The organism is Paraniabella aurantiaca (assembly GCF_050309965.1).
GTDB lineage: Bacteria > Bacteroidota > Bacteroidia > Chitinophagales > Chitinophagaceae > Niabella.
The window spans coordinates 807,400-865,070 of the sequence record NZ_JBLOSY010000001.1 but is presented as its reverse complement, the minus strand read 5'-3'; the positions used below and the strand labels follow the sequence as shown (position 1 = coordinate 865,070).

The following is a 57,671-nucleotide window of genomic DNA, read 5'->3' as shown; positions in this document are numbered from 1 at the left end:
TGCGGGTTACTTTTTGATAACCTATGAGAACTACTTCCTCCATGTTACTTTGGTCGGCATCCAATGTGATGTCCAGTTCCTTTTTCCCTTCTGTAGGAAAGATTTTTTTAGTGTAACCAACAGCAGAAATTTCCAGTGTGGGGTTGGCGCCCGTGACGTTCATTGAAAAAAAACCGTTGTCGTCGGTGGGTACCCCCTTGCTGGTACCCTGTTGCATAATTGTAGCGCCGGGAATAGGAGTTCCTTTGCCATCATGTACCTTACCGGTAATGGGCGTGGTTTGCGCTAACACCGCGTGTATGCCTGTAAAAAAACATAGCACACACAGAAAAAATTGCTTTTTTTTCATTCGCAGCTTTTTTTTGTGTTTAGTAAATAAATGTTACAGTGTGGGAGATTTCTCTTTGTAAAACTTTTTCTCTTCCTACCAAAATATTAACATTACTTTAATAAAAGAGCAATCATTTTAATTATTTTAAAAAGTGGGTAAGATCGTACCAGTGGCGGTTAAAATGCGGTTATCAATTTTCTCATGGTGGGTAATGGGAGGAAAACCTGGCATAAAACGCCCGTCACAGGAAGCTAAAGCAAGATTAGTTGGAGGTATCTGATTTTCGAAAAGATTTTGGAGTCAGTTATTGCGGCGGCAATCATGGCCTATTTTCAAAAATCAGTCAAAAGGAATTTTAACTAGGCCAGCCGGGTCATGAAAGTGTTTTTCAGGAAACATTTGTAAGGGGATCAACAATTGCAAAGGATAACGATTGGCTTAAAGCAATCAGGCCTTATGCAAGTAACTAACTGCATAAAGCCTGAACAGTAATATTCTTAATATTGTGCTGGATGCCGGCAAACCGGCGTATCAATTGCTACATTTTTACCTCTACTGATCCGCCCGAAGTAGAAGCTTCCACTAACAGGTTACCGCTACCTAAGGAACCTTTTACGCGATCTTTTTTAACCGTACCGTTAAAGTTGCGGAGTTCCGAAATACGAACTTTGTCGCCTTTCAGATCAAGTTGAGCATTTTTCGTTTCCGGCATTTTCAAGCGAATGCTACCGCCAGAAGTGCGAAGCTTAACAAAGTCGTGAGTTGCTTTTAAATCTGCCGTAATTTGCCCGCCACTGGTTCTCGCATCCAGGTTACCGTCGATCTCTTTAAGATGAATGCTGCCTCCCGATGTTTCTGTATTAAAGTCGCCATTAATGTTGGTGGCAGAAATGGAGCCGCCGCTGGTGCGGGCGCTTACCGTACCTGAAAGATTCAATAAACTTAATGAACCGCCCGATGTATTGAGCTTCACCATGCCATCCAGGTCTTCTGCCTTGATCTGGCCGCCACTGGTAGTTAGGTCAATATTTTTTGAAAGATTTTTGACGGTGATGCTACCACCGCTGGTTCTGCCCGTCACCGTCCCGGCTATATCCTGCAGGTTGAGACTGCCACCACTTGTTCGAACATCGGCATCTACCTGGCTGCTGCTATAAATAATAAATGAAATATTCAGTGATGTTTTATTCGACCATTTTATATTTTTTCTCTTTGCCGTAGCGGTTAACGTACCTCCCTGCGAACGGATATCTACATCATAATATTCATTCAGTATCTGCTGAATTTCAGACGGGGACTTCCTGTCGCTCCAATTGTTAGAAGTAACATACATTTCTAACAGTCCGCTGGACTGACCACCTTTAACCTGTATGGCGCCTCCGCTGGTTTCAACTTTCAGATTTTTAATAGCGTTACTACTGAAAGATTCGGTACGATAGGGCGATTCGCCATTACGTTTCTGGGCTATAACCACAATCCCTAAACAGAGCAATACGGTAAGAAGGAGGCTTCTCTTCATAAAACAAGTTTTTTGAGTTTATAAGATGATAAATCGATCACCTGGCCGATGACCGATACCTATTAATCGTGGAAACCCTCAAAATGTTACAGTTGCTTTAGCTGACCAGGAATTATTCGTCTTCATCTTCAGAAATCTCATCGAGTTTCACGTATAAATAATTGTCTTTTACAAAATTACACCAGTGACAATCAGCTTTTCCGCAACCCTTGTAGAAGTCTTTTGCCTGTATTTTATCCCAAACGGTTTTGATCTGGTTTTTCACCGTAGTTACGTCGTTCGGTTCAATAACCACCTTCAGCTTCTGGAAATTATTATTACTGTCCGGCTCAATAAAATCAAATTCAGTGCTCACCACCCGCCAGTCTTTTAATTCATAATTGTCCAGCAATATTTTATAAAACACCGCCTGTCTCCAGTAGTCACCGCCATCCGGGTTTTTCTCTCCCGGTGCTTTTAGCTTAGGCAGTGCATTGTCTACATTGCCGGTTTTATAATCCACCACATTTACTTCCTTCCCGTTAAATTCTAATTTATCCAGCTTACCTTTTAGCGGTACGCCTTCTACTACAACGCCTTTTATATTGGTTTCTACTGAAACAACCTTATTCCAGCTATTGATATATTTTTTATAGTAAGCCGGAATGATAATAGAACCCTGCTCCATGCGTCGCGCATAGGCTTCCCGGGTAAAGTTCTGGCGATGACGCATCATATACCAGCTAAAATCATCGATCATGGTTTCAACCGGTGGAAAGCTTTCTGTTTCTCTCAGTTTACGGAACAATCTTTCGAGCGCGAAGTGGATAGCGCTTCCGAACTCCGTTGCTTCATTTTTACCGGAAGGAATACGCAACAGGTTCTGGTAATAAAACCTTAAAGGGCAGTTGAGGTAGGCACTTAATGCGGTAACGTTCATTACAAACCTGGATAACAGTCCGTCAATAAAATCATCTTCAAGACTATCAATAACCGGCTGTTGCCCGGTGAACAGCAGGTGTTGAAACTCGATCATCTGTTCGGTGCTGATCTGTGGTTTTTGCACGGTTAAGGCATGCTGTTCCATGATCTCGGCAATAAACATGGAGGGTTCTAATTCCTTGCCATCTGCATTTAACTTCGCATAAGATATGTACAGGTATTTTTCTGCGCGCGTAAGCGCCACATAGAATACCCGGCGCAACTCTTCTTCGTCGCTCGATTTAGCCTGCGAAGAGAAGATCGTTGAAGGCAGCTTGTAACCCCGGTTCATTTTTCTTTTCTTCTCCCAGAAAGAAGCATTAGAGCCGGCCAGGAAAACATATTCAAATTCCAGTCCTTTACTGCCGTGTGCGGTAAGCAGGTTAACGCCTTTGTCATTCCCGGTTGTTTTAACTAACGGAAGGGGAATGTTTTCGTGCTCCATCAGCTGTAATAACTGCACCAGGCTTGCGAGATTCATGGCAGGCTTACGACGATGTTCCTCTTTGATGAAATTATAAAAGGCAGACAGGGATTGCATCAGTTCTACCTTCAAAGGACTGTTCATGACATACGTAAGTACGCCGCCATTGCGGATAATATTATCCAGCAACTGTTGAATAGTTAAGTTAGGAACATCTGCTATCAGCTGCTCGATTACAGCTGAACTACGTTTCAGACTGGCGTGTAGCCCTTCATCGAACAGGTCTTTTGCCGGCGCATTGGCCTTCTCAGATAGCAATTGCCTGAGTGATGTACTTTCACCTTTAAATCTTTTCTGGTTGACTTCTACATTAATTTTTGCAATCTCTATGGGTGGATTTTTATAAAAATCAAAATGCAATATTTCAAACAACAGCTCATCTCCTCCAAAAGGAATATCGTGTTCTGCCTCCAGGTAATACAATAACGTGATGATCTTTTTTATGAACGGGCTTTGTAATAAGTTCGTACTACGTTTGCTGTAAAAGGGAATGCCTTTTTGCCTCAGGTAGTCGGAAAGCTCTTCCCCATATTTATTTTCTTTATAGATGATAGCAATGCGGCCCGGTTGAGTGCCTTGTGCAATCAAAGCCTCTATTTTGAATACAATGCCCGCCATTTCATCAGCCATGGTGTTGTACTCAAAAATTTCAGGCGTGTGTTGCAATTCATTAATGGCAACATTAGCAGCGATCAGCTCTTTGCTGAGTCCTGGTATTTGTTTGATGAGCCGTTCTTCGTTCCGATTGATCAGTGTTTTCGAAATATCCAGGATGGGCTGGATACTACGGTAATTGCTGGTCAATACAATCTTTTTAATATCGTTTTCATACTGTTTTGCAAAGTCCAGCATGTTCTGCACATTCGCCCCCTGGAAGCGGTAGATACTTTGATCGTCATCACCCACCACAAATACATTGGGTTGTTGCCAGTAATTGATCAGCAACTGTACAATCTTGTTTTGGGTGCCGCTGGTGTCCTGGAACTCATCGACCAATATATATTGATATTTTTCCTGGTAATCCAGCAACAGATTTTCATTTTCTTCAAATGCTTTGATCACCCAGTTGATCATGTCATCAAAATCATATCGTTTATTTACCCGCATGATCTCCTGGTAGTTCTCGTATTCGCCAATGGCTGCACGTAATTTATCCATGCGCTTTAGCTCATCAAAGTAGGCCGGCTTACGATCTCCTTTTTGCCATTTTCCTGCACGGGATGTTTTATATACGTAGGCTTCATCCTCTGCCAGTTCCTGTATATAAGCATCGATGCGGTCGCTGATATACTCGGGCGTCCAACCCTCCCGTTTCATAGCGGAAAATAAATTGCTTAAAGGATTAGCTTCAAAATATACATCGCCCCGGTATCTTTTAAGCGGGTGTTCTTTGGTGAACTTGTCAATAAGCTGTTTAAAATATTCCACCTTTTCCAGATCGGATACGGGGTCAAGCGATGTTTTTTCAAACAGGGAAAGATTGTCCTGTATCACATCATTACAAAAAGCATGGAAAGTGTAGATATTAACTTTATAAGCATCGGCGCCTATAAACTGCTGCAGCCTTTTACGCATGGCAACCACACCTGCGTCGGTATATGTTAAGCAAAGTATGTTTTCGGGTAAGGCATCCGAATCCAGCAATATTTTCCCGATCCGTGCCGCCAGTATCTGTGTTTTACCGGTACCTGGACCGGCAATTACCATTACAGGGCCTTCGAGCGTATCCACTGCTGTTTTTTGTTCGGTATTCAGATTTTTGTAAACTTCGTTAAACTGCTTTTCCAGTCTTTCTTTAATGATAGGCATGCGGCAATTTAGTGGAAAAGCCGGAGAATTGAAGCGGGGGTAACCCCAATCCGGTAAATGCAGGTCTGTTAATGGTGGAATATATGTAGCATATAAATATAAAAGCCTCTTGCCCGGTGGTCAGGATAAGAGGCTTTATAAAGTGAAGTGATATTAATACTGGGGCAGTTTATCCGTAAGCGTGTGAATAAATGCGATTAATAACTGTTTTTCCTTAGGTGTCAGGTTCAGTGGCTCGTCAGACAGTGTCTGGTTATCTACCTGTAAGCCAAGTCCAATGCCACCGCCCTTATCATAAAAATCAACCACTTCTTCCAGTGTTTTATAAACACCGTTATGCATGTAAGGTGCGGTCATGCCCGTATTCCTTACAGTAGTCGTTTTAAATGCATGCATGTAAGGTGCAACATTAATGATCTTGAATCTTCCGGTATCGGTGTCCATTTTTCTGCCATCAGCGGTTAATGGTACACCTAACACTTCACTTTCTGTTTTGGCAAATGCGGGAGGAACCACGCCATTAAATAAAGGGATAAAATGGCAGCTGGCACACTTAGCTTTACCGGCAAACAGATTGAAGCCTTCAATTTCCTCCTTATTCATTGCCTGGTTATTACCTCTCATGTACGCGTCAAACCGGCTGTTCAGTCCTATCAGGCTTTTTACATAGCTGGCGATAGCAGAGAGAATATTTTCTTTGGTAACCGTATTAGTTGAATAGGCATTCCCGAACAGTTTCACGTAAGATGTATCGATTGATAACGCACATATGGCTTGGTCCAGGTCGCCATGCATTTCGTCTTTATTGCTGATCACATTATTGGCCTGGTGCTCTAAAGAGGGCGAACGGAGATCATAAAACATGGCGGTTTGCAATGCCGAGTTCAACAAAGTAGGAGTGTTCCGTAACAGTGTTTTTCCAGCATCCAGGGCGGCGTTTTTGGCCAGCCCGTCAGTGAAATACAATGAAGGGTTATGACAGCTGGCACAACTTCTTTTTTTAGACACGGATAATATATTATCGTAGAAGAGCTTTTTCCCCAGTGCTACCTGTTGGTTCAACCTGGGATCTATGGAGTCTGCTTCCTGGAAGTAGGCATCAAAAATGCCTTCATCAAACAATGTTGGAGCACTGGATTTTAACAGCCCCTGTAAACGGATGGGCGCTATGCCTGCTTGTTGTTGCTGTGCAGCCAATGTGCGTGTTATGGGATTGGCATAATCTTTAATAAAAACCATTCTGTTAAACGCATCAAAATCAGGGTTATTGTTAAGGTAGCTGACAGCGGCATTTATTTTACCGTTCAAATCGATTTGCCCTTTTAAGTAAGGTATGATGGTTGTTAATTCGCTGAGCGATACAGCAGCTTCGGCGAGACCTGTTTTTACAGCAGGTGCATCAAAGCCGGTAATGCCCAGTGTGATTATTCTGAATACCTGTTTTTTAATAGCATCATACAATTGCTCCTGCGTAAAACCCCCTGCTTCTATATTGTCTTTTATCGAAATACAGTAGCTTTTTAATAATACGGTTTCATGCTTTAACGCAGCATAGTCAATAATATCTTCCAGAACCAATTCTTCCATTACCTGCAAGCCATGTGGCTCCCGCACTACCACTTCCGGCTGTTCGATCTCCGGCAAAGGAGCGCCGTTTACAAAACGGGCGATTGAAGGCATGTAATACTCGACGGCCCATTCAAATTTTTTGTAGTGAGCGCGGAGTGCTTTAAAGGAGGCAAGCAGCTGTTGCCGTTCGGCCGGATAATTTAATAAAGGTTGCAAACTATCCGTTAAATATCTTTCGAATTCATCAACCTGGACGGTCAGGTGTTGTCGCAGCTCAGCTACCGAATGTTCTTTTTTACCACAGCTTAAAAATTGTATGGATAAAAACGCTGTAATTCCTGCTAATACCAGAAAAATCTTCTTCATTATAAATACATAAACCTTGCCCGGTTAAGGGCAAGGCTCTTTCTGTTGATTCAATCAATTTTATCTTGGAACGTTGGTTAGGATAACTGTTTGGCCTCCCTCTTTATTGGTGCTTCCGCCACCATCAGGATTCACAAACTTATCTTTTTGCCAGGTATGCGGGTGAATATTCAGTATGAAGGTATTAGGAACACCGATTTCGTTGGAAATATCTACCATAGCTCCAAACTCCCAGCATCCCAATCTTCTTTCTGTATTTTGATAAAACCGGTTCACCCATGCTGCATCCTCTCTTTTGTGATCCATATTCAGGAATGGCTTGTAAGTTTTATTAGCGATGCTATACTGCCAGATATAAGAATCGTGCTTGGCTGCCGTGTAATAAGAATCTCCATCTTCCTGTATGTAAACATAGTTCTCCGTTACGCAAAGGTTATCAGGATTAATAAGATCATTACCCGGGTTAGAATCACCTTCGGCAATTACTTCTATTTTACCTTTGGTAGGGTCTGCGCTGTCTAAAACAATTTTGTAAACTCGCCCCCACATGGTATAACCAGCCTGCGGGTTTATTTTATCAGGAGACTGCCCGGTAGCAGTAAAGTAAACCTCGCGATTGTTTTGCGCACTTCCTTTCCTGTAGTCGATATCTTCTACCCTTGAAAAGCGAATGGCTTTTAAATCATTTACAGTAGTATTGATTTGAGCGCCCGTTAAGCCTTTCGCATTGGGTATTTCCACAAACTCCACATCATAGCTTTGCCCTTTTACAATATCCAGTTCTACCTGGTTATTGTCTTTTCTTTTTACAGCATATAATTTGCCGTTTTGGAGATCTCCTACCGTATTAGATACATACATTACCAGTTGACCGGCACTTACATGGCCCGTTTCCCAGCTTTGATCCTCACCCATGAAAACAACTGTTTTGCCGGGGAAAGCCGCTTTGGGAAGTGGTACTGCATTTTCCATAGATGCTTTTCCCAATGCAGGTAAAGTTCTGTCCGTTCTGCCTTTGTCAGCAGCAGATGCCAGCGGGTTGATACCGATGATCATACTTTCTACACCTGATTCCTGTGCGGTTAAGAACATGGGGCCGAAACCATGTTCTTCAGTGGTAGCCAATGTTGCAGAACAAAGCCTCTTTGCGCCACCTGTATAGTCGATGATATAATCGCCTTTAACGGGTTTTAGGTTTTTGTCGAGATAAACTCTTGAAACCGATTGGTTGATCTCGTGGTTGTTCAACATAATATAGCCTTCGCCATTGGGGTTTCGCATAAAGCCGGCACCATCAGGTTGTGCGCCGTAGATAAAGCCAGGACTTTGTTCCAGAACATCCTCACTGCTGATTAAGGGGAATATATTCACCCCGGTAAACCCATTCATCATGTAAACCAGGGAAGGCGTTGCAGATTGGGCTTTGATAGTTTCGGGTGGTGTAATAACAGGAGCTTCATTGTTGTCTTTTCTACAGGCGACAAAAGCCGTAATACCAGCGGCTATTATCGCAGCAGGCATAATAAGTTTTTTCATTTTCGAGTTGTTTCGACAAAACAATGACATTTACAACCTAAAACGGTTAAGCCAGTTTGAACAAAAAGTTAGCTAATTGTTAACAATGGTGTTTGATGTAAGAAACTGATTGCGGGGCTCCGAGAAATAATGGGATTGTCGTCTGCATATGCATGGTCATTCTCCGTCTTGAGAGTATAAGCCAAACTTGTATAAGTGTTTCAAAAAGCAATATAAAAATGTATACTTCTAATCGAATATGCAAAAAGTAATGCTAGTATATTCTGCTCAATCTTGTTTGTTTTAACGACACTTACGTGCTGTTACTTCTCATTATAGGTTTTAGACTTTTGAAGGTAATATCACACAAACTTTCCCTGGGGGCACTGATCATTATAAGCGCCGGATTTTTCTTCCCGGCAGTATTTGTGCCGCGAGCAACACTACTTTTACGCTTTATAATGCTAAAGTTAAAATGGCGGAAACAAAATGATAAAGATCATACGACGCTCTAAGTCAACTATATTTTTGAAGGCGATATTGTTATCCTTCTTTCTGTATATCGCTTCAGTAGCAACGAAAGCCCAACAACGATATACAGTAGAAAAGATGGTAGAGCAAAACAAGCATTTGAATATCGTACTAAAAAAATACAGAGGGGATACTCAAAAAATGAAGGCAGCGAGGTTTCTCATAGAAAACCTGCCTTATCATTTTGGATATACCGGTGAAGGAATGGATCACTGCCGAAAACTGTATGAGTTACGTAGTAAAGGAATTGCGCCAGAAAAGGTGATCGATTCAGTGAACGAGGTATATGGTGCTTTCAGCTACGATAAACTCACCCGCGTTTCGGATATTACTATGGATGCCGGTTATCTGTTTGAAAATATTGATTATGCTTTTAAAGCCTGGCGTGAACAGCCCTGGGGCAAGAATGTATCCTTTGAAGATTTTAAGGAATATGTACTGCCTTACCGGGTGGGCAATGAGGCGCTTAAGCCATGGAGAAAAAGAGTCTACGAATTATTTAACCCTATGCTCGACAGCATACGCAGACGTCCGGAGGCGGAAGATCCGAAATATGTGGCGAGAGTGGTGCTCAATATTCTTAAAAAGAGAAGACCTTTTCAGTTCTCAAGTAGCTTTTATGGGCCAAGCGTAGGACCGGATATTGTGGACTGGCATTCGGGCAACTGCAGGGAGAGCTCGGATTTGTTTATATATGTATGTCGTGCGCTTGGCATTCCCTGCGGTAGGGATGTGATGTTTTTGAGAGCTGATATGAACGTGGGACACGACTGGAATTTTGTGCTGGACAAAAACCGGGATACCTATTTTTGTTCGGTTACGTATACTTCCAATGAGCTTGAAGCGGCTCCTACCTACTGGAACCGGAAGGGAAAGGTATATCGTCAAACATTTGGTATTGATAAAAATATGCAGCAGGTTGTATATTCTCCAAGAGAAGATATCCATCCGTGGTTTAAGGAACCTTTATTTAAGGATGTCACCCAGCAGTATACCGGTAAGTTAAATCACCAGATAGTGATCTCTTGCGATAGCCTCTATGAAAAAATGGATAATGAACGGAAAGTATATCTCTGTGTTGCCAGTTGGTTGGATTGGGCACCTATAGGTATTAGCACCACCTCGGGCAACCAGGTACGATTTAATAATGTAGAAGGAGGTATTGTCTTTCGGCTGGCAACTTATGAGGAGGGAACAATACGTATAATATCCGATCCTTTTTTCCTGGATAAAGAAACCGGCGCGAAACGCTATATCTATGGTTCGCATGAAGAAGAAGTAGTTTTAACCCATAAGTACCGTCTACCTTACACCTACCCCTACAGGATGATAGGAGGCGTGTTTGAAGGCAGCAACAGCCGTGATTTTAGTTCAAAAGACACTTTGTTTGTAATAAAGAAAAAGCCACAGCGACTTTGGGATGTAGTAAGGTTGCCAGCTAGTAAAACCTACCGCTATGTAAGATATATGGGGCCTAAGGGTAGCTTTTGCAACGTGGCAGAAGTAGGATTTTATGAAGAAGAAGCAGATGAAACACCGTTAATTGGCGAAATGATAGGTACGCCTAATGACGATGCAAAAATTAAAACACACAATTATACGAATGTATTTGACAGGGATCCGAATACTTCTTTTGATTACTATTTGGAAGATGGCGGTTGGGCAGGGTTGGATCTGGGCATGGGGAAAAAGATTAATAAAATTGTTTACACCGCCCGCAATAATGTCAATTTTGTTTATCCCGGGAATCATTATGAATTGTTTTATGAGCGGCATGGCGAGTGGGTATCGGCCGGCGAGATGGAGGCAACCAGCGATTCGCTCAGTTTTAAAGTGCCCAAAGGCGCCCTGCTCTATCTTAAGAACCATAGCGGCGGAAAAGAGGAAAGGATATTTGAGTATACCAATGGCGAACAGCAGTTTTGGTAAGGTTGCACCTAACAGATATGTAAAAGTATAAAGTGCTATGGACACGAAGTTGATGAGAAAAGAGAAGGCTATATCCTGGATAGCTATGGGCTTATACCTATTGTTAACAACAGGTGTCATTAGCTACTTAGCTTTTATCTATCATTTTTCGTTTAATTATGAAATAGAAATAAACAATCAGTATTACCTGGTATGGGTGTGGCCGGTAGCTGGTGTGCTGATCATGTTGCATATCATTGCTCACGGGAGCAGGTTGTCTTTAAAGCAAGGGCTGCTATTGTTGTGTATGGTGCCTGTAGCTTGTCTAATGCTTTTCAGTAAGTATTATCATTGGGGAAACGAACATTTTACGGTTGTAGTATCGGTAATGTTAGTTGCCGGGGCTTTGTTGATGACTCCTGCGATAAAGTTGATTCATATTATTCTGGTATTGGTGTGCCTGTTGTTTTTTTACCAGTTGTATTTGGGATATATGCAATACCTGCACACTGTTGCTTATACAGACGACGTTAGCCTTGAAATTAAAGGTAGTTTTCAAAATTCCGGGGTAATGGCCATGTACCTGGTAACGCAATTGCCCTTCTTATTTTTTGTAATAGTAGAAGCGCCAGGGAAGTGTATTCGGGGGCATTTGAAGAGCAATAGGCCCCGGTTAATAGTTTTTACCTTAATGTTGGCTGCTACGCTTTTTTTGATATATAAAACCCAAAGCCGCACCGCCTATGTTGCATGTGCTGTAGTTTTTGCCAGCTGGCTATTATTGAAAAATGGTAACATTCTTAAAAAAAGCGTACGGGCAATATCCCTACGTGTCTTACTAATCATTAGCATGATGCTATTGGCTATGGTATTAGGTGGAGGTTACTACCTGTTTAGCATGAAAAAGGCTTCTGCTTTGGGGCGCATGATGAAGTTGCAAATTACAGGGCAGCACCTCGGCGATCATTTTTTTACAGGCGCTGGGCTGGGGCGTTTTAGCTGGTATTATCCGCAATGGCAGGCGCATTATTTCGCTATGAATCCCCATCCTCCGAGGTCATTTTTTCTGAGCGCTGGGGAGAGTTATATTATTTTCAACGAGCCGCTTCAGTTGCTAAAAGAAATAGGTCTGATCGGCTTTGTTTTTTTTATTATTGCGGTGATTTTTTTTTTCAGCCTCCGCACGCACCGGGATAAAAAGTTTTTAGCAGCGTTAAAGCTAACGGTGGTAGCGATTCTGGCTTGCAGTTTCACCTCTTATCCTTTGCATGTAAATTATCTTTTGTGGCTGTTCTTTTTTTGTTTTTTTGCGGCAGTAGCTATAGGATGGTCGCCTGCTTTTTCTCTTGTACGCAGCGGCTTGGGTATGCCATTCAACCGCTTGATGCAGGGTTGTTTAACCAGTATCGCGCTGCTGTTACTTATCATAGCGGCTGTACATGGCACTTCAACTTTTAATGCATTCCGACGCTGGAAACAATTACAAAATGCTTTTAAACCGGCCCATGAAACTTTGGGTGTATATCCCCAACTGAAAAAAAGATTGGATGGAGATGGCAAATTTTTAACCGTTTATGGCGCCGTATTAACTGAAGCCGGCAACCACCGCGAAGCCGTAACGACTTTGGAGGAAGCGCGTACTTACTTTATAAGCCGGCAGACGGTAGACCTATTAGCAAAAACTTATGCAGCCGACGGGCAGATTACAAAAGCCCTTGTTGTACAAGAATGGCTATGTCATTTTTTGCCTAACAAATTTGTTTTAAAGCGTGATCTTTTGCAGCTATACCAGGCTGCTGGCGATAGTGTACATGCAAAACGTGTGGCCCATGCAATCCTCGCCATGCCAGTAAAGATACCTTCAGCAGAAGTAGTACAGATAAAAGCTTTGGCTAAACAAACTTTAATAACACCATTGCAAAAATGAAACAAGCTATATGAAAAACTTTTTTAAAAAAATTCCCGGCAATATTTGTGCCGTGGGCGCGGATACATTTGCTATTGTTATTTTATTTTTTTAAATCTTAAAACAAAATTTATGTTGAAGAAAAAAATGTTTAAATGGGCTGTAGTGCCAGCGATAGCCGCTATTGCTTTTGTTAGTTTGAACTCGTTTACGGGTGAAGGCGAGTCAAGCGGGGGGGGGAAAAAGTGCTTTAATCTCACTACATTAAGTTGCGGTTCTATTCCTTCGCCATGGGGGAATATTCCATTAGGCGACAGAACCTTTTGTCAGGTTACCGGTAACAAAACGTCTGAATCTTGTACAGAAACTGATTGTTTTGGTCAATCAAGCAATGTAGCTTGTTTTTAATAATAGTTAGCGATCCATTGACATTAATTAATAAAATAAATTTTATGAGAAAAAAAAGAGTAATTATTGGCATGTTATGCATCACCATTACTAGTATTATGGGAATGTCATTTACCGAGTCAGGTGAGTCGGGAGCGGGAAAAGATCCATGCTATACGGCAGTAACCCGTAAGTGTGCAATAACCGACAAGGAAAAAGTAGATTGCGATTCACAGGCTGGAAAACCCGCATCTTGTAGATCGCTCTCTTGTACCGGTGAGGCAAGCGATAACCAATGTGATAAATAGGCGCTTCATTTATTGCTGTCTGTGGACACTTAGTCAAAAATTGCTCGGTCATAATGAAGTATGATTTTTTTTGAAAGTTAAAATTCCATCGAGTTTTAAAACTCGATGGAATTTTTGAATACATAGAAGTAGCAGACTCCTGCAAGCATTTAGCTTATAAATGAATCTCAAACTCGTTTCATGACTTTTGATTTTCTACTAAGACGTTTATGATGCAGTTCAAAAAATCCAGTCAGCTTTTTTAAACTACACTAAATCCAAGTCAATTCAAAACTCTGTATTTAATAATCAATGAGAAAAAAAATAATCACAAGAAGTAAAAAAGGGTTGAACTCAATAAAGACGAAAAATCTATCCGTATTTTGGAGCATCACATTTTTATCAGTTATATTAATCTCTTGCGGAAATAAAATTAGTGAGGATAATCTACAGGTAATTAACATAAATAATTCGTTACTTAAGGATACAGTTGACATTTCAAATTTGATAGACACGATCAGTATAATTAAATTAAATGAAAACGTCAACGTCCCATTAACTGATCCATTTCAGTTATATGCTATAAGTCAAGAACAATATGTAGTCCTCAATTATTCTTCTGGAGACAGGAGGGTGATTGCGTTTAATAAGAGTGGAGATTATATAAAAACAATAGCGAAAAACGGAACTGATTCTACCGACGGTCTTAATATTGCAGATTGCTTTGTGGATAAAAACGGGATGCTTATTTATGACTTTGCCCAAAATAAGATAACCGTTTATGACACGTCTTTAAATTTGATGAAAACTGTTCAGGGAGATAAGTCGCGTCATTATTCGCATTTGGCGCGTTTTTCTCAAAGCAGTGATTATGTAGGATTCGCCAATTTTAATTTATATAATCCCAATCGGTCTTTAATAGATATATTTGATGAGAATTTTAAGACACCCAACAAAAGTTATTTTAGTTTTCCTTCGAGCGATAGAAGGTTACTGGTGCTAACTTATAATAAATCCTTCTATCAATATGGCGATACCCTTCGCTTTTATAAACACTTTGACCCTAGTATATATAGTATTACTAAAACGGGCGTATCAAGAAGATTTGAAATAAAATATACTGAAGGGAGTGTTTCCCGTAACAAATTAATGTCGATAATTGAGCAGAATTTTGATAAGTTTAATGTTGATAATCCTACTCCGAGTGATCAAAGAATAGCTTTATTTGATGGATTGGCATTTCCTAATGGAAACTACCTGGAAAACAAACGTTTAATATATATTACTTCTCAGTTTTACAAAAAAGGACAGCATAAAAATTTTGTTAGTTTAATATCTAAAAAAGATTTGCATGATTTTACTACAGCAAAGGCATTGACAGAAAATAAAAGATTTGGAATCATTTTACCTCCACTAGTCGAGTACGACAAGTATAAAGATGAGCACCTTGCTATACTTTCAGGAGCACAGTTAAAATCAGTCTTATTACCTGGGAATAGACTGATGGGAGGTTTATCCATTGATTTGCCTGCATATTATTTAATCAAAGTAAAATTTAAGAATGAAACAGAATAGTTTTTTAGTTATTTTGGCTTTTTGTATATGCTTAATTTCTTTTTTTGCGTACACGAAGATAAAAAAGGGAGAAATAAGGGCTATAGAAATTCAAAACGATAGTATAAGCGATCTGCAAAATGATATCGGGTACCTAGAAAGGAACATCAGTTTTTCAAATAAGTATGCCGGATTTACAATTAAAGACAGCAGTTTTATTAAATGCAAAGAAATGAATAATGAAGATTCTTCGATTTTTGTAAATCTCATTGCTCCTATAAAATCCAATAAACATTCCTTGTTTTTGAGGTATACAGAAATAGGCTGTAATATGTGCAATGACATGGTTGTGGCTAAACTACGCGACTTCAATAAAAACAACCCAGATACCAAAATTTATTCATTCGTTGATTTTTCTCTTTTGCAATCATATTTACAATGGCGAAAAGGGGCAAAAATGAATTTTGAGATTTTCTATAAGAAAAAGGGAGATTTACCGATGGATATAGATTCGCCACAGTATTCCTATCTCTTTTTACTAAGTAAATCCGGCACTATTCGTAAAATTTTTGTACCGGATAGCAGGTTCCCCAATTTATTTGATAATTTCTTAAGCTCTATATCACATGAAGACTAGTTTTTTTATAAAGAAATGTTTATTGGTCGTTTTTTTCATTGGTTGCAGTGTTACATTTTTAATGTCTAAAATGTATGCCCAAGTACCAAAGTTAAGACTAGACCCCTCGCGCGCCTATGGCGGTGTGGCGTCTGAATATTTCGACGAAATTGAATATATCCCTTTGGAAACATCTAAAGAAAGCACTTTCGGAGATATTAATGATTTGTTAATAACAGATAGCAGTTTTGTTGTTGCTGATTTAGATACCAAGGCTATATACTTTTTTTCTTCCGAAGGGAAATTTGTTACTAAAGTCAATGGACAAATATTTATTACTCACGACCAAAGTAAAAATCAAATCGTTTCATTTAAATTTTCTCCTGATCAATCAAAAATTTATTTTAATTATTTTAGCCTGCTGGGCAAAAAAGTGCAACCGGAAATGCAGGTTGATTTAAAAGGTGTTAATAGCTTGAATGGGGATGGAGAAGCTAAGTTAAAAACTTTTTCTAAACCACTCGGATACGAGTATTTTTTATATACCAACTCCAAAATTTTTAATAGAGATAATAATCATATGCCTGCTCCGGCTTACTTGTACTCTATATACAAGAATGACTCGTTATACAAAAATGTCGTTCTTGTAAAAGACAATGTGCTTGCAGCAACAAAAAAGCTGGCTCCAGGATATGTAGGTTTGCCCTCTGTTGTAGAAGACGGTGCCTTTTACATCACAACACCGCTAGATTTCAATTTATACAAAGTCAGCAAAGACACTGCAGTGGAAGTTTGCCAATTTATTTTCCCTGCCAACAGAGTACTACCTCAAAACATTATTGAATCAGGCAATAACAAGTTGTTAGATAGTGTAAGATCGTCTATATACACTAACCGTAAGCTAATTCTTAATACGACAAATGTGTTTTTTTCAGGTTCAAAACTTTTTTATAAAATAAGTACGCCTTCGTCAGTAGTTTCATTTAATAATTCGGCTAACGAATATCAATATAATTTCATATATGATACGATATCTAAAAAGCTGTCTTCCCTTGATAGAATAACTCCAAGCGAAAAATCATTTTTTTTACCAATAATGGGAGAAACTTCAAAGATGCGAGGAATTATACCCTATAAGAAATACCTTTACAGTTATTTATCTTCGCTGGTTTTATTCAATAGTAAAGATAAAGCCAAATCTAAAAACCCTCAATATTCTCCTGTTCTTCAAGAATATTTCAAAACGCAAAATCGCAAAAGTAATCCGGTTATTGTGCGCATGAAGTTGAAGGAAGGATGACAAGTAGTTCAATTTAAGGTTCAAAAATTGGTAAAGAGGATTGTGTCATGATATAGAGCTGAATACATCAAAAATTGCGGGAAATGGTTACTATGTGTCTTAGGTTATGAGGGTTATGAGGGTCTTTGTTTCAAGCGCAGGAAGTATCGAAAATTCGGATAAATCCTGATCAAGCCTTCAGCGGCACTGTATCGGAATATCTTTTGAAGTAGAAATGTGTAATATTAGATGAGGATACTCACGATGCGTATTTTTTCTTCATTAGCGAAAAGTTTCTACAACAGAAAGCAAAGACTCTCGTACAAATTTTAAAGATGAACAAGATAATACCACATTGATTGGTTTGCCTCCGAAGCCAAGTCCTTTATATTAAAATATTCCGCTAAAAGCGCATAGAAAGAAGCCGTTTCTAATGAAACATTCAACAAGAAATTGTTGCTATATGGAATTACATGGGGAATGGATTTTACATGTCTCTTAATAGTGAGAATGACAAAGGTGGCGAATTGCATCTTTTGATATTTTTAAAAGAGACTTTCTATATATCCAGCTCATTTTTTATTAAGAAAGATTCGCGTAATGATTTAAGTAAGCTATATGTATTAGGAAAGTATTTGTCCCAAAACCAAAACTTATAGGCTATATTTCAATAAGCTTTTATTGGCACACCCTTCTTTTTACTATATATTCATTAGTCCGGGCACGGCAAAAAAATTATATCAATTCGTTTTACCATTCAAGTATCAAATACTTGAAACAATATTCCAGCCTAATAGCATAGCTGATTTTGATTCGTTATACGAAAATTATACATTTCGTAAGCCATCATTGATTCTTTCACTGGAAACATAGTCTCACATGACAAGATTATAATCTTTTAAGCTATGACATCTAGTTGAGGATAATACGATAGACAAGGACGGCAAATAATTAGAAATTTCATTTATGATTTTTCAATGCGGTAAGCTTTCGTCGTGGGAAAGAATTACAACTGATGAAAAAAACTTTTTTCAACCGATTTATTCTAAGTCAAAGGTTAACAAAAGTATCGTTGATATTGATAATGTTTCTTTTTATTTCAATGTTTCATAGCCGGAGATGTTTGAAACAAACTAAACATCAGGGAATAAAAATTCTCAGTATCTGCTCGTTCTTCAAGAATATTTCAAAACTCAAAATCGCAAAAGCAACCCGGTTATTGTGCGCATGAAGCTGAAGGAAGGATAACATGTTGTTCTTTAAAGAGACCAAGAATCACAAGAAGTTTCTTCGGAAGTGACGACATCCGCATGAAGTATTGCAGGCGAAAACTATTAAGCTAGGCGACATGACTTTTTGAGCTATTTTCTTTGAAGCAAATCAGAAATCAATCTCTGCATCTTCGCAAAAGGATTCGCTACGCTGATTTTATCCATACGCTTATTTTCCAAACTTCCTGGGATAGTAGGAGAATGTCAGCATATAATATTGTTGTAACACATTAGCCCGGGTAAAAGTTTGAGTATTGGCATAGGCGGTATTTACAATCCCTTTATTCTGCCTTAATAAGTCCAGTGCCGAAAATTTAATTTCCCCGTTATCTCCTTTCAGGAAGCGATAGGTCAGGCTGGCGTTCCAGATGGTAAAGTATACCGCATTAGCATTATTACTTTTACTTTGGTTATAAGTAATATTAGTATTCCAGGAAAGACCTTTAGGAAATTGAAGGACGCCTATCAACCGGGTATAGGGGTTGGTACTTTTAAACTGGTTGTTATTAAACCCTTCCTGCCTACTTTTGTAAATACCAAAACTTTGTTCAATTTTGAAGTTAAACAGGTCTTTATATCTGAATCCCAGGTTGCCTAATATGTTCTGGTAGTTGTTCTTGCTGGTATTGAGCAGGTTGTTGATATATTGTGGTGTTTGGCTGATGTCTACATTGTACCGCGCGTGTGCTTCCAGGGTAATGTTTTTCTGTACTTCGAAAGATTTGCGGACGCTATACTCCCCGTTTATATATTGGTTGCCATCTACATTGACTGCATACACGGTACGAACGCCCGAATCGTCGTAAATAGAGCTGTCTGTAATATTATTGTTGATGCGGCCTGCACCCATTTTTAAAGTAAAGCTTAAAGGGTTCTTAGGGGTACGTGTAGTGAATGTATTGGAAAAAGCCAGTTCACGCCGGTACTGCGGCTTTATGTTCGGGTTGCCTTTAGGGATATACCAGATATTGGAGCTATCTACCAGCGGCGCTATATTGTTGACGCCTGGATAGGTAACAGCCGTTGAGTAATGAAGCCCATAGCTTACCTCGTAGCTGCCATATTGATGGTTGCTATATTCAAGGGAAGCGCCTGGTATAAAATAAGCATACAAGTAAGAAAAGTTCTGAAAAGATTGTGTGGCCCGATGATCCATGGCAAAATATTGCTGTCTGAAATTTGCCTGTATAGACACCCATTTGTTATAACGGTTGGTAAGCCCTTTGTAAAATGTTTTGGATACATTAAATGCAGGCTGTAGGTTGCGGGTTACGGCACGGCGAGCGTTGCTGAGGTAGCTATTGGTTTCGTAAGCTTCTGAAAGTGTATCTAAGTCCAATACATTGTCGGAAAAATCTTCGGTTTTAAAACTGAAATTACCGGAAAGCTCCATTTGCACACCACCGAAACTGTGCCGGTTAAATATCAGTCTCGAAAGCCCGGGGTAGCGGACGCTGATGGTGTGGGCTGTACCGCTGGCATCCCGGGTCTTGTATATACGGTCAAAAGCTCGGTTATCGACAGCATTAATGTTGGATTTGAATTGCGTTTGGTTACGACTGTAGCCATCGTTGTCATAAACAGATAAATGATAACCGATCGTGAATGCGGCAGGTATCCTTTTCTTTTGATTATAGGAATGTCTCTCGCGGTTGCTGTATTCGGTACCGATTTGCAGGCTTCTGTTAGTAGATTCGGTTTCGTTGCGGGTGAGACTGCTACTGATAATACCCATACCTGTTTTTTCCTGCTCAGAGGTCCCTTCGCTTATATTGTTGTTGTGTGATTCGCTCATAGAGGACGTAAAGCTGAGGTTCATATATTCCGAATCCCAGGCATATCGGGAGTTGATCCTTTGGTCACGCGACCGGTTATTATTAGTGTTTTCAGATCTCCTGGAAAGGATCGTATCTGCTTCCAGAAAGTTATTGGTTGTGCCTTTATTGAAGATATGAGCACGGTTGCCACTTAAAAAATAATCAGTATTGAGACGGCTGCTTTTCTGGTACTGTACATCCGGTATAAAATCATATTGAAATTTTATACCGGCTGCAGAGGGCCGGTTAAGGCCCTGCATATTAAAATCACTTTGGTAGTCAATATTGGTTCCATCTGCTTTAAAGGAGCTGTTTTTTAGCAACACATCGGTGCTGTTGGCAAGCTTATTAATATTGTTAAATGCGCCTACTGTATTCAGTTGCAGTTTTTTGTTAAATCCACTCAACATGCCATCTGCTGCATATCGTTTGTCGGTTCCATAACCCGCACTCAATTTACCAAAGTAGCCTGTCTTTTTATTTTCCTTTAGCTTTAAGTTAGCAAATAAGGTGCTGTCCAATGGGTTCTTCTCGTCCCGCTGCTGGTATACCTGCACCTTGTCCAATGCTTCCTTGGGCAGGTTTTGGGTAGCCAGGGTGGGATCACCGCTACCCATGAACGGTTTGCCTTCTACCAGTATGGCATTTATTTTTTTGCCGTTGTAGGTAATTTCACCGTCGCCCCATACCGTAAAGCCTGGCAATTGCCGCATCAGGTCTTCGGCAGTGGCATTAGCTTGCATCCGAAAAGCATCTGCATTAAATTCTACCGTATCGCCATTCATGCGCAAGGGAGGCACTGCCTTTACTACTACTTCTTCAAGTATATTACCGTCTTTATCGGTGTTTTGGTGCATATATAACATGCCTAGCTCCATCCCCGGTTCTTGCTTGCCTAAAGACAGTTTCTTTAAAAATGTACGATATCCTACATGTGAAATAACCAGGCGAAGCGGCATTTCGAAAGGCAGGTCAGGGATAGTAAATTCTCCAAAATTGTTCGGAAGGCTAAATTGTAAAAGGCTACTGTCACTGTCTTTATATACAGCTACTGTAGCGCTGGTAAGCATAAAATTGTAAGTAGAGTCTTTAATCTTTCCTTTTATTGAACCTTTTGTAAGCGCGTCTTTTGTTTGCGCAGACAAAGCAAGCGACAGTCCGATAAAGACTAAAAGTGCAGTAGCTTTTTTTAGAAAAACGGTATATGGGTGTAAAAGCATAGTGGCAAGTATAGAATGATCTTAATGGTTCTTATTAATGCAGTGTAAAAAAGAAACTAAAAGATCCGTTAGCTGTATAAAAATAAGTATTATCTCTTCGCGAATAAGCGATGGGCGCTCCCAGGCTTCTTAGCATTTCGATATATTGTCTGGCGCATCGTTCAGAAATTCTCAGCTTTTGGGATAATTCCAGGGGTGTTCCAGTGGTCTTTCGGGCTATTAGCTGATCTAGTTTTTTCAATTTAAGCATGGTTTTCGTTGACATGGTTTCTGCTTTTTAAGGTTATAAGTTGAAAGTTATTTAATTGTATAAATGACAATTAAATAACCGCTGGAAATACGCAATAGTTTACTTCTGGCTTATTATATATGCTGGTATTTCTAAGTATTAAGAATATGTAATAGCACGGTTGTTGTGCCTGTCGGTTTATTGAATCGGTTGGTTTAATAATTGGATCTAAGCAATAGGTGTTATAATTATATTTGAATTGTGTTTAAGTTGGACCCCATAAACATAAGCGCTAGCTATCAAGGCATAAATAATATTATACTGGTATGGTGCTGATATAGTCTTTAAAGTTTGTTCTTTTCATACAATTAATTTGATCATTAGCCGGTTGGGATACAAATATAAGAAGTAATTTAATACAATCGATTGCATTTTATTTTTCTTATATTTTATACTAAAAATAATTAATAATCATATCATTATATCATATTTTTTGGCTCTTATATTTCATTATTTTATTTTTTTTACAATCGGTTGTATATTAATTCGATTGCAGGCGAGCAGATCAACGCCAGCAGCCTAATGTAAATAGTAACTGGAAAATGTAACCCGGTAAATCATACGGACAGAAGGTATAACCTGGTACGTTCAGGTGGGAATCGTAAATAATCAAAAGTATGTAAGATGCTTTTAAAAATCACTAACAAATGATATTACTATGCTCGCAACCTATAGGCAACTATTATATATAATTTCTGTTCTTTAGCTCGAGGTACTTGTTAATGGTGTTTACAGTCAATTGTTCGGGTGTGGTAAGAATACTGAGTATACCATTCTGGTGCAGCTCTTTTACCATTTGCTTTTTCTCAAAAGCAAATTTTTCAGCAATTGTTTTTACATACACCTGCTCCAGGTCTTCTGCATGGGAGTGGATTAATCCCTTAATGGCGGTGTTTTCAAAGAATACCACCAGCAGTAAATGATAATGGGATATTTTTTTAAACGCAGGCATTTCCCGTTTAAGTCCTTCGAGGGATTCAAAGTTAGTGAACAGCACCACCAGGCCGCGGTTGGTGATCCTGTTACGTATAGAGGCGTATAGTTTTTCATAGTCAGCTTCCAGGAATTGTGTCTGCTGTTTGTACAGCGATTCCAGGATCAGGTTCATTTGTCCCGGTTTCTTATCGGCAGGAATAAAGCTATCGATCTTTTCAGCAAAAGTGATCAAACCGGCTTTATCCTGTTTAACCATTGCTATGTTGGATAGTACCAACGAAGCATTAATCGCGTAATCCAAAAGGGTCATACCATCAAAAGGCATTTTCATCACCCGGCCTTTATTAATCACACAATAGATCTGCTGACTTTTCTCATCCGTATAATTATTGATCATCAAACTACCTTTGCGGCTGGTAGCTTTCCAGTTAATGGTGCGATAATCATCGCCGCGTACATATTCTTTTATTTGTTCAAACTCAGAACTATGCCCGAGGCGCCTTACTTTTTTAATACCTGCTTCCTCCAGGCGGTTACTGATTGCCAGCAACTGAAATCGTCGCATTTGTACAAAGGATGGATACACTTTCACTGTATGTTTAGCGCTGATCGCATAACGTCGCCTCGTAAGCCTTAACGGACCTGTTACTATAACATTAATATCGTCAAACGTATATTCTCCCCTCGTTAAAGGTTTTACTTGGTAAGAGATGGTTTCTGACATTAAGGCCGGTAGCTGAAGAACCCGCTCCCAATCCCTTATCTGCAGTTGAACGGGGAGTTCATCAATGACTAAAGCATTAACCGGGAAATTGTAGCGGTTGGAAATAAATAAAGAGATGGGGTTCTCATCACTAATGCTCAATCTTTCGGGAAGTTGCCGGGTGGCCACAATGCCGCTTTTTTTAGAATAAAGTAATGCCAGGTCGGCAAGCACCGCAATTAAAAGCAATAACAGCAGCAAAGATGCAATGCTGTAAAACGGGTGAAAGAAATACCCCGCCATGTAAAGCACCGAGCAGGCCCCGCCGATGTAGTATACGATTTTATTTAGATAGAATGATTTCAATGAAGATGATAAATGTTAAATGAATTTATTTTGAAACACATAGGTACATAGATTTATTGAACAGGTAATGCTGAAAAGTACTCGTTTACCAGGGTTTTCTGACCATCTTTGAAGATATTGTGGCAATTGAAATTAATTAGAATGCCCTTCGGGCATCGCAGTAGCTTCATATAGGTCAGAAGCTGTGCTTCGTGCACCGGTATAAGTTCCTGAACACATTTAAGCTCTACTACTACGCAGCCTTCTACAAACAAATCGCACCGGAACTCTATATCCAGCATTTTTCCTTTATATACTACCGGTACTTTCATCTCTGTGAGAAAATTTATTTTTCTATGTATAAGCTCCTCTTTTAGACACTGTTGGTAAACGCTTTCCAGCAGACCTCTACCCATGGCTTTATGTACCTCTATAGCGCTACCTATTATTTCATAGGTTAAACTGTCCAGGTATTTTTTAGTAATCATTGCCTATGTTTCTATGTGTTTCCATCAAGGCCTGGATGATTTCAATGCTAACTTCCGGATCTTTCTATCTCGGGATTTCAAGCCCGTTGATGATCTGTTTAATAATTTCATTTTCATTCACACCCTCCATTTCTTTTTCGGGAGAAAGAATAATACGATGACGGAGTACCGGAGCGGCTACCCTGATGATGTCCTCAGGGGTTACAAAGTCCCGGCCTTGTATAGCTGCCGTAGCCTTCGAGGCGTTCATGATTGCCAGCGAAGCGCGGGGGGAAGCGCCCAGGTAAATGGCTTTGTTATTGCGCGTTTGGTGCACCAGTTTGGCAATAAAGGCCAGCAGTTTATCTTCAATTAAGATCTCTTTTACCTGCTGCCTGAGCTGGTTGATCTTTGCGCCGTTCAATGCTGCATTTACACTTTCCAATGGATTGCTATTCCCCATTTTATGAAACAGGGAAAGTATTTTCAATTCCTCTTCTTCCTGCGGATAGGGCACTTCGATTTTAAATAAAAAGCGATCGAGTTGCGCTTCGGGCAATCGGTAAGTACCTTCCTGTTCTACCGGGTTTTGGGTAGCCAGCACCATAAAGGGTGCGTCCATTTTATAGGTAGTTCCATCTATTGATATCTGTCTTTCTTCCATTACCTCCAATAATGCAGCTTGTGTTTTAGCCGGGGCACGGTTGATCTCATCTACCAAAACAATATTGCCAAATACGGGACCTTTCTTAAACTCAAAACGGGCGTCTGACGGATTGAATACCGGCGTTCCGATCACATCAGATGGCATCAGGTCTGGGGTAAACTGTATGCGGGCAAATGCAGCATCAACTGCTTTGGCTACCAGCTTGGCCGTCTGCGTCTTGGCAACGCCGGGCACACCTTCAATCAACACATGGCCATCTGCCAGCAACGCGGTGATGATTAACTGAACCATTTCGTCCTGGCCCACAATTACTTTTCGTATTTCGTCGGTGATATTTAAAACCGCCTGGTTCAGTGTGGTTAAATCAATACGGTTTTCGAAAATCGGTTCTTCCATAAATTCAATTTTTATTCGTTGTTATGAAACGCTTCAATATTTTTTTGTAATGCGATCAGCTCTGTGTCACTATATGCTTCTGCATTGTTGATACGGCTTATCTGTATGACAATATCTTTAATCAAAGATTCAGATACACCTGATTTGTAGCTCAACTCTTTCACGAAGTCGTGGTCAAGAGTTTGTGCAAAGATCTTGTATCGGCTCCTGACATGCTCCATAAAATAAGCACTCATTTTTTGCGCCAGGTTACCATGATCTCCCCGCTCATAGTATAACAATCCCATTGTTTTTACAAATTCCAGTGAATCGTTAGTAGGGCTGTTGATAACGGGTATAACCCTTTGCCTGCGGCGCAATTCGGTTAAGGTGTAAATAAGGAGTAGTGCTAATGCCGTTAAAACACCCGCCCTGAAGTAATCGTTCTTCATGATAAACCCGAACCATTGTTTCTTATTGTTATTTTTAGCATGAGGCCGTCCAAAGTATTCATCCCATATTACAACCGGGGTAGCAGATGGGAACAAAGAGAAAATTTTTTCGAAATACTGGATATTATTATCGTATAAAAGAAAATAATTACTAAAAGCGATCGGCGATGTATGAACATATAAGTGACCATTTCCTTTTTGTAAGTGTATGAAATTGGGTTCACCATTATATCCATATCCCAATATCTCGGAAATACTGCTATCTGACCGGTTTAAGAAACTTTCGATTCTGTATCCCGGATAGCTGTACTGCCGTTGTCCCTGGAATGGGGGAGTGGTGATTGCGGCTTGCATAGAATCGCTGTCGTATTCGATTATATCTTCATCTATATAATTGCTTTTCTCCACATTTGCCCTTATAAAGCGGGACAGTTGGGAATTGGTGTTTAGAGTACTTATAAATACACTGTTACCTCTTTGGATGTAGTTAATGAGGTCGTCTATCTCATAATCTTGTGGAAAAAAATCCTGCTGAACGATAACGTATAATTGGTTCTGAGGATTATGGCCGAAAACCTTACTATCTCCGGGGTATTCATAATTTATTTTAAACCCGGCGCGGGGAAAGAACTTTTTTAAGCTTTCATGCAATACAAAAGCACCATACGGATTTTTGTCTCTTTTATCCAGGCTTATCTTCAGGCTTAACTTCCTGCTTTTGGGCGACGGGCGCAACGCAACCAGGTAAATGACAACAGATGATATCAGCAGCGCAGTTAATATGTAAGGCAGGGCTTTCTTCACTATTCGCCGATCTTTTTATAAAAATTATTGAATAACTGATCCACCCGGTTATATTGAGCCTGGCTGATAGGAAACAGGCCATACCAGCTATACTCATATTGGCGGGTCAGGCCCGAAAAGTCGGGATAGTGGGGTGTCTGGCGAACCTGTAACATATAATCGAAATTGGTTTTATCCGGCTGATACTGGATAACCCCTTTTTCGGACAAGGTCTTCAGTAATTGAAGATAATGAAGCCTTATGGCCAGCCTGTAATTGTTACTATCTAAAGCTTCTTTTATCGCAGTTGCGTATTCAATGGAAAAAATATCTTTTGATAGTTCTTCCTGCGGAACAGATTGGATAACAGCCGGCTTCTTCCTGAAAAACAGCAGGTTGTTCTCTTTCAGGTACCAGGCCAACAGCAAAAGAAAAACGATGATAGCTACATATATCCATATTTCACCAATTGAGAAGCTCATTTCAGGAGCATCCCGTTTTTCAGGTTCAGGGATGCCATTTTTTACATAATCAAAATTGTCCTCCCTTTTTAAATGGTCGATATACCCAGCCGGAAGTTGATGCCAGGCAATAGAGACTGCTTTACGGTTCAAAGTGTCAAATGCATTGGTCTCAGCCCTGTGTATAGAATCCTCATAAGACTCTTCGCTTTCATAATTTTCTTCATCATACTTCTCTTCCGATTGCAGAATGCTATCTGCAACAGGGGGCTCCACAAATGACAGAGAGTCAATGGCATCAGTTTGTGCCTGCCCGGTATTACCTATTAAAATGCCGGTCAGCAGCAGTATAAATAACAAATGATACCTTTTGAAACTCATAGAATTTGCTTGTTCAACAGAGCTTTCGCTTTATCTTTTTTATGGAGCTGTATGGGGTAAATAATAAAATACCATATTACGAAAACGGTGGAGGCGGCTGTTACCAGCGAAGTCAGCCAGGACGCATCATTATACAACCTCGTAATAAGACCTTCAAAAAAAGCGGCGATAACAAAAACAGGCATAATACCTATCATGATCTTCACACCATCTTTAGCACCTTCTCTAAATGCTTCTATACGCTTTTTAGTTCCGGGAAATAAGAAACTTTTTCCGAGAACGAATCCTGCCATGCCTGCTACAATAATGGCCGTTATTTCCAGCATACCATGTACAAAAACCACCAGCCAGAATTGGAGACCGTAGCCATGTGATGCAAATAACTGATCGAAAATACCGACCATTGCCCCGGTTTCTGCCAGCTTATACATGGTGGGTATACCACAAAAAATACCCGATACAAAAAAGATAAATGCTACTTTGATATTATTGATCATAATGCCCAGCCAGCTCAGTAAAGGATTTCCTCCTTCATATATGCCAAAGGGATTGCCTTTTTCAATGTTTTCGATGGTTTGATTAACGTAGCTATCTCCAAAGAAATTACGTGCTACCTCTACATCCTGGCGCGAAACAAAAAAGCCTAATAAAAAGAAAACGGTAAAAAGTACAAATGAGAATAATAAGGTTCTGTGATGTTTGCGGATCGTGAGCGGCAATTCGTACTTCCAGAAAGTTTTCAGGCGACTGCTTTCTTCCTTCCGGTTCTGATAAATATCCAGGTACATCCGCGCCGCCAGCTTATTCAGGTAGTTGGTGGTTTTGCTGCTGGCGTAAAAAGTTTTAGCGTAAGCAAGGTCATCTACCGTTTGGGTAAAAGCACTGGCCATTTCATCAGGTGATACAGGTGGTTCAGCTTCGTCCTTTAGCCAACGGTCTTTGTTCTTCTTAATAAATAAGGCCTCTCTCAAATCAATGCGGTTAAAAATCTAAAATACAAAATTTATAAAGCCCGCAATGGTTTTTTATGTGGAGAAATAACTACAAACGCTTTAAAAGAGAGATTAGATGGATTTAACGGGGGAAATGTTTTTTAAAGTAGGTTACGCTTTCGGGAATCGCATGGCTGATATCCCGGTATTGCAACCCTAATTCCCGGACAGAGGTAGTGTTATTGTAATAGTTTTTTATGCGGAGTATCCGCATATTATTGGTACATAAGCTGGTTTTTACATTGAAGAACCGAAGCAGGTCTCCCACATAACCTGCCAGTTGAAGCAGGAGGGAAGGGATGGCGATCATCCGTTGTTTTTGGCCGGTATAGCTTTTTAGCAGTTTAAAAAAATCCCGGTAGCTAAGATTATCGTTTCCCGCCAGGAGATACCGTCTGCCATTTTCACCGTGATGGACCATTTTTTCTATCCCGGCAGCAACATCTTTTACTGCAACAAAATTTTTTCCACCGGGCGGATAAAAGAGCAGGCGTCTGCGCATGCCCATCAGGATAATAGCTCCGCTGCTGGGTTTTTTGTCATAGGGACCTATCATAAAAGTAGGATTTGCAATATGTACCTTAATTTTCTGGGTTTGTTGTAACAGGTAATCTTCAGCCGCAGCCTTGCTCCGGGCATAGAAGGAATGCGTGAATGGCTTCCGCATGGGTTGATCTTCCGGTAGCTTTAAATCCTCCTGCTGAACACCATAGCCGATAGTGTTGGCGGTACTTACATAAATAAATTGTGGTACGCCCGCAGCAATGGCTCCCTCCGCGAGTAGTGCGGTGGCTGTATGATTAACGCGGTGGTACTCATCATAACGAAGGATGTTTTGTTGTGTAAGAGCGGCTACATGCATCACACAGTCTGTATCTTTTAAATGTGCGGACAGGTCGGCTGTAAGCTCGCTTTGGATCAGCATTAGCCTGGGATGTGCTCCAAAAGGCAGGTTGCTGATATTGCGGGCAACACCTTTTACATAATAGCCTTTTTCCAGTAAAAGGAAAACCAGGTTATTACCCAGCAAGCCGCTGATACCTGTCACCAATACCGTCATACAATTTCCTTTTTTATATTATTCGTTAATAAAGGTAGCTTTATCCAGATAGGTAATAAAGCCATGGCCAGCCAGCTCCAGTGATTGACCATAATAACCCGGTCTTTTTTAAATAGTTGACGGATACAACGACCTGCCACTTTCTCAGGTTTCAGTAAAGTAAGACGACCTATAAAGCCTAATTTTTTAATACGGCTGGTTACATCAGCATTGGTCGCCATCGCGCCAGGATTTACTACACTTACGACCACTCCGGTATTTTTCAACTCTTCGCTCAATCCTCTTGAGAACGAATGAATAAAGGTTTTAGAAGCGGGGTATACCGTTTTATAGCCAATGGGAGAAAAAGCCGCCATACTGGATACATTTAAAACATAGGCTTCTTTTTGTTGCAGGAGGTTAGGGAGTAACTGATGGGTAAGCAGCGAAGTAGCTACCACGTTCACCTGTATGATGGTATCGATATACTGCATCGATGCTTCGGTAAATTTTTTAGTACCGCCCAGCCCTGCATTATTAATCAGCACCTGTACTTCAAAGTGCTGGTTGATCCAGTCGCAAAGGGCCAGTACATTTTCTTTAACAGAGAGGTCTGTTTCATAATGATGAACCTGTACCTGGTAGGTATTGCTGATGAATTTTGCAAATGCGATCAGGTTTTGCCCGGGCAGGCTTACCAGCACCAGGTTCAATTGCTGTGCAGCCAATTCTTTTGCAAAAGCGCTACCCAATCCCTGGCTGGCGCCGGTTATAACAGCGTATTTTTCTTTTTTATGGAACATAATAATACTAAAAGCTAAGTTGATAAAACAGGTTTTCTTTCCCGGCCTTATTAAACAGATAAGCTTGCAACGGGAGGATTTAATTTTCTTTTTTTATACCTCCTTATAAAGTATAAAATGACACTTGCGATGAGCATAACTTATGTTTTAGGTGTATTATAATTTTCGCACTTTGCCAGAACCTGAAATGCTGGTATTGATGGATGGGTTACCAGAGTACCATACATCGCCGCTACCGGAGATTTGGACATCCAGTTTATTGTCTGCCCAAAGTTTGGCTTCGCCCGAACCGCTCACTTTTACTTTGGCCTGCTCGCTGCGCATTTGCTGGGTGTGGTAGTCACCATTACCGGTGATGCGGATATCCTGTGTAGCTATTGCTCCACCATCGATGGTAATATCACCGCTGCCGGTAATCTCCGCTTCCAGGTTGGTCGCTGTTAATTTAGGCGCATAAATATTGCCGCTGCCACTTACCCGCAGGTCGAGTGAAGTTGTATTGAGATCGGTATTAAAACTAATATTGCCCGATCCGGAAATGGTGGCGCCGGTTATAGCAGGGTTGGATACATATATGGTAACACGACCGCCTCTGATATCTACATTGGGCTTTGTTTTAAGTACCAGTGTATTGCCTTTTATTTCTGTAATAATATAGCTCTGTAGATTGTCTGCTGCTTTTACGGTTACAGATTTGGAGGCATGCTGAACAAATTCCACATTGCCGCTGAAAGCTGCTTCTATCCTGGTGAAATCTCCTACGGTTCGGCTTTCTTCAACAGCAGGACCATCAGGAAAAACCTTTTTACATCCTGTTGCTAAAATGATCAATGCAATAATTACTAATGATAATAACTGTTTCATCTGCTCTTGTTTTATTGGGTTTGATAAGTTTTGGGTTATAAGTTGAAATGTACACCGGCGGTTGCGCCCAGCGTGAGTGCAAAAGAGTATTCATCATCCCGGTACTTCCAGATATAATTGTTTGAAAAAAGTTTGGAGTCGGAATATTTGTAAGTATTGATGGAAGGACCTAAGGTAACTTCTATAGCAGGCGTTATTTTGTAGCCTAATAAGGCCCGCAGCGATTCAGTGTGTTTATAAAAGGTAAAATCTGTTTTAGCAATGCTTACAGCTTCTGCATTGATCCTTAGTTTTTGTGAAAGGGGTATACGGTAGCCAATGCCCGCTTCCATTTGAAATACTGTTTTACTGAGTTCCGACCCGGCTCCTGCACCCAGTATGCCATAAGTTTTACGGCCGCCTGTGCGCAAAACAACATTGGCCGAAGCATCATCATATACCTGTACCCCTATTTGTTTTTCTCCGTTTTTTATAATGTTTAAAAAACCAATAGGGTAATCAGAACTGTCTGCGATATTGATCAGGCCGGCTATTTGCACGCCTTTCACAGAGCTGGCTACATTGATCAGTCCTGCTATTTGTACATCGGCATTTTTCCCGATGTTAGCCAGTCCTGCTACCTGTAGTAATTCATAGCTGCTGTAATTGCTCAATCCGCCGATCTGAATAAATCCGTTGCCTTGTTTCTGGTTATGTAATCCTGCTATTTGAATGCCCAGGCCATTCTCAGCGCCATTGTATAAACCGGCAATAGATACGCCTTTGTTCGATCCGTTGACCTGGTTTACCAAACCACTAATCAATACACCTTTGTTGCTGCCATATAGTTTGGTATAAATGCCGGCAATGGCAGCGCCTTTATTATTGTAATTTACACCCTGTAAGGCATGCAGGGCAAAAGAAGGGCTAATGTCGCGGGCTTGCCTGCCCTGCGTACTTATAGGAGTTATGAGGCCCAAATGAACATTGTTGGCAACGGGTTCCTGTGCAATGCAGTAAGTGGTGGTAATGGATAGAAGCGCTAGTAAGCATTTGTTTTTAAAAAGCATAAATAATGTATATATTACTAATACACATTAATGAAAGGTTACCCCTATGCCCTCTTAAAAAATATTTATACCTACTGAAAAGCCAAGGTGGAGTGCATCTTTTTTGCCTTTAATCAAAGGCAGCATATTCCTGCTGAAATTGCTATAATAAGCGTTATTCTCCGTTTCGACAGGCTGTTGGTATTGTAACCTTGGACCGGCATATAACTGGATATTTTTATGCAGCTGGTATATCAAGAGCGGTTGAAGAATAATATTGCTATAATCGGTATCAAAATGATCAGTAGGTGTGTAATGCAGGTTGATTAGTTCCGTAGCCATTTTAAGCCTTCCTTTCAATTTCCATTCGCTTCCTAAACCATAGCCAAATAAATAGTGGCCGCCGGCAATATCGCTGTTTAGCCAACCCACCTGTACAATATTATATAATTTATAGCTACCCGATTTATAGGCAATATTTACCTGCTGATTTTCCTGTACAGATACCGATAATGCATGTTTCCCGTTACGACTGTAATTGAACGGTCCGATGGATATGCCATTTAATGTGTCTGCAAGGTTGAGGAAGCCTAACTGGAATCCGTTGATTTTTGGAGCATAGTTTACCAGCCCACTTACCTGTGCGCCTTTGTTCACCTGCCGGGCAATATTAACGAGGCCTGAAAGCTGCATGCCTTTTTTAAATTGCCCGGTATAATTTACCAGTCCCGCCAATTGCATGCCGCCGTTTATATTTTGGGTCTGATTCACCAGTCCGCCAATTTGCAGCCCATTGAATAGCTGCGTTTGGTTGTACAAGCCACTAATTTGTAATCCGGTGGTATTGCTTTTGTTAATATTTGCCAGCCCGCCAATTTGCAGTGCGTTGACATCTCCGGCAACATAGTTATTCAATCCGCCGATCTGAACGCCGTTTACCGAGCCTCCGACCAGGTTAAATAATCCCCCGATCTGGACGGCGTGTACATGTTTTTGTACAATGTTGAATAAACCTCCCAGCTCAAAAGCGTCTACCTGCGCGGCATATCCTCCGAATACATTAAAAGATATATTGTTTTCCTGTTGTCCCTTTAAAGCACTTTTGGTGCCTATTCCCGGCCAGAACCCCAGTTGAAATTTCCGCTCGTAGAAATAGTTCTTAAGGTTTACGCTGTTGATCTTTTGTTTGGTGCTGATGACACTGCGGGCCAGCCAGTGCCGCTCTATAGAGTGAACCGTGAAGGTTTCCTCTGTTGTGATATTGGGTGTTAACCCTATCCTTAGTGTCGTGTTTCTTTTGTCTTCTACTGTAAAACTGGTATCATAGTAAGATACCCGGTTGGCAACGAGTTTGATATCACTGTTCAAAGGCACTTTGAGAGAGAAATGCCCCTGATCGTTAGACATGGTACCGATCTTCAGGTTCGGTTCATAAACCGTTACATATTCTACTGGCTTCTGATCTGTATTGTCAAAAAAGGAGCCCTGCATCGTAATATATTCTGTTTCTTTTTTGCGAATAACTATTTTGTTATTGTTGATGATATAATGATACTCTTTGTCCAGTAATCTATCCAGTATCTCCTTTACGGGCGCATCAGTTGCTGAGAAAGATATTTTTTTCTGGTTTTTAATGAACTGGTTGTCGTAAGAAAAATAAAATCCCGCCTTGCGCTCTATCTGCATCAGGGCATCATACATGGTTATGTTCCGAAAGTCAACTGATACTTTCTGCTGTAGTATTTTTTCCTGGGCAAAAAGTGAATAGCTAATAAACAGCAGTAACAGGAAGGCGCAATGTTTTCTCAAAAGGGCTTATTTAGAAATGAGGTATTGGTTATGATCAGTTTTGGACCAGCTGGCATTGATCATCAGGGCAATATTTTCAATGATCTGGTCCGGCGTTTCCGAATGAATCAGGTAAGTACTGGTTACCTTTTTGCTTTCGATGCCCGGGGCCAGTTGCAGTTGAATATTATAGAGGTCTTCAAGCATTTCTGCCAGGCTATCCACCCGCATATCTTTAATTTTAATGAGTTGCGTATGAAGTGCGTCATTAATTGTGCTGTTAAAAGGTAATACACGCAGTTGGTTATTACGGTTATCTTTTACAATTTTTTGATTAGCTACAGCTACCACGCTTTTATCTCCCAGGGTGGCTTTTACTTTTCCGCTATGCACAAATACGGTATTATAATCGACCCCCTGTTGTATGGTAAACGAAGTACCCAATACTTCTACATCTACATCCTTATTATGAATAATAAAGGGCTTATTACGGTTTTTGGCGATATCAAAATATGCATTGCCTTTCAGGGTAACTGTCCGTGTTTTTTTGTTGAAGTCACCGGCTACCGTTAGCGCAGCTTCTTCATAGAGGGTAACCTTACTTTCGTCTTTCAGCTCAATAGTGCGGTGTTCCTTTTGAGCGGTAAACTGCTCAGGCTTGGGATTGTTGATGAATAAAAATAATATTACCAAAGCAGCGATGGAAGCGGCTACAGCCAGCCCTTTACGCCAATTAAGGGTAATTACTTTCGCTTTTTCAGGTACTACAACAGGTTTTTCTTCCAGCTGTTGCTGTAATTTTTGCCAGGCCAGTTCTTTGTTATATTGAGTGTATGCAGGACCGATCCGGGAGCTTTTCCAGATCCTGATCGTATCCTCGTATGTTTTTTTATGTTCAGCGCTTTCTGCAATCCATTGCTCCACCTCCTGTTGCTCCGAAGCGTCCAGCGTCTGCTCATAATAAGCTATCAATTTATGCTCCATATATTATAAATTGATGAGTTGAAGAATGAATAATGGTACTATCGACACCAGGTATTCTGTTAATCCGCTACGTAAAAATTTTAAGGCCTTCGACATTTGATTTTCTACCGTCTTAGTAGAAATACCCAGAGCGTCTGCTACTTCCCTGTAGCTCAATCCTAGTTGCCGGCACATATAAAAAACGGTTGCACACTTCTCGGGGAGTTGGTTAACCAGGTCCTGTATCTTCTCATGTAATTCTTTTTGTTCTGTGTGAATATTGTTGTCTGTCCCTGCGCCCCCGGCCATTTGATGCTGGGCGTAGCCGGCCTTCACCACTTTATGCTTTAAATGATTCAGGCATTCATTGCGAACCGATGTATACAGGTAGGCTTTTACCGTTTCCACGTTTACCGTTTCCCGGTGTTGCCAGAGTTTTATAAAAATATTTTGCAATATATCGTCCGTATAGGTCTCCTCCTTTAAAATGGAGAAGGCATACCCATATAACGCTTCATAATGAAGGTCAAATACATTTTTATATTGAATACTGTCCAAAGCCATCAGCGCTACAAAAATAGCATCCTATCTATACTACAACCGAATAATCATTTACCCCTACAAAAAAGTTAAATTATTTTTAGTTTTTTAACGAGCGGGCAATCGTCATCCATAAACCCCAAGGGTTGTCATCATTATGTAAAATGTGAACCGGGCAGGCGATAAACCCTGAAAGGGTGAACTTAAGATTGAGCCCAGGTGTCATTGTGATTATATTTAGCAAGATCGTATACTCGCTTTCATCGAGGTTTTTTTGCAGGAAGAACCTATTTTTACACTAAAGCAGCTACATGCCTATTGTAAGTGTACCAACAAGTTTTAATATCAGCCTGGAATTTGATGCACCAGGGCTCGGGCGACGTTGGGTGGCGCTGTTGATCGATATGATAGTTCAGGTACTGTATATAGTACTGGCCAATTACCTGCTCAACAAGATTTCATTTGGTTTCGATTCCGATGCCGGCTTTAATCAATGGGCTATCGGGCTCCTGGTCATGTCTCCCATTTTTTTATACCATATTCTTTTTGAATCGCTCACTAACGGGCAAAGTGTTGGTAAAAAAATAATGAGCCTGAGGGTAGTAAGTATCAACGGCGGACGGCCTTCTATCAGCCAGTTATTAATACGCTGGCTATTGCGCGTTTCTGATTTGTGGATCGTCATTCTTTTGCTCATGCTGCTTACTTTCCGGGGAGGAGGAAATACGGAAGGGATGATTGCTTTTACATTTGGGATGGCATTTTTATTGACTGATATTATACTGGTGGCCAATTCCAAAAAGGCCCAGCGGATAGGCGATATCCTGGCCCAGACCATCGTTATCAAAACATCAGCTAAAGAAAGCCTGCATAATACTATTTTCAGGGAAGTGGAAGAGGGCTATGTGCCGGCATTTCCGCAGGTGATGCGCATCAGTGATAAGGATCTGAATATTATTAAAAACCTTTTAAGCAGCGCTAAAAATTCCCGGCATCATGAAGAGTTGGGTGTTGCCGCTGCAAAAGTGAAGAACTACCTGCAGATCGAAACGGATATGTCTCCTTATGAATTCCTGGAAAGACTGCTAAAAGACTACAATTATCTTTCGGTGAAATAGGATTTACTATCCACCAAAAGTAGTGCCTAACATGCCTCCAACTAATGATAATACGAACAGGACAATGATCAGGAACATAATAATGCCCCATATTTTGAAATAGCTTGCCAGGCTTTGTAAACCTGTGGTCAATTTTACGGGATTATTGTCAGCAATTCCTGCTTTAACCAGCGAAGAAAAGCGAAAAAGGAAATAGAATGCCAGCACGCTTATGGCCAGGGAAATAAATGCCGATATATAGGTGCTACCCTGCATGAGTTGTTGCATATCATCTTTGCTGAATCCTTCCTGGGCCGCAGGGGCCGCTGGTAAAGGCCGGGTGAGTGTAGCCAGAATTCCTGCGAGCGAGCCTCCTAAAGAAATGATTGCTGCAATGCCGGCTATTTTAGCTGCAGACAGGATATTACGATGGAGCAAAGACTGTTCATTGGGCAATTGTTGATCCGTCTGCATGAATTATATAAGATTTGAAATGTTTATGATGAGTTGTAAACCTGTGAAGGCAATAACCGCAATGAAAAAGTTTTTCAGGTAAATAAATGCCTGCGATAACAGAGTGTTGTTTTGCTGCTGAATGCCCTGTAATAATAACTGTGACGCCTTGTACAGGTAATATAAAACCATGGCTGCAATAAAAAAAACAACAAAAAAGCCGGCTACCAGGGCCGGGTACATTCCCTTCATAGAGGGTATTGAAGTTGCCATGGTTTGTAAGATCTGCGCTCCGCTGAAGAGCATAATGATGACTATAAATGATCCGATACCAAAACCTACAACCGAAATAAGCCTGGTCCATTTACTGATTTCCAGCAAGGCTGTTTTATCTGTATCCGGGATATTGTTGTTAAAAATCTCTTCCTGTTGTTCCTCGTCCTGTATCATCCGGCAAAGATACTGGTTTCATGCAGAGCAGGGATAAGTGCGAAGGGCTATTGTATATTGAAAATTGAGTATTGAGAATTGTTTATTGAGCATTTTCTCTCACCAATTCACCTCTAGTTATACCCAACTAGTTTTTTTTCACTCAGAGCACGCCAAGAAGCAGAGAAGTAGATACGTATGTACAGTGCTTATTGTAAATGGAGAATTGTTTATTGAGCATTTTCTCTCGCCAATTCACCACTAGTTATACCCTACTAGTTTTTTCACTCAAGAAGCAGATACGTATGTACAGTGCTTATTGAAAATGGAGAATTGTTTATTGAGCATTTTCTTTCACCTATTCACCACTAGCTATAGTCTACTAGCTTTTTTTCACGCAGAGCGCGCCAAGAAGCAGATACGTATGTACAGTGCTTATTGAAAATGGAAAATTGTTTATTGAGCATTTTCTTTCACCTATTCACCACTAGCTATAGTCTACTAGCTTTTTTTCACGCAGAGCGCGCCAAGAAGCAGATACGTATGTACAGTGCTTATTGAAAATGGAGAATTGTTTATTGAGCATTTCTTCTCACCTACTCACCACTAGCTATTTCCCTACTAGCTTCTCTACTAACGGAATGATCTTATCTTCCCCGGCATCTATCCAATGCATCTCTGCCTGCCTTTTAAACCAGGTCATCTGCCGTTTGGCATAGCGGCGGGTATTTTGCTTGATGTGTTCAATGGCTTCTTCGCGGGAAATGGTTCCTTCAAAATAATCAAATAATTCCCGGTAGCCAACCGTTTGCAAGGCATTCAGGTATTTGTAAGGTAGTAGTTGTTTTGCCTCCTCCTCTTGTCCGGCCTGCATCATGAGGTCTACCCGCATATTGATTCTTTCGTATAGTTTTTCCCGGGGCAATTCAAGCCCCACCTGGATCGTTCGAAACGGGCGGGGCCGCCTGCCCGAATTGCGAAAACTGACAATGGACTGGCCGGTGCCTAACACCACTTCCAGCGCCCGCATCATTCGCTGGGGATTTTGCATTTCACCGGTTGACGAGAATAGCGGGTCGTGTTGTTGAAGTTGCTCCTGTAACCAGTTGATACCTTTTACCTCATACTCGCTAACCACCTGCGTTCTTATGTGTGCTGCTACTTCGGGTATGGCGTCCAACCCTTCGGTCAATGCCTTAATGTACAGGCCGGTGCCACCCGTAACCACAACCGTATCATACTTTAAAAAAAGTTCGCTTAAAAGGTTCAGTGCATAATGCTCGTACCACACAGCGTTAATATCATCCTGTATACGGTGGGAAGCAATAAAATAATGGGGTACCTGGCTCAGCTCTTCTACCGACGGGCGGGCCACACCAATATTCATTTCTTTAAAACACTGGCGACTATCGGCCGATAGAATAACTGTATTGAAATGCCGGGCAACTTCAATGGCATGCGCTGTTTTGCCCACAGCCGTTGGCCCTGCAATAACAATGATCGATTTGATAACTAAAATTTAGTATTAATAGCGGGATTAATCTTCTTCTTCCTGGTATTCGTCAGACGATTCTTCGACGCTCATATCCTCACCTTCTTCGTTCTTTTCGTTAAAGCCTTCGGCACCGCGGGTAAGGTCATATTTCTCTTCAATATCGGCAAATTTATCGCCTAATAGCCCTTTTGTGCCGTATTGTTTGGGTCCGATTCCCTCGCTACGTACCACGGCCGGATATTCCTGCCGGCTATCAGCTTCCTTGGATACATTGATCAGTTCGATCAAAAAATTCCAAAGCTTGTGAAAATCGTAGGTATAAGTAAAGCGTTGGTTCGTATTTTTTACTTCAGATCCGATAGTAGTTTCGGCCATGATCAGGGGATCTACCCTGTATTGCTTATCGTATTTCTCCAGGGAAATTTCGCGGCCCTGCTGCCAATTGTCATTACTGCGATAAAAAGTAGCCTGGTGCTTATTATCAAACTCGTAGGCTTTCAAAATTGTTTCATGCAGCTGCAGGAAGTTTTGCGTATGTTTAATCACTACATCACGGTAAATGCTATCATCCTCCTCGAAATATACTCTGAATTTTAGAATTGCCATACGGCGAATTTACGGAAATGTGTGGAGATGGGATAGAGGCATATCTGCTGAAATTTTGACCGGGGCGAAAATGCAGATTTTCGGGGCCGGGGATCGGTGGTTGGTGCCTCGCTACTAATGGCGCGGATAGTGTTGCAATTAAACTGTTGCTTGGTAGAAACGGCAATCTTGTTGATAATCTTGTAAAAAAAATGATTTTTTGCTAACTATATAGTCTACTTATTGTTTACGCTGAACACTTAAATTTGCCTACGAACTCCACTGTACACATCAATAATCAGATCAGATTATTGCAAAGTTTGCTGAAGAAGCAGTAAATCAATTTGACTACATGTTCTTGGGATAATCCCTGGATAGGCGCTCCGGGGATGGGGCGTTTCGCTTTTATTGGGGAAGTAGAAAGGCGTCTTACTCCTCATCTTAGATTTTTTTAGAATTCATTTGTACAGGCAGGGAGCCCGCCCGGTATAGGTGGGTGTATGAATCACGTGAGGCGGTAGCGATGGGAGAAACCGATTGGAGATTATGGGGAAGGTGCGCATAGCAGTTTTCAATTGCATTTATAGAAGTGCAAAAATGACATAAAATGCACTTTTAAATGTGCAAAAATGGATGACATTTTAAACAAGTCGATGAGACTGGTACGTAAGGTACAAACAGGCAGTATTCGGTATTTGTTTGATAAAATATTGTGGAATAATAGATTGATAGGCATTAAAGGAGCCAGGGGCATGGGGAAAACTACAATGCTTTTACAAAAAATAAAAGCGCTTCAACTACCGCCTCATCAGGCTACCTACTGGACATTGGATGACTTGTTTTTTACCAATGCAAGCCTGGTTGATACCGCTGTACAATTCTATAATAAGGGAGGAAGGTATTTATTCCTCGATGAAGTTCATAAATATCCGGGTTGGTCACAGCACATTAAAAACCTGTATGATCTGTATGATGATTTGAAAATTGTTTTACCGGTTCTTCTATAATAGATATTGCAAAAGAGAAAGTGGACTTAAGTCGAAGGGCTTTAATGTACACACTGGATGGTATGTCTTACCGGGAATATCTGAACTTCAAATATCAATTAAAATTACCTATAATCACTTTCCAGGAAATTATAAATGGTACCAACAATTGGCGGAATGAATTACCGGAGAGTTTTAGGCCACTCGAGTATTTTTCGGCATACCTGAAGCAGGGATATTACCCGTTTTCACTGGAGGATGAAGAAAGCTTTGCTAGCAGGTTGCAGCAAGTTATTCGCATTATTGTAGAATATGATATGGCCCATTTGCAAGGGTTCGACATCAGAAATGCACAAAAACTTTTGCAACTGTTGTATATTCTTTCAGCAAATGTGCCATTTAAGCCCAATATAACCGAGCTGGCAAGAAAGACGGATATCCACAGGAATACTATCAATAGCTATTTGCACTTTTTGGAGGATGCGCAAATGATACGGCTATTGTATCCGGATGGGAACAGCGTCAGCACATTACAAAAGCCGGAGAAAATATTTTTGAATAATACCAATCTGGCATTTGCACTGGCCACCAACACCACTAATAAAGGCAATTTGAGAGAAACTTTTTTTGCTGCCCAGCTTTCAGTAGATCATAAAATTAGTTTGCCCAAGCAGGGAGATTTTATGATAGACAACCAATACATTTTTGAAATTGGTGGAAAGGGCAAAACAAATAAGCAGATTAAAGACATCGAAAATAGTTTTGTGGTAGTTGATGACGAAGATTTCCCCGTAAGTAAAATACCACTTTGGGTGCTGGGGATGGGGTATTGAGCAAATAACAGCAGTCTGGTCGTTTCAAGTCAAATCAAAATAATGAATAGTCTGTCGCAACAATTGTTTATACCAGCTACAGCCTGCAATTGAAAATGTCCCATAGTCAAGGGCATTACCGACGCCTCCTTTCCTTTTTCAATATAGATTTTACAGCCTTCTTATAGTCCCGGTCATAACTGCCGTCATCAGTTTGATTGTCGTAAATAACAATACCAAAATCCTTAATAGAGTTGCCTTTTATTTTATAGAAGCCGGTCCAGATTTGGCCGGACATCACATAATTGGTTATCAACTTATATTGCGGTAGATAAGCAGGGTTTTTAATGACTTCAAAGCCTTTGATCTTTTTCAATTTGTTTTGAGCTGTATCAACCAGGTATAAATAATAGGTCTGGTTGCTTCTTACATCTGAAATGTTGTGCACCAAAATATCCGGTATCTTATCATCATTATAATCGGCAAATTCAACAGTCCGGGTTTTGCTAAAAACAGCGTCTGAGAAAATGGGCATATACTTTCCGCCTGATAACCGGCTAACAGTAAACAAAGTATTCGGGATGTTTTCGTCTTCATTAGTTGAGCCAATAACAGTTAAGGTGATCTGGTAATTTTTGTTGGGATATATCGAATCGCAGCGGATAGTGTCACATAATTGAAATGAAAATTTATTTTGCGCCACAATATTGACTGCTGACAGCGATAATAGGAAAGAGACAATGAATAACCTGTATTTTAACATGACCGTTTTTATTCTTAACCTTATTGCGGTCATCATTGCTGCCGCCCTGGAGTTTGACTTTATATATACAAACCTCGCGGTTGTAATCAACTATCCCGGATGGCTACAAAGATGCAAATTCCAGAATAATTGACCACTGCCACGAGAACAAAATTAACCAATCATTTTTCCCCAAGTCAGATGGTTGCGACCCCATACCCCAATAGCTAAGCTCTTGCCTGCCCGGTCTTAATTGCTCCTGCCCGCAAATAACGACAAATGATCACACCGGTTGAAGTTACAATATGCTCAGCTAAGGTGTAAGACTTCGGAACTGCGGCGTTATCAAAAAGTCGCTTACCTTCACCCAAAAGAACAGGGTGGATTTTGAGTCGGAGTTCATCTACCAGGTCATTGTTCAATAACAGGTGCACCAGTTCGCTGCTGCCCCATACCTGTATGTCAGGCCCCGCCGATTGTTTGAGTTGTTGAATATCAGCAAGCGCTGTAATAAAGTGGGTATTATTCCAGTCGGATTGCTTCCTGGTTGCAGATAATACGTATTTCTCTCCTTCGTTAATGCCTGGCCAATAATCCTTATGTTGTGGCCAGTACTGCTCCCATATCTCAAAGGTCTTTCTGCCTAAAAGATAGGAAGCAGGTTCTAACTCTTGCTGAACCACTTTGCCATACGTTTCGTCGCCATAAGGGCCTGTCCAGCCACCGTATTTAAATCCGCCGGATTCGTCTTCTTCCGGGCCGCCCGGCGCCTGAATAACTCCATCCAGTGTAAGCATAGACAAAACAATGATCTTTCGCATATATATCGTGTTTTATTATAGCATAAAGATCGCCAATAATATATGATAGGATAGAGGTAGGGTATGACAAATATAGGGTCTGTTGCGACAGTGTTTGGATCCCGTTTAATTTACGCATTCCTGTTTATCCGTATCCAGTCATCATACGAAATAACTCCCCGTTCAGGTTGAGCATCTCCTTCCAAAACTGATATAAATTCCAGCTGGTGGCCATCCGGATCGTTAAAATAGATGGCGATAGCGGGCATCCATGCAAAAACCATGGGTTGGTGAGACCCGTCTTTCAAAAAATTATACGGTCTTAAGTTTCGATCGTTTAAAAAATCAACAGCCTTATTTAAAATGAAATCTTTATCGCATCTGAAAGCAAAGTGTTGCGGATAGATTTGTGATTTAGGTCTTTCCCAAAGCCCCAGCATGGCTTCGCGTGGCTTTCCTACCCAGAAAAACGCAATGCGCCTTTCTTCTTCAAAATAGCATTGGGTAAGCCCTAAAACCTGTTCATAAAAATGGATGGATGCCTCCAGGTTTTCAACAAATAAATGTGTTTCGTAAAGTCCTTGTATCATAGCTGAATGTTATGTGTAATAAATATAATAACACAACAATAGGTAATGCTATTTGGTTGAGTAGCTTTCGGGGAATATAGAAATATAGATAAGCTTGCTTACTTCCTGCTAAGTGCCGGACTACTGAAGTTTTCGTTCAGCCATTTCAGTTGATTGTAACTATTCACAAACTTCAATCGTAATTCAATCAGCTTTTGTTCAGCTTCCAACAATTTGTTTTCCCTGGAGTTAATAAGAAACAGGGAACTTTCGCCATTGCCAAAACGGGTTTCTTCTGCATTTAGCAAACGCCGGTAGTTAATAATGTTTTGCTGTGCAATATCGATCTGGTTGCGATAATTGATCACTTCATTTTTATAGGCGGTTATCTTAGTATGTAGCTCCTGTTGTTTGTAATCAGTATCCAACTGGTTCTGCTCAATTTTCGATTGAGCGATCCTGTAGTCAGCTCTTGCTTCTCTCAACAAAAGAGGAATTTCCAGTTTCAATCCATATTGGTAGTTGTTTTGAAATAGTGGAAAATAGTCTGCCTTATATTGCTCTTTGTTGAAGAAGTTATAAGTAAAATCAAGCTTGGGCAATAAACTTTGTTGTTTCAACCGACGTTCACTTTCCAATATGCGATTTTTTTGGGTATAGTACCGAACAGCTGCATGCTGGTTGAGCGGCCGGTTTTCCAGAGCAGCCAACAGGGAGTGGTAGTTTTGGTAGGAGTGGTTTTCTATTAAATTATCAGCTGGCGTAACAGCCAGATTCAGGTCATAAGGTTCCCGGTTTTTAGTCCACATAAATAAAGAAAGTTCCTGCGTGGCCTTCACCAATTTCAGGTAGGCGTCCCCTAGCTGCAATTCAAAACTCTGGAGCTGCGATAAGGCCTCCGTTGTATCAATAGCCGCGCGCTCTCCATACTCAAGTGTTTTTTGGGTGAGCTTCAGGCGGTTGCGGTTAACCGCTACTGTTTGCGCCTGCAGTTGATAAACCTCGTATTGCTTCACCCAATCCCAGTAAATATTTTCTGCATCCAGCATTAACTGATTGGTTAAAACCTGTTGTTCAGCCTCGGTCATCTGCAGCCCGATTCGTGCCTGGTCGAGTAAAGCCCTTCGCTTATCATATAAAAGATTTTTGGCCAGTGGTAAAGTAATACCAAACTGGAAAAGACCACCTTTGGTAGTACTGTTGTTGAGTTTTTGCCCGTCGATATAGTTGTAGTTCCCATTTAACTCTATACCGTACCAGGTGGGAATTCCGAGTTCAATATTTGTTTCTTTATAGTAGTTCAACCCGTCTATAGTTTTAGCGCCGTTCTTCCCGTTTACCAGCGGATCATAGTTGCCCCGTGCTTTCTGAATTTCATCGGCGGCTATCCTTTGTTGCAACCGGTAGCGAAATGCCAGCGGGTGATAGTTTTTTACTATTGCAAGAAACTCATCATGGGACAGGCGCAAGGTATCCTGACCAAAACTGGAGCCGGGAAAACAAACTATGATGATGAATAAAATGGTGCTATTTATATTTTTCATTACCACTCGCAGGTTTTTCGTTTTTTACTGTATAGTAATCAGGAGGGAACCCGTTGATATTTCTCCAAAGCTCATACCATACCGGCACGTCATTCAATATAGCAATGCCTTGTACACCGGCACCCATTTTTAACTGAGGTGGCCAGGGTTTTTTACCTTCATCTTCTATGGCCAACGCCCTGAAAAGCCCATTGGCGCCAATATTGCTTTCCACAGCTATTACTTTTCCTTTGAAGATGCCATAGCTGGTATTAGGCCAGCCGGAGAACACAATAGCCGGGAACCCGTCAAAAACAAACATCACCGATTGTCCTGCTTTAACCAGTGGCAGGTCTACCGGTTTAATATAAATTTCAACAGCATAATCAACATTGCCGGGAACGATTGAGCCAATACTCTCACCATCTTTCAATATTTCGCCAATACCTGCTTTGTTCAGCTGAACAATCTGCCCGTCCTGCGCAGCAATTACGGCATACAGGCCACGGCGTATTTTATAATTGGAAACCTGGTTTTTCAATTTAGCTATATCGCCCTCACTGCTTTCAATCTGCCCCATGCTTTGAAAACGCTCTCCCTGTGTTTTATTGAGTTTTTCTGAATAATCCTGCACCGTAGCACTTTGTTCCAGGTTTACAGTGATAATTTCCTGCCGGGTTTGTGCCAACTTATTTTGGGCAGCCGTCTTTTTAGCGGTGGCGTTTTGGTAAGCGATGCTTCTTTGCTGTAACTGCGTTAAAGAAACCAGGCCTTCATCATACATTTTTTTTTGTCGCTGATATTGATCGGTAGTAAGCTCCAGCTCATTGTTGGCTGCTTCCAGTTCGGCTTCTTCGGCTGCCAGCTTATTGTTCAGTTGACCCAGCTTTACTTTTAGTTGTTCGAGCTTTAAATCACGTCCGCTTGCTAAGGCGCTTAACTGTGCAGCCGTGGTGTTTACTTTGGCCTCGTAATAATCCCGCACTCCCTGCTTGGCTTTTACCTGTTCTTCGGTACGGTCTATCAACAAGGGATCCATATAGTCTTCTTTGATCTCCGTGAGCTGTAGTATCGTGTCGCCCTTCTTTACAAAGTCGCCATTCTTCACATGCCATTTGGCAATACGGCCAGGTATAGGTGAGTTGAGCTGCTGCGGCCGTTGTTCCTGTAATAAAGAGGTTACGTTGCCCTTAACTTTTATATTTTGTGTCCAGGGAAGAAATAAAAAGATAATGCATAAAGCCAGGAAAATATAAAACCAGCGCTTTACTCTCGACTTGCGGTTATAATGATAGATATTATTAAACGATTCTAATTTCATCTTTGATGATTTATTTTGTTGTTACCATAGGGGCGGCAAGTTCCTGTTAACTTTCTTTGGATATCCTTCCTTTGTTAAGGAATAATGTTTGATCGGCAATAGCGATCAGGTCTTCATTTTGCGATACGATGATAATGGTAGTGTGTTGTTGGATCTCTTGCAGGTATGCAATCATCTTGGCTGAAAACTGACGGTTCATGCCGGCAATGGGATCTTCCAGTAACAGCAACCGCTTTTTACCAACTGCTGCTCTCAGCAGTAATATTTTCTTCCTTGCACTAAACGATAGCTCGGTATCTGTTTCACTAAGTTGGGTAAGTAATCCTTCAGTAAACTGGCTCGACAGATCTTCAATGCCCCAACGGCGGGTTAGTTCTACGATGTCATCGGTACCCACATCTTCACGTCCGAGGAGGATATTGTCCAGCAGTGAACCTTTGATGATCGCCATATCTTCCAGGTAAATACCCGATGCATCTCTGAACGACTCTTTATTGAGATTCTTTAACGGAATTTTGTCGAATAGGATGGTACCACTGGTGGGTTCATAAAACCCGATGATGATGTTCAATAATAGAGATTTCCCGGCGCCCAGTACACCGTTGATTACTGTAATACTGTTAGCTGGTATATTGAAATTGAGGTTCTGAAGTACAGGCTTCTGATCGTTAAAGTGAAACGATACATCGCTAAAAGTAATTTCCATACCGGTCCCGTTTTTTTCAACCTCTATATCAGCCGAAGGTTCCTCCTCCAGGTCGGTTACCTTGCTTAACTTGGTAAGGGATGTAATTACATCATAATAGCTTTCAAGGCTTTTAATTAATTTTTCTACTGCGGTTAAAATGGTGAGTACTACAATCTCCGTAGCTACGAATGCCCCGATATTCAATTCCTGGTTCACCAGCAGGTAAGTGCCAATGGCCAGCATCACTAAAGTGATGATCACTTTAAAACCTATTATCGTCCAGTATTGAAAAACCAGAACTTTAAAGTGAGCAGTGCGGTGTTTTAAATAGCGCATTACACGCTCATCCGTTCCCTTTAAATGTGTGTTGGCCTTCGAGTTTATTTTGAATGTTTTAACAGAGCTGGCAATATCTTCCAGCCAGGAAGCCACTTCGTATTTCCGGTCACTTTCATCTAAACTCGACTGGATGCCCGAGCTCATCGTCAATCTGAATATGACTATTACGATGATCAATACCAGCGCACCAAATACTAAAAACCAGGGATGGTAGAAAGATAGCAATACGATTCCAAAAACAATTTGTATCAGCGCAGTAGGTATTTCCAGCAATAATTTCGATATGCCTTTTTGTAAATTAGGCGCGTCGAAAAAGCGGTTTAATAATTCGGGCAGGTAATACTTCCTGGAAACTTTAAGGTTGATTTTTGGCAGCTTTTCTGCAAAAACCAGTGAATACTCTACGAATATTTTTTGCTGTATTTTTTCGATGATCTGCATGACCCTGATGCGGAAATAACCGGCCAGAAAAGTACCAGCCACCACAAACCCAATGAGCAGGTAAAGCGATGTCACCATAGTGGCGCCCATAACAAAGCTCACAATAGCTTGTATTCCGAGGGGTATGCTTAATTGCACCAGGCCATTGAGTATGGCATAGAAATAAATATTGGCGGCATCTTTTTTTTCTTTGGTTATATATTGAAAAAGCTTCCTGCTGTTAAATTTTGTATCGCCCTGTTGTGCCATGTATGTATTTATTTAATGGCAGAAAATGCCAATTGATTCAGATAATTCAGTACGTACTTTTTATGCTGTTGGTGTGATGTATTGTTGGTAAGAGAGGGAAGGTGCTCGCTGAAAAACTGCTGGTCGTGAGCTGTTTCCAGTAAAGTACTGGCCAGCGATCGTGCATAAGGGTATCCTGGGTTTATTTCGAGGATGATCATGCTGATTCGTCTGCAAAGGCTTTTAAGTGGGTTAAAGGCCATTTCTTTGTTGATGGTATCTACTTCCTTTACCAGGTAAGATTTGCTGCTCTCAGATATAACAATACTATGTAAATGATCCAGGTTATAATCCATCAGCCGTCGTTCTTCTTTCTGACAGTGCGTAATGATGGTAATGATAATTTTTAACTTGTCGCAGGAAGCCGTCCCGGAGGGAATCAGCATCTCGCTTAAAAATTCAAGATAAGACCAGTACCAGTTTAGGATATATATCAGCAAACGATGCTTTGAGGTAAAGTACCGGTAGATGGTAGCTTCAGTGGTGTGAATTTTTGCACTAAGCTTCTTAAAAGTAAATTGCTCAAAACCTAATTCATAAATAAGGTCGATTGCATTTTTGACGATGGTTTTGCCGATATCACTACTTTCAGGATCCTTCACATACAAATGCTGATTCAATTTGAACTTCAATAAAAATTCCATATTGAGATTGAATTGAATTTTCAAAAATTGCAGCGAAAGTAGCTGGTACTAATACGATAGAAAATAATAGTAATACTATTTTTGACAGATAAGAGATATTCTAATGTGGATGATATTTTTCTAATGTGTTTTAATACTTAATACACCCGGATCTAAAGCGTTAGCTTATTGCCCGAAACCATTGCTGATTAATGAATTTTGAGGAAAAATTGATCTGTCCCATTAATTGATGGTGTGGTGATTTTGACGTTGCTGGCTCTAATTATTTTCTAATGCATTCTAATCTTATTCTAAGCAGATTTGACTGGTAAACATCAATAAAAAACCCCTCGTGGAAACGTGGGGTTTAAACCAAAACTAACTGCTTATGAGAAAAACTTTAATTGCTTATTTATATATAGTAAGACGCTCATCTTCTCTTATTCCTTCGCTCCGTTTGGGCGTTTAACATTTTTTTAAGTATCCGTCTTAAAAACACAATCTCGTCTTATCCGGCACTATAACAACAACTGTCTGTAATTGTTGAATACACTTTATTTTTTAGTCAAAAATGTATCACTAGGCATTGCTGATGTATTCATCTTCAAGAGGCGGCAGTTTTTTAATAAAGCTATTATTGAGCGAAACCACAGAAGAAGCCGAATACAAACCAATAAAATTGTTATTGTAGTTGTAGTCTATTAAAGTGAGTTTAACCAGACCGTCAATCGCCAGCTCGATATAGTTTCCAAAACGGATCAGCTTAAAGTGGTAGGTATAACGCGGGTTAATGGTAAAGCTGTTATCCTGCAGCACTTTAAAATTAAAATTAGACCGGATGTCGGCTTCATTAAAGCCCCAGGCACGTACTTCTATATGCCCGTTAACAACATCAAAAGAGTAATAATATCCCGAGCCATCTTCGTCCATATCTGTCACCAGGCCCAGCTTTCCCATGCCTTCGACAGAGAGCACGCCTTCCCATATAAAATCGTCTGCAGGCTTTTCTACTACAAACAATTCATAGCCACTCCTGGAGCCCACTACCCAGCGGTTATCTTCAATGCTGTGTGAGGCGGTAGGATTGTCGAACAGGCATCTTATCGTATTAAAATGATTCTGATCAAGAATGTCATAGGCGACATCTTCCCAGTGATCAAAACTTTTCAGTAACAGTCGTCCTCTTTCGTCGGTGTCTAATTGTTTGGGAGGCAGAAAAACACGATGTGAATTGATCAACCCCGATGTATAAAAAAAGGAATATATAAGTGTTTTGCCATTAATACTTTCAACAACTCTGGCTGCATAATTGCCTTGCGGTAACAGTACGTTAGCATGGAAAGCGTGGTACTCGCCCAGGAACGCATCGCTGAACCAATAGCGAACTTTTACATCTTCTCTTATAGAAGCAATAGCGTAATAGCGACCATTGAGTTCAAATACACAGGGACACTCAAGATCGTCGTACACCATAGGCATATGCAAGGGCTTCAGATACTCCACCTGCTCTCCTTCCTGTTTCAATAACCCAATACAACCACGCCGGGATACGGGTCCGCGTGAAGAACGTGCGCATATCAGATAGTACGCTGTGTTTTCATATTCAATGCGATATGGATCTCTGAAACTAAGCCATTTACGTGGACTGTCGTCCATGCTTTCGTAGTACGGACCCTTAGATTCAATAGGGAAAATACCCTGGTTCTTTTTCTCCCAGTTATATAGATCGTAGGATACCGCAAGCCCTATCATAGAATTGGTGCCTCTCAGCTTTCTTTGTAAACCGGTATAGTACATTTCGAAACGCTCACCTACCTTGCATACATGCATGGTCCATAGCATATCATCATCCCACTCACCGGGATCGCCTACGAACAATGCATTCTTTACTCTTTTCCAGGAGATGCAGTCGTTGGAAACAGCATGGGCTATATAGTCATGATTAGGTATAATTAAATGAAACAGGTGGTATACACCATCATGTAAAATAATAGTTACATCACCTATTTCCCAATCGCTAAAACCAGAGCCCGAATAAAAACTTCTTTGTATGTTTTGCATTTGTTTAAAAATAATTATATTTCAACCACTCAAAAACCACACCTATAAAAATGAAAAGTTATTACATTCAATTATTTAGCCCTCATGGTTTGATAAGATTTCACCAGGCAGAGATCGGGCGCGATAAAGATACAGGAGGACAGGTAAAATATGTATTAGAATTGCTGGAGGCGCTTTCAAAGCATCCGCAGGTCAGAAAGGTGGATCTATTCACCAGGCGTATAACCGATAAAAGAGTATCTGCATCTTACAGTCAGCCAATAGAAGTAGTTAATGAAAAAGCGCGTATAGTACGCATGGATTGCGGCGGGCAGTTGTATAAGGAAAAGGAGCAACTATGGGATCATCTGGATGAGTTTATTAATAATACCATACGCTTTAATGAAGCAGAAGACGATTATCCTGATGTATTGCACGGTCATTATGCTGACGGTAATTATATTGCCTGTGAATTGAGCAAAATCTTTGCGCTTCCCTTAATTGCGACAGGCCATTCTTTAGGAAGAAATAAAAAGCGTATGCTTTTAAACCAGGGGTGGGAAGAAAAGAAACTGAACGATCGCTTTAATATGCAACGTCGTATAGACGAAGAAGAAAAAGTAATTTCCAGTGCAGATGTTGTGATTGTAAGTACCCGGCATGAAATAGAAACGCAGTACATGGACTACAACAATAAACCCCAGGCTAACTTTAAAGTGATACCGCCAGGTGTTAATAGTGACGTGTTCTATCCCTATTACCGTTTAGAAATGCCTTCGTTTGCCATGACTATCGAGCAGGAGCAGGCATTATATAAAATCAACTCTGAAATAGAACGTTTTTTATTCAATGCAGACAAGCCTTTGATATTGTCAATAGGCCGCGCAGATAAGCGTAAGAATTTTGAAGCCATTATTACCAGCTACGGGCAGGATAAAGAATTGCAGGCCATGGCCAACCTGGCCATTTTTGCAGGAGTGAGAAAAGACATAACGCAGATGCCTGAAGATGAAAAAGAGATATTGACCAATCTCTTACTGCTGATGGATAAATATGATCTGTATGGAAAGATGGCATTGCCTAAAAAAAATGATCCGGGCATTGAAGTGCCTGAAATATACCGGATTGCTGCCCGTAAAAAAGGCGTTTTTGTAAATGCTACTCCCGGCGAGAACTTTGGTCTTACCATTGTGGAAGCAGCGGCCTGCGGACTACCTATCGTTGCATCACCCACCGGAGGACCTAAAGAAATTGTAGAAAAGGCAGATAATGGCTTATTGATTGATGTGGAAGATACTGCTGCTATTGCCAGTGCATTAAAGAAGATAATTGCAGACAGGGCCTTATGGGATCACTACTCGGCCAATGGCATCAAAGCGGGTGCTGAAGATTATGCTTGGAACAAACATGCAGAAAAATACATAGAAACCGTTAATGATATTTTCAAAGAAAAATCAGAAAAGTTCCAGGCTCAAACATCTTTTGGACGAAAACTGGCTGATGCTCATTTGTTCCTGATCAGCGATTTGGACGGTACCTTGGTAGAAGGAGACGATTTGACGGGACTTGAGGAGTTAATGAACTGGTTGCGTGAAAATCCGGGAGTCGTGTTTGGTATATCCAGCGGCCGCAGCAAAGCTTTAATGCAGGAAGCGCTTCAGAAGTATCCATTTGTAAACCCGGACGTGCTAATTTGTTCAGCAGGAACTGAATTGTATTACACCAGGGATTTCATACCCGATGTAGGTTGGGAAAAACATATTAATCATCAATGGAAACGACAGCAAATACAAACAGCGATGGAAGAGCTACCGAATATAACCTTACAGGGCGCCGATGCGCAATGGCCCTTTAAGATCAGCTACTTTGCCACCGAGAATTTTACTGGAGACGATCTGGCTAACGTCAATAAACAACTGTATGATCGAAAGTTGCCGGCGAAAGTACTGCTTACTGATAATAAGTACCTGGATATTATACCCCGCCGTGCAGGAAAGGGCAATGTAGTAAGATACCTGAGCTATAAATGGAAACTTCCTGTTGAACAATTTATAACTGCCGGCAATGGTGGTAATGATATAGATATGTTGCAGGGACAGGCTAAAGGAATTGTAGTTGCTAACTACAGTAAGGAGCTTAATGTATTAAAAGGTAAGCGAAATGTTTACTTCGCCGGTATGCCTTTATCATCAGGAATAATGGAGGGAATAAATTTCTATGCCAAAAACATTAAAAAGCAGGACAAATAGTGTTGTTTGAAGTACAAGACGGTATGGTCCCTCAACATTAACAATACTTTCTGATTTTTGGCATAATATTATATATTTGCTCATTAATTATGCGTTTTAATCTGTTTTATAATTAGAAATAGATGATGACGCGTGACTATAACTAATAGACCAAATAAAAAAGTATGAAAAATTCAAAATCTCTCAGCCTTATTCTGGGACTATCTGCTTGTATAGGCAGCGTAAATGCGCAGGTTAGCCCTTCGCATCCATATACCGCACCCCACCCGATATATGGTTCTTTTTCTGTAACCGACTCTAATTACTACAACAAAAAACAACTGGCCCAACACAATGAGTTTATGGTTGGCAGCCACGACTATCCCGGAAAACCAAAGGATATGTGGGAAGTTGGTATTAAAGGCGGTATGTTCACCATTGGTGGAGATGTTGATGCCAAATTAGGAACTCCTGGTTTCGGTATACATGTTCGTAAATCTTTGGGCCACACATTATCTCTTCGTTTAGAATATATGTATGGTATTGCTAAAGGACAAAACTGGCAAACTTCAACAGGCTATACAGCCGGAGGTTATGGTAACCCATGGTTTTATCGCTATACAAAAAATAGTGTTTTACCCGGCGGAAATGTTTGGGATCCTATTGATTACCCTGGTGTTTATTACAACTACAAAACAGATGTTCAGGAGTTAAGCTTGCAATTGCTGGCTAATATCCACAACATTCGTTTCTACAAAGCACAAACAGGTGTTACTTTATATGCATTAGCTGGCTTTGGGGTATCTACATGGAAAGGCAGGGTAGATGCGATGCACCAGGTGAGAGGAGATGCTGAAAGTGCTGCTTACGATTTTAGCTCTATTAGGGGAGATGGTACATACGCAAATCGCAAAGACATCCTGAAGCGATTGAAAGATCTGCAAAACGGTGAGTATGATACTCCCATTGAAAGAGATCCCAGCAAGCCTTACTCTGATATGTTCCGCGGCAATATTGCGCCGTCTGTATCAGGAGGTTTAGGTTTGGCGTTTCGTTTAAGCCCTCGTATTAACCTGGCTATTGAAGACAGGGTAATCTACAATGGTTCTGACCTTTTAGATGGTGTACGTTGGGATGAGTATAAAACTTTATCTCCCGATAAAGACCTGATGAACTACTTAACTGTGGGTTTAAATTTCAACCTGGGTAATAAGTCAAGAAGAGTTGAGCCTCTTTACTGGTTAAACTCTTTGAATTATGCTTATGGCGAATTGCGCAGAGTACCTGAGATCATTCTTCCGGACGCTGATGGTGATGGTGTAACTGATCAGTTTGACCAGGAACAAACTCCAGCCGGCTGCCCTGTTGATCTACATGGTGTAAGCCTGGATACTGATGGCGATGGCGTACCAGATTGTAAAGACAAGGAACTGGTTACCCCAACTTATTGCCAGCCGGTAGATGCTGATGGTGTAGGTAAATGCCCTTGCCCTGCAGGTTGTGAGCAGCAAGTTACTAATGACTGTGCAGCTTTATTGGGTGCTTTACCAAGTATTCACTTTGCAGCAAACTCAAACAAACTTTCTGATGATGCAGCTGCTACTTTAGCAACTGTAGCATCTAAACTGAAAGCTAATCCAAACTGTAAAGTAGTAGTAGTAGGTTACTGCGCAGCTACTAAACGTCAGCAGCAATTAAGCTGGGATCACGTAAATAAAGTGATTTATCACTTGGTTGAAAAAGAAGGCGTAAGCAGCGACAGATTTATCTTCAGCTCAGGCCAGGAAGGTGGTGATTGCGATGCAGTTGACATCCGTGCAGCTGCTCCCGGAGAAGACGGTCCAAACACTGTTGCTCCTCCGCATCCAAACCTGCGCAAAAACTAAGTCACTTTTTGCTATAACATACAAGTAGCCGCCTCAGCAATGAGGCGGTTTTTTATTTTAAGGATATTGATTAGCTTTGTTGATAATTACTAACCAGTGATGAAAACATTCTTATCCCTTAAAAAACTATAAAATGAAATCGTTTTTTTATATTTTAATAGCTTCCATTCTTTTCGCTTGTAATAGTGCTCCCCAACAAGGTGACGATTCTTCGAAGGATTCCACAGCAGCAGTAATGGCAGATAAGACAGAACCTGTAGCGGGCGAGCAATGCTATCTTTTTATTGCGGCAAAAGATACGTATGCATTAAAGCTTAATATTATAGATAAATCAGTAAAAGGAACCGCAGTTTTTAAAAATTTTGAAAAGGATAGTAACCATGGAACGGTAGAGGGTACTGTAGATGGCGATATTATCCGTCTCTGGTATAATTTTCAATCAGAAGGAATGAACAGTGTGCGCGAATTGTATTTTAAAAAGCAAGGTGATAACCTGGTTACCGGGATCTCCAGTGAAGCAACCAGGACGGATACGGCTTACGTACCCGATGCAAAGGCAGTTATTTATAATGGCCCGGTGTATATAAAGAGTGATTGTTCCGCTGCACCAAAGCTTTAAGAAACCCGTTTTTCAAGTATCTTATTTACGATCAACAGCTATTTGGTTACTGCTTAATATATTGATTTGCGACACCTATTTGAATTACTCGAGCATACGAACCGCAGCGTTTTTCTTACCGGCAGGGCAGGTACGGGCAAAACTACGTTCCTTCAGAATTTTGTGCAGAAAACGGATAAGAAGTTTGCCATAGTGGCGCCAACAGGTATTGCAGCTATCAATGCAGGTGGAACCACTATCCATTCTATGTTCGGGCTGCCGCTGACCACTTTTGTTCCCACGGCTGAATTTGTAGATAGAAATGAAGCGATCAATATTCCTAACTTACTACCTCACTTCAAATACCGGAGAGATAAACTCAAGCTATTGAGAACATTGGAGATACTCATTATAGATGAGGTTTCTATGTTACGATGTGATGTGCTGGATATGATGGATCTGGCTTTAAGAACCGCCAGGAAATCCCCGCTTCGGTTTGGTGGTTTGCAAATGCTCTTTATCGGAGATCTTTACCAGTTACCGCCGGTAGTAAGGCCGGAAAATGAACGTATTCTACAGACTTATTATCATTCTCCTTTCTTTTTTGAAGCCAAAGCCCTGGAGGGGTTACATCTTTTAACCGTTTCACTAACCACCGTGTACCGGCAAACAGATCCGTTTTTTTTAACCATGCTGAATGCCATCCGGGATAGTGATATAGAAAACATAAATTTCGATCTGCTGCATAGCCGTTATCAGCCCGATTTTGATCCGGAAGAATTTTATGTGCACCTGGTATCACATAACTATATGGCAGATGCTATTAATAAACAGAAGTTAAGAGAGCTGAAAGGAAAAGGTCATATCTACAAAGCGAAAGTCTGGGGTGAGTTTAAGCCGAATCTTTTTCCAAATGAAGAAGAGCTGGAGTTAAAGGAAGGCGCACAGATCATGTTTATCAGGAACGACAAGGACGAGAATAAACGCTTTTACAATGGTAAGCTGGCGACCATTACAGAGCTCCGCGACGAGGAAGTAAAAGTGCTGCCGCAGGATGAAACAAGAGCGTTAACAATAGTACGGGAAACCTGGGAGAACAAAAAGTACTTTATCGATCAGGAAAATAACGTGGCAGAAGATGTAATAGGCAGTTACGAACAGTTTCCGTTTAAACTGGCCTGGGCTGTTACTATTCATAAGAGCCAGGGACTTACATTTGATAAAGTGATCATCGACGCAGGAAAATCTTTTACCAGCGGGCAGGTATATGTTGCATTAAGCCGGTGCAGAACCCTGGAAGGTATCGTGCTCAAGACAAAAATTCCTGCACACGCCATTATTAATGATCCCCGTATCCAGCTTTTTCAACAGGAAACGGATGCTGGTAATCAAATTGCCACTATTGTGGCTGCCGAACAGTATGTATATGTAGGAAACAAATTGCTTCAAAAGCTTAGTACACAAGAGCTCTTAACAGAAGCTGAAGCGTGGGAGGCTGCAGTACATGAAAGCAGTGTTATTGATAAAGCTGAGACATTACCGGTTGTACAGCAGGTAATAGAAGCGCTGAAAGCATTGGAGACCGTATACGGTAAATTTGCTATATTCTTAAATCACCGGCTTCAGCACTATACACAAACACCCGAGGCGTGGCAGCCTATTGAGGAAAAGAGTAAAGGCGCTGTGTCATTCTTTTTTAAGAATATCAATGAAAAAATATTTATACCCGCAAAAGAATGTTATGCAGAAACCAAAGGTGCAAAAGGGTTAAAAGTCTATAACGAGGTTTTAAAGGGCCTGATTGATATTGTTGGCTCTTATCTTTCCATGCTAAAAGATGTCAGGTTGTTAGATACGGTTTTGATGGAAGGTGAGCCGTTAATTGTAGAAAAAACCGTTTCTAAAAAGCCAACACATGTTGTTAGCTTCCAGCTTTTTGAAGAAGGTAAATCTCCGGACGAAATTGCAACAATAAGATCACTTGCTAAAGGAACTATACTCGGACACCTGGCTAAAATGGCTTCAGTAGGTGTGTTGACACTGGAGCGGCTTTTCAGTCAGGAGGACATCAGGTTATTTGAAACCCGGTTCACCCAGCACAGTTTTAAAAACATCACCGAATGGAAACAGGCATTGCCCGACTCCTGGGACTATAATGAAATCAGGATACTGGTGAATCACTATACCTATAAAACCAGTAAATAAACCATCCTAATCCCGTAAATTAGCTATCGGCAGGGAGTTGTTGATTGAATACCTTTAGTACCTGAAAGACAGACTATGGAAACCTTAAGAAAGCCCTTTTTATTGCTCCTGGTATTTGTAGCGGGATTTGCGAATGCCCAACAGCAGGATACCGAATTTACCAAAGGATGGTTATTGAATCTTAAATTAACTAACGGAGCCGTTACGAATTTCAGCGGCACTGCACCGGATGTATATACCGGCGGCTTATCTCTGAATCCGCAGGTAACGGTAGTGCCGGGCTTGCTGCGGTTAGGGGCCAACCTGGGCGCGGCTTAT

The 57,671-nt window shown here is 40.8% G+C and carries 46 protein-coding genes (2 of these 46 only partly in view); 14 read left to right on the top strand and 32 right to left on the bottom strand.

Annotation, left to right across the window (positions count from 1 at the left end; all coding sequences use genetic code 11):
- The 5 genes from ACLOAU_RS03860 to ACLOAU_RS03840 all read right to left on the bottom strand — a co-directional run.
- Positions 1-349, bottom strand: the beginning of a protein-coding gene (locus ACLOAU_RS03860) for a SusC/RagA family TonB-linked outer membrane protein (RefSeq protein WP_427860524.1). 2,825 nt of this gene lie to the left of the window's left edge; the window shows 349 of its 3,174 coding nt (coding positions 1-349); it begins with the start codon at positions 347-349; its stop codon lies beyond the left edge, outside the window.
- A gap of 520 nt (positions 350-869) precedes the next feature.
- Positions 870-1,850: a DUF4097 family beta strand repeat-containing protein gene (locus tag ACLOAU_RS03855; RefSeq protein ID WP_427860523.1), complete on the bottom strand. Its 981-nt coding sequence runs from the start codon at positions 1,848-1,850 to the stop codon at positions 870-872.
- 112 nt (positions 1,851-1,962) lie between these two features.
- A complete protein-coding gene (locus tag ACLOAU_RS03850; protein WP_427860522.1) occupies positions 1,963-5,103 on the bottom strand; it encodes an ATP-dependent helicase in 3,141 nt (1,046 codons plus the stop codon).
- Between the two features lie 153 nt (positions 5,104-5,256).
- Positions 5,257-7,038, bottom strand: a complete 1,782-nt coding sequence (locus ACLOAU_RS03845; RefSeq protein ID WP_427860521.1) for a cytochrome-c peroxidase — start codon at positions 7,036-7,038, stop codon at positions 5,257-5,259.
- A gap of 60 nt (positions 7,039-7,098) precedes the next feature.
- The gene (locus tag ACLOAU_RS03840) at positions 7,099-8,574 is read right to left on the bottom strand and encodes an alkaline phosphatase PhoX (RefSeq protein WP_427860520.1); all 1,476 of its coding nucleotides are present in this window, start codon (positions 8,572-8,574) and stop codon (positions 7,099-7,101) included.
- A gap of 468 nt (positions 8,575-9,042) precedes the next feature.
- On the opposite strand from ACLOAU_RS03840, the gene ACLOAU_RS03835 reads away from it, so the two are divergent.
- From ACLOAU_RS03835 to ACLOAU_RS03810, 6 genes are all read left to right on the top strand, one after another.
- Complete coding sequence (locus ACLOAU_RS03835; protein WP_427860519.1) at positions 9,043-11,013, top strand: transglutaminase-like domain-containing protein; 1,971 nt, start codon at positions 9,043-9,045, stop codon at positions 11,011-11,013.
- Between the two features lie 37 nt (positions 11,014-11,050).
- Positions 11,051-12,919, top strand: a complete 1,869-nt coding sequence (locus tag ACLOAU_RS03830; protein ID WP_427860518.1) for an O-antigen ligase family protein — start codon at positions 11,051-11,053, stop codon at positions 12,917-12,919.
- A gap of 111 nt (positions 12,920-13,030) precedes the next feature.
- Positions 13,031-13,306, top strand: a complete 276-nt coding sequence (locus ACLOAU_RS03825) for a hypothetical protein (protein WP_427860517.1) — start codon at positions 13,031-13,033, stop codon at positions 13,304-13,306.
- 578 nt (positions 13,307-13,884) lie between these two features.
- Positions 13,885-15,147, top strand: coding sequence for a DUF4934 domain-containing protein (locus ACLOAU_RS03820; protein ID WP_427860516.1), 1,263 nt, complete (start codon positions 13,885-13,887; stop codon positions 15,145-15,147).
- On the top strand, positions 15,134-15,763 hold the full coding sequence (locus ACLOAU_RS03815; protein WP_427860515.1) for a hypothetical protein: 630 nt from the start codon (positions 15,134-15,136) through the stop codon (positions 15,761-15,763). Before ACLOAU_RS03820 ends, ACLOAU_RS03815 begins: the two co-directional genes overlap by 14 nt.
- Complete coding sequence (locus tag ACLOAU_RS03810; protein ID WP_427860514.1) at positions 15,753-17,042, top strand: 6-bladed beta-propeller; 1,290 nt, start codon at positions 15,753-15,755, stop codon at positions 17,040-17,042. The genes ACLOAU_RS03815 and ACLOAU_RS03810 overlap by 11 nt, the downstream gene beginning before the upstream one ends.
- A gap of 1,419 nt (positions 17,043-18,461) precedes the next feature.
- Here the strand turns inward: ACLOAU_RS03810 and ACLOAU_RS03805 are convergent.
- The 15 genes from ACLOAU_RS03805 to ACLOAU_RS03735 form a co-directional block, all read right to left on the bottom strand.
- Positions 18,462-21,329, bottom strand: a complete 2,868-nt coding sequence (locus tag ACLOAU_RS03805) for an outer membrane beta-barrel protein (RefSeq protein ID WP_427860513.1) — start codon at positions 21,327-21,329, stop codon at positions 18,462-18,464.
- A gap of 34 nt (positions 21,330-21,363) precedes the next feature.
- A complete protein-coding gene (locus ACLOAU_RS03800; protein ID WP_427860512.1) occupies positions 21,364-21,570 on the bottom strand; it encodes an HTH domain-containing protein in 207 nt (68 codons plus the stop codon).
- A 730-nt stretch (positions 21,571-22,300) separates the two neighbouring features.
- Positions 22,301-23,623 (bottom strand): DUF58 domain-containing protein, encoded by a 1,323-nt coding sequence (locus tag ACLOAU_RS03795; RefSeq protein ID WP_427860511.1) that lies wholly within the window; start codon positions 23,621-23,623, stop codon positions 22,301-22,303.
- Between the two features lie 53 nt (positions 23,624-23,676).
- Positions 23,677-24,090 carry a GxxExxY protein gene (locus ACLOAU_RS03790; RefSeq protein WP_427860510.1) on the bottom strand — a complete coding sequence of 138 codons (414 nt, stop codon included), beginning with the start codon at positions 24,088-24,090 and terminating at the stop codon, positions 23,677-23,679.
- Positions 24,091-24,154: 64 nt separating this feature from the next.
- On the bottom strand, positions 24,155-25,132 hold the full coding sequence (locus tag ACLOAU_RS03785; RefSeq protein ID WP_427860509.1) for an AAA family ATPase: 978 nt from the start codon (positions 25,130-25,132) through the stop codon (positions 24,155-24,157).
- Positions 25,133-25,143: 11 nt separating this feature from the next.
- A complete protein-coding gene (locus tag ACLOAU_RS03780) occupies positions 25,144-26,367 on the bottom strand; it encodes a DUF4350 domain-containing protein (RefSeq protein WP_427860508.1) in 1,224 nt (407 codons plus the stop codon).
- Positions 26,367-27,188, bottom strand: coding sequence for a DUF4129 domain-containing protein (locus ACLOAU_RS03775; protein WP_427860507.1), 822 nt, complete (start codon positions 27,186-27,188; stop codon positions 26,367-26,369). The genes ACLOAU_RS03780 and ACLOAU_RS03775 overlap by 1 nt, the downstream gene beginning before the upstream one ends.
- Complete coding sequence (locus ACLOAU_RS03770) at positions 27,185-28,159, bottom strand: stage II sporulation protein M (RefSeq protein WP_427860506.1); 975 nt, start codon at positions 28,157-28,159, stop codon at positions 27,185-27,187. Before ACLOAU_RS03770 ends, ACLOAU_RS03775 begins: the two co-directional genes overlap by 4 nt.
- Positions 28,160-28,262: 103 nt before the next feature.
- Entirely contained in the window at positions 28,263-29,240 is a 978-nt protein-coding gene (locus tag ACLOAU_RS03765; protein ID WP_427860505.1) for an NAD-dependent epimerase/dehydratase family protein, read from the bottom strand.
- Positions 29,237-30,022 (bottom strand): SDR family NAD(P)-dependent oxidoreductase, encoded by a 786-nt coding sequence (locus ACLOAU_RS03760; RefSeq protein WP_427860504.1) that lies wholly within the window; start codon positions 30,020-30,022, stop codon positions 29,237-29,239. Before ACLOAU_RS03760 ends, ACLOAU_RS03765 begins: the two co-directional genes overlap by 4 nt.
- Before the next feature lie 156 nt (positions 30,023-30,178).
- Positions 30,179-30,886, bottom strand: coding sequence for a head GIN domain-containing protein (locus ACLOAU_RS03755; protein WP_427860503.1), 708 nt, complete (start codon positions 30,884-30,886; stop codon positions 30,179-30,181).
- Positions 30,887-30,921: 35 nt separating this feature from the next.
- Entirely contained in the window at positions 30,922-31,935 is a 1,014-nt protein-coding gene (locus tag ACLOAU_RS03750) for a hypothetical protein (RefSeq protein WP_427860502.1), read from the bottom strand.
- A 54-nt stretch (positions 31,936-31,989) separates the two neighbouring features.
- Positions 31,990-33,723 (bottom strand): STN and carboxypeptidase regulatory-like domain-containing protein, encoded by a 1,734-nt coding sequence (locus tag ACLOAU_RS03745; protein ID WP_427860501.1) that lies wholly within the window; start codon positions 33,721-33,723, stop codon positions 31,990-31,992.
- Positions 33,724-33,729: 6 nt separating this feature from the next.
- The gene (locus tag ACLOAU_RS03740) at positions 33,730-34,686 is read right to left on the bottom strand and encodes a FecR family protein (RefSeq protein ID WP_427860500.1); all 957 of its coding nucleotides are present in this window, start codon (positions 34,684-34,686) and stop codon (positions 33,730-33,732) included.
- Positions 34,687-34,689: 3 nt separating this feature from the next.
- Positions 34,690-35,229, bottom strand: a complete 540-nt coding sequence (locus tag ACLOAU_RS03735; RefSeq protein WP_427860499.1) for an RNA polymerase sigma-70 factor — start codon at positions 35,227-35,229, stop codon at positions 34,690-34,692.
- A gap of 287 nt (positions 35,230-35,516) precedes the next feature.
- Between ACLOAU_RS03735 and ACLOAU_RS03730 the strand changes: the two genes are divergently transcribed.
- Entirely contained in the window at positions 35,517-36,323 is an 807-nt protein-coding gene (locus tag ACLOAU_RS03730; RefSeq protein ID WP_427860498.1) for an RDD family protein, read from the top strand.
- Positions 36,324-36,329: 6 nt separating this feature from the next.
- Here ACLOAU_RS03730 and ACLOAU_RS03725 read toward each other — a convergent pair whose 3' ends face one another.
- From ACLOAU_RS03725 to ACLOAU_RS03710, 4 genes are all read right to left on the bottom strand, one after another.
- Positions 36,330-36,776, bottom strand: coding sequence for a DUF5362 family protein (locus ACLOAU_RS03725; protein WP_427860497.1), 447 nt, complete (start codon positions 36,774-36,776; stop codon positions 36,330-36,332).
- Positions 36,777-36,779: 3 nt separating this feature from the next.
- Positions 36,780-37,205, bottom strand: coding sequence for a hypothetical protein (locus ACLOAU_RS03720; protein ID WP_427860496.1), 426 nt, complete (start codon positions 37,203-37,205; stop codon positions 36,780-36,782).
- A 589-nt stretch (positions 37,206-37,794) separates the two neighbouring features.
- Positions 37,795-38,676 (bottom strand): tRNA (adenosine(37)-N6)-dimethylallyltransferase MiaA, encoded by an 882-nt coding sequence (gene miaA, locus ACLOAU_RS03715; RefSeq protein ID WP_427862678.1) that lies wholly within the window; start codon positions 38,674-38,676, stop codon positions 37,795-37,797.
- Between the two features lie 45 nt (positions 38,677-38,721).
- On the bottom strand, positions 38,722-39,285 hold the full coding sequence (locus tag ACLOAU_RS03710) for an IS1096 element passenger TnpR family protein (RefSeq protein ID WP_427860495.1): 564 nt from the start codon (positions 39,283-39,285) through the stop codon (positions 38,722-38,724).
- 608 nt (positions 39,286-39,893) lie between these two features.
- On the opposite strand from ACLOAU_RS03710, the gene ACLOAU_RS03705 reads away from it, so the two are divergent.
- Together ACLOAU_RS03705 and ACLOAU_RS03700 are read left to right on the top strand one after the other, a co-directional pair.
- Positions 39,894-40,271, top strand: coding sequence for an ATP-binding protein (locus tag ACLOAU_RS03705; protein ID WP_427860494.1), 378 nt, complete (start codon positions 39,894-39,896; stop codon positions 40,269-40,271).
- A 20-nt stretch (positions 40,272-40,291) separates the two neighbouring features.
- Positions 40,292-41,083 carry a DUF8612 domain-containing protein gene (locus tag ACLOAU_RS03700; protein ID WP_427860493.1) on the top strand — a complete coding sequence of 264 codons (792 nt, stop codon included), beginning with the start codon at positions 40,292-40,294 and terminating at the stop codon, positions 41,081-41,083.
- A 115-nt stretch (positions 41,084-41,198) separates the two neighbouring features.
- On the opposite strand, the gene ACLOAU_RS03695 is transcribed toward ACLOAU_RS03700, so the two are convergent.
- The 8 genes from ACLOAU_RS03695 to ACLOAU_RS03660 all read right to left on the bottom strand — a co-directional run bounded on the left by ACLOAU_RS03695 (position 41,199) and on the right by ACLOAU_RS03660 (position 50,457).
- Positions 41,199-41,825 (bottom strand): XAC2610-related protein, encoded by a 627-nt coding sequence (locus ACLOAU_RS03695; RefSeq protein WP_427860491.1) that lies wholly within the window; start codon positions 41,823-41,825, stop codon positions 41,199-41,201.
- Positions 41,826-42,031: 206 nt separating this feature from the next.
- Complete coding sequence (locus ACLOAU_RS03690; protein WP_427860489.1) at positions 42,032-42,625, bottom strand: dihydrofolate reductase family protein; 594 nt, start codon at positions 42,623-42,625, stop codon at positions 42,032-42,034.
- Between the two features lie 110 nt (positions 42,626-42,735).
- Positions 42,736-43,194 carry a VOC family protein gene (locus ACLOAU_RS03685; RefSeq protein ID WP_427860487.1) on the bottom strand — a complete coding sequence of 153 codons (459 nt, stop codon included), beginning with the start codon at positions 43,192-43,194 and terminating at the stop codon, positions 42,736-42,738.
- Between the two features lie 98 nt (positions 43,195-43,292).
- Positions 43,293-44,717: a TolC family protein gene (locus tag ACLOAU_RS03680; RefSeq protein WP_427860485.1), complete on the bottom strand. Its 1,425-nt coding sequence runs from the start codon at positions 44,715-44,717 to the stop codon at positions 43,293-43,295.
- The gene (locus ACLOAU_RS03675; RefSeq protein WP_427860483.1) at positions 44,701-46,017 is read right to left on the bottom strand and encodes an HlyD family secretion protein; all 1,317 of its coding nucleotides are present in this window, start codon (positions 46,015-46,017) and stop codon (positions 44,701-44,703) included. Before ACLOAU_RS03675 ends, ACLOAU_RS03680 begins: the two co-directional genes overlap by 17 nt.
- Before the next feature lie 46 nt (positions 46,018-46,063).
- On the bottom strand, positions 46,064-47,734 hold the full coding sequence (locus tag ACLOAU_RS03670; RefSeq protein WP_427860481.1) for a peptidase domain-containing ABC transporter: 1,671 nt from the start codon (positions 47,732-47,734) through the stop codon (positions 46,064-46,066).
- Positions 47,735-47,742: 8 nt separating this feature from the next.
- Complete coding sequence (locus ACLOAU_RS03665; RefSeq protein WP_427860479.1) at positions 47,743-48,417, bottom strand: TetR/AcrR family transcriptional regulator; 675 nt, start codon at positions 48,415-48,417, stop codon at positions 47,743-47,745.
- 558 nt (positions 48,418-48,975) lie between these two features.
- Complete coding sequence (locus ACLOAU_RS03660; protein WP_427860478.1) at positions 48,976-50,457, bottom strand: glycoside hydrolase family protein; 1,482 nt, start codon at positions 50,455-50,457, stop codon at positions 48,976-48,978.
- 50 nt (positions 50,458-50,507) lie between these two features.
- Between ACLOAU_RS03660 and ACLOAU_RS03655 the strand changes: the two genes are divergently transcribed.
- The 5 genes from ACLOAU_RS03655 to ACLOAU_RS03635 form a co-directional block, all read left to right on the top strand.
- Positions 50,508-52,685: an HAD-IIB family hydrolase gene (locus ACLOAU_RS03655; RefSeq protein WP_427860477.1), complete on the top strand. Its 2,178-nt coding sequence runs from the start codon at positions 50,508-50,510 to the stop codon at positions 52,683-52,685.
- A gap of 164 nt (positions 52,686-52,849) precedes the next feature.
- Entirely contained in the window at positions 52,850-54,550 is a 1,701-nt protein-coding gene (locus ACLOAU_RS03650) for an OmpA family protein (RefSeq protein ID WP_427860475.1), read from the top strand.
- A 133-nt stretch (positions 54,551-54,683) separates the two neighbouring features.
- Complete coding sequence (locus ACLOAU_RS03645; protein WP_427860474.1) at positions 54,684-55,169, top strand: hypothetical protein; 486 nt, start codon at positions 54,684-54,686, stop codon at positions 55,167-55,169.
- A 66-nt stretch (positions 55,170-55,235) separates the two neighbouring features.
- The gene (locus ACLOAU_RS03640) at positions 55,236-57,353 is read left to right on the top strand and encodes a helix-turn-helix domain-containing protein (protein ID WP_427860472.1); all 2,118 of its coding nucleotides are present in this window, start codon (positions 55,236-55,238) and stop codon (positions 57,351-57,353) included.
- 75 nt (positions 57,354-57,428) lie between these two features.
- Positions 57,429-57,671, top strand: the beginning of a protein-coding gene (locus ACLOAU_RS03635) for a hypothetical protein (RefSeq protein WP_427860471.1). 291 nt of this gene lie beyond the right edge of the window; the window shows 243 of its 534 coding nt (coding positions 1-243); the start codon lies at positions 57,429-57,431; the stop codon falls past the right edge of the window.

What these genes read in the sequence shown, in the direction of transcription:
- ACLOAU_RS03785 (WP_427860509.1), bottom strand. Translation starts at nt 25,132, where the DNA reads ATGGAAGAACCGATTTTCGAAAACCGTATTGATTTAACCACACTGAAC.
- ACLOAU_RS03725 (WP_427860497.1), bottom strand. Translation starts at nt 36,776, where the DNA reads ATGCAGACGGATCAACAATTGCCCAATGAACAGTCTTTGCTCCATCGT.
- ACLOAU_RS03660 (WP_427860478.1), bottom strand. Translation starts at nt 50,457, where the DNA reads ATGCAAAACATACAAAGAAGTTTTTATTCGGGCTCTGGTTTTAGCGAT.
- ACLOAU_RS03670 (WP_427860481.1), bottom strand. Translation starts at nt 47,734, where the DNA reads ATGGCACAACAGGGCGATACAAAATTTAACAGCAGGAAGCTTTTTCAA.
- ACLOAU_RS03765 (WP_427860505.1), bottom strand. Translation starts at nt 29,240, where the DNA reads ATGACGGTATTGGTGACAGGTATCAGCGGCTTGCTGGGTAATAACCTG.
- ACLOAU_RS03665 (WP_427860479.1), bottom strand. Translation starts at nt 48,417, where the DNA reads ATGGAATTTTTATTGAAGTTCAAATTGAATCAGCATTTGTATGTGAAG.
- ACLOAU_RS03655 (WP_427860477.1), top strand. Translation starts at nt 50,508, where the DNA reads ATGAAAAGTTATTACATTCAATTATTTAGCCCTCATGGTTTGATAAGA.
- ACLOAU_RS03710 (WP_427860495.1), bottom strand. Translation starts at nt 39,285, where the DNA reads ATGGCAATTCTAAAATTCAGAGTATATTTCGAGGAGGATGATAGCATT.
- ACLOAU_RS03645 (WP_427860474.1), top strand. Translation starts at nt 54,684, where the DNA reads ATGAAATCGTTTTTTTATATTTTAATAGCTTCCATTCTTTTCGCTTGT.
- ACLOAU_RS03855 (WP_427860523.1), bottom strand. Translation starts at nt 1,850, where the DNA reads ATGAAGAGAAGCCTCCTTCTTACCGTATTGCTCTGTTTAGGGATTGTG.
- ACLOAU_RS03815 (WP_427860515.1), top strand. Translation starts at nt 15,134, where the DNA reads ATGAAACAGAATAGTTTTTTAGTTATTTTGGCTTTTTGTATATGCTTA.
- ACLOAU_RS03850 (WP_427860522.1), bottom strand. Translation starts at nt 5,103, where the DNA reads ATGCCTATCATTAAAGAAAGACTGGAAAAGCAGTTTAACGAAGTTTAC.
- ACLOAU_RS03840 (WP_427860520.1), bottom strand. Translation starts at nt 8,574, where the DNA reads ATGAAAAAACTTATTATGCCTGCTGCGATAATAGCCGCTGGTATTACG.
- ACLOAU_RS03695 (WP_427860491.1), bottom strand. Translation starts at nt 41,825, where the DNA reads ATGTTAAAATACAGGTTATTCATTGTCTCTTTCCTATTATCGCTGTCA.
- ACLOAU_RS03775 (WP_427860507.1), bottom strand. Translation starts at nt 27,188, where the DNA reads ATGAGTTTCAAAAGGTATCATTTGTTATTTATACTGCTGCTGACCGGC.
- ACLOAU_RS03805 (WP_427860513.1), bottom strand. Translation starts at nt 21,329, where the DNA reads ATGCTTTTACACCCATATACCGTTTTTCTAAAAAAAGCTACTGCACTT.
- ACLOAU_RS03735 (WP_427860499.1), bottom strand. Translation starts at nt 35,229, where the DNA reads ATGGCTTTGGACAGTATTCAATATAAAAATGTATTTGACCTTCATTAT.
- ACLOAU_RS03835 (WP_427860519.1), top strand. Translation starts at nt 9,043, where the DNA reads ATGATAAAGATCATACGACGCTCTAAGTCAACTATATTTTTGAAGGCG.
- ACLOAU_RS03675 (WP_427860483.1), bottom strand. Translation starts at nt 46,017, where the DNA reads ATGAAATTAGAATCGTTTAATAATATCTATCATTATAACCGCAAGTCG.
- ACLOAU_RS03845 (WP_427860521.1), bottom strand. Translation starts at nt 7,038, where the DNA reads ATGAAGAAGATTTTTCTGGTATTAGCAGGAATTACAGCGTTTTTATCC.
- ACLOAU_RS03650 (WP_427860475.1), top strand. Translation starts at nt 52,850, where the DNA reads ATGAAAAATTCAAAATCTCTCAGCCTTATTCTGGGACTATCTGCTTGT.
- ACLOAU_RS03830 (WP_427860518.1), top strand. Translation starts at nt 11,051, where the DNA reads ATGGACACGAAGTTGATGAGAAAAGAGAAGGCTATATCCTGGATAGCT.
- ACLOAU_RS03810 (WP_427860514.1), top strand. Translation starts at nt 15,753, where the DNA reads ATGAAGACTAGTTTTTTTATAAAGAAATGTTTATTGGTCGTTTTTTTC.
- ACLOAU_RS03730 (WP_427860498.1), top strand. Translation starts at nt 35,517, where the DNA reads ATGCCTATTGTAAGTGTACCAACAAGTTTTAATATCAGCCTGGAATTT.
- ACLOAU_RS03825 (WP_427860517.1), top strand. Translation starts at nt 13,031, where the DNA reads ATGTTGAAGAAAAAAATGTTTAAATGGGCTGTAGTGCCAGCGATAGCC.
- ACLOAU_RS03820 (WP_427860516.1), top strand. Translation starts at nt 13,885, where the DNA reads ATGAGAAAAAAAATAATCACAAGAAGTAAAAAAGGGTTGAACTCAATA.
- ACLOAU_RS03740 (WP_427860500.1), bottom strand. Translation starts at nt 34,686, where the DNA reads ATGGAGCATAAATTGATAGCTTATTATGAGCAGACGCTGGACGCTTCG.
- ACLOAU_RS03680 (WP_427860485.1), bottom strand. Translation starts at nt 44,717, where the DNA reads ATGAAAAATATAAATAGCACCATTTTATTCATCATCATAGTTTGTTTT.
- ACLOAU_RS03790 (WP_427860510.1), bottom strand. Translation starts at nt 24,090, where the DNA reads ATGATTACTAAAAAATACCTGGACAGTTTAACCTATGAAATAATAGGT.
- ACLOAU_RS03760 (WP_427860504.1), bottom strand. Translation starts at nt 30,022, where the DNA reads ATGTTCCATAAAAAAGAAAAATACGCTGTTATAACCGGCGCCAGCCAG.
- ACLOAU_RS03690 (WP_427860489.1), bottom strand. Translation starts at nt 42,625, where the DNA reads ATGCGAAAGATCATTGTTTTGTCTATGCTTACACTGGATGGAGTTATT.
- ACLOAU_RS03750 (WP_427860502.1), bottom strand. Translation starts at nt 31,935, where the DNA reads ATGCTTTTTAAAAACAAATGCTTACTAGCGCTTCTATCCATTACCACC.
- ACLOAU_RS03720 (WP_427860496.1), bottom strand. Translation starts at nt 37,205, where the DNA reads ATGATACAGGACGAGGAACAACAGGAAGAGATTTTTAACAACAATATC.
- ACLOAU_RS03755 (WP_427860503.1), bottom strand. Translation starts at nt 30,886, where the DNA reads ATGAAACAGTTATTATCATTAGTAATTATTGCATTGATCATTTTAGCA.
- ACLOAU_RS03685 (WP_427860487.1), bottom strand. Translation starts at nt 43,194, where the DNA reads ATGATACAAGGACTTTACGAAACACATTTATTTGTTGAAAACCTGGAG.
- ACLOAU_RS03705 (WP_427860494.1), top strand. Translation starts at nt 39,894, where the DNA reads ATGGATGACATTTTAAACAAGTCGATGAGACTGGTACGTAAGGTACAA.